This window comes from Sodalis ligni (genome assembly GCF_016865525.2).
Taxonomy (GTDB): Bacteria; Pseudomonadota; Gammaproteobacteria; order Enterobacterales; family Enterobacteriaceae; genus Acerihabitans; species Acerihabitans ligni.
Map to the genome: position 1 here is coordinate 6166587 of NZ_CP075169.1, position 57217 is coordinate 6223803.

Genomic DNA, 57217 nt, shown 5'->3' on the forward strand with positions numbered 1-57217 from the left:
AGTCTCGATTTTTATAATAAGACAACGGGATAAAGCCCAGGTTGGCGAACTCGAATTCCCTGGTTTCCGGGATCATGACTTCCGAGGGGATCTTGACCTGATTGCCCGTGCCGAGATCATAAAGGTGGATAGGCAGGTCGGTCACCGCCCCACCTGCCTGTGGCCCGCGGATTTGCACGCACCAGCCGTTTTTGATAAAACTTTTCACCATGTTGGCGGCAAAGGCGAAAGATGCATTGGTCCACAGGTAGCGATCGTGATCCGGTCCTTTTACCTGCTCAATGTAGTTGAAGCTACGCACAGGAACGGTATCAGGGCCGTAGGGCAGCCGGCCCAGCACGCGCGGCAAGGTCAGACCGATATAGCGGGCATCGTCGCTGTCGCGGAAAGCCTTCCATTTCAGGTATTCGGCGCGGTCGAAATAATTGCCGATATCTTTAATGGCGGCCACGTCTTCCATGGTCTCTTTACCGAAAAAGGCCGGCCCGACGGAGCCGATAAACGGCATATGGGCGGCGGCGGCCACTTTGGATATGTTACGCAGCAAGGCGATATCCCGCGGACCGCGATCGAACTCGTAGTTTGAAATGGCGGCGGCAATGGGCTCCCCGCCCGGCGTATCATACTCGTGGGTGTAGGTGATGGCGTAGAGACCGCTTTGGGCGATTTCCGGCGCATCGTCAAAATCCTGCACAAGATGATCTTTACTGATATCCAGCAGCTCAATTCGCACGTTATGGCGAAAATCGGTCTGATCAATCAGGGACTTCACTCCGCGCCAGGTGGATTCGAGGCGCTGGAAATCCGGATGATGCATGACCTGGTCCAATTGCCGGCTGATTTGGTTATCCAGCGCGGCGATATGGCTGTCCAAAAGCGTTTTATCCAGCCGCTCCACCCTTTGTCGCGACTGTCCGAGCAAGTCCATAAACACCCGGACCGCCGCCGTTACCCTTTCATCGGTGGAGACATCAGAAAGGGCATCGCTGTTCTGAAACGACTCGATAGCGGTAACGGAGGTTACCGGGGTAAGATTGATCTTCTCAAACAGAGCCGCATAGACACTTTTCGCCCCCTCGGCAGCGTTGTTTTGTACCTCAGTGGTTGCGTGATCACGAACGTTGTTTTCCTGTAACGACATAAATGCAGTTCCTTCTTTTCCGTGACGGATCAATTGACTGGCGGGACCAGGGCGGCCAAATCCATACGCAGTTCTTGGCTTAATGCCTCATCCTTCAGGATGTATTCCAATTCCCGGCGAAAAGCGGCGTTATCCAGCAAATTGGATTTAAGATCCCTCAGCAGGTTGCGCATCGCCAATAGGGCTCGCAGCTGCGGAATCTGGCGCGCCACCTGTTCAGGTTCAAAATCTTTCATATGCCGGAATGAGAGGGCCACCGCAGTCTCGGCATTATCGTCAGCCAGCGCGTCGGACACGGAAATCATCAGGTTTGGCTGTAAATCAGCCAGTACGCTGTTGAAATTATTTTTATCAATGGGCAGTTTGCTACGTTCGGACAACGGACGCTGTTCGCGGCCATTGCTATAGTCCCCATAACCAAGAGCTTTAAGGGCAGTTCAACGTTTTTCTGGCTCCGCCGGTATGGAGATCAATTTTATATTGATTCGCGCTTTTGGTACTTCGTGTTGAAAACTGTCAGCCATAAACCAGCCTTATGAATTTATTGAAAAGAAATTATCACCCGTTATTTACTTACCGGGATGACCACAATTAAAGGAACCATACCGATATTTAAACTTAGAATAATTAAAATAAGACGTATGGCACCTCATTCATACATATCCATATAAAACTATGATCGTGCCAGGTCGGAAATAATTTTTCCTTGGGGAGGAGTAGGCAGAGTATATAAAGCTCAGATGAAAAATATCAAGTGATAATAATCCCCATAATAAACATGGAAACCTGTCTCATCTTGGATGAGAGCGAATAATTGCCGAATTCATATTAATCATCCGTCAGTTGGCGGGTTGATGCGTGAATGAGCATGCTTTTGATTGAGCTATTAATGAGATATCGGCCAGAACGGTTAAACACCTACAATTAATACCCTTGGGTTTAATCAACCAACGGCACTTTATTTTTATCAATTACACGAAGAGATAATATTTAAAAAACATCAACAAATAGTAGATTCAAATAGCCAATCGTTGAGCATTTTCAGTTATGGGGTCAATAATTTCGTAAAACAACCTTCCGCTGCTATGGAAAATAGTACCGTCCATTTTCTGAAATATTATTCCTTTTGGGCAACAACAAATAGAAAGCCTACCATCACTGCCGGCAGAACTTCCGCTCATAGTATTACTCAGACATTGAGGCAGAAGGCAGCAAAGGAATACGAACTGAAAATCCGGTTTTGTAATCAATAATGAAGTACGGCACTAGGGGCAATGAATATCCGCGATACCGGGTCGCCTTTGAGTTATTAGGGCATAAAAAAATACGGAACGGGTTGTTTTACCGGCAGTACAAGCACAAAGCCCCGATCAATTGATCGGGGCTTTGTCAACCGGAAGCCTTCGTCCCATTGGGCGCAGGCTAATCCAGCGGGGATACTATTTCTTGGTGCCCGGAATACTGAAACGCTTGTTGAAGCGATCAACACGTCCGCCGGTATCAACAACACGTTGTTTACCGGTATAGAACGGATGGCATGCGCCGCAAACGTCCAGGGTCAGGTCGTGGCCCAGCGTGGAATGGGTCTTGATAACATTACCGCAAGAACAGGTTGCAGTAATTGCTACATATTTCGGATGGATATCTTTTTTCATGGAAAACCTCTTCATAAGGCCGCGTCGCTATCCGGTCTGCTTGCGCCGGACACCACGCGAAGGGAGTGTCGTTTCTCTGATATCGGATTATACCAAAGGCCGCGAATCATACAGAATGTCGCGGCCCTTTGCAAACACATCCGTGCATTGGAGTCGACACAGTGTACACTATCAGCGCTATTTTTTCTCCCAGGACTATCCGATGCCTGTTGTTCACGTTGCGTTACCGGTGCCATTGGCACGCACGTTTGATTACCTCTATCCCGACCATGCGCGTCCGGTTATCGGCGGGCGCGTTCGTGTACCCTTTGGACAGCGCAACGCCATCGGCATAGTCACGGGGTTAAGCGAAGGCAGTACACTGCCGCCGGACAAACTCAAGACCATTAACGAAGTGCTTGACGAGCGTTCGCTGTTTCCCGACAGTCTCTGGCGGATTCTCAATTGGGCTATCGGTTATTACCACTACCCAACGGGAGAGGTCTTGTTCCATGCACTGCCGATTTTAATCCGTCAGGGCAAAGCCGCCGAAATGACGCCGTTATGGCAATGGTTCGCCACCGAGCAGGGGCGGGTCACTGCCCTGGATACCCTGAAGCGGGCGCCAAAGCAGCAGCAGGCGCTGGCGGCCCTGTTGTCCGGTCCGCTCTATCGCCATGAGGTGGCGGAACACGCGCTGGCGGAGGGTGCGTTGCAGGCCTTGCGTGCCAAGGGATTAAGCGATCTGCGGGCCGCACGGGCGGACGGCGCCGACTGGCGCCGGGATTTTCGCGTGGAAGGTGAACGGCTGAGGCTGAATACCGAGCAGGCCACCGCGGTAGGGGCTATTCATGGCGATGACCAGCAGTTTGCCGTCTGGTTATTGGCGGGCGTGACCGGTTCGGGTAAAACCGAGGTTTACCTGACCGTACTGGAAAATATCCTGTCGAAAGGCAAACAGGCGCTGATCCTGGTGCCCGAAATCGGTTTGACGCCGCAAACCATCAGCCGCTTTCGCGAACGTTTCCATGCGCCGGTGGACGTGTTGCATTCCGGTTTGAATGACAGCGAGCGCCTCGCGGTCTGGCTCAAGGCCCGCAGCGGCGAAACGGCGATCGTTATCGGTACCCGTTCGGCGTTGTTTACCCCTTTTGCCCGGCTCGGTATCATCGTTATCGACGAAGAGCACGACAGTTCCTATAAACAGCATGAAGGCTGGCGCTACCATGCACGGGATTTGGCGGTATTTCGCGCCCGTGAGGAAAATATTCCCATCATTCTCGGTTCGGCCACGCCGGCCCTGGAATCCCTCTATAACGCCCAGCAAAAGAAATATCGCTATCTTACCCTTGGCAAACGCGCCGGCATTGCCAAGCCGGCCCACGAACGGCTCCAGGATTTGAAAGGCCTGGCGCTGACCAACGGCATGTCGCAACCGCTGTTGCATAAAATGCGGACCCATCTGGATGCCGGCAACCAGGTGATGTTATTTCTCAACCGGCGGGGATTCGCGCCGGCGTTGTTATGCCATGAATGCGGCTGGATTGCAGAATGTCCCCGCTGCGATCACTTTTATACGCTCCACCAGCAGCAGCGGCAGATGCGTTGCCATCATTGCGACAGCCAGCGGCCGATCCCAGACCAATGTCCCCAGTGCGGCTCAACCCAGCTGATACCCGTCGGCCTGGGCACCGAACAGCTTGAGGAGACGCTGGCTTCGCTCTTTCCCTCCACCCCCATTACCCGCATCGATCGCGATACCACCGCCCGCAAAGGCGCTCTGGAATTTCATCTTGCCCAGGTGCATCAGGGAGGAGCCCGAATTCTGATCGGCACGCAGATGCTGGCGAAAGGGCATCATTTTCGCGATGTCACCCTGGTTTCGCTGCTGGATGTGGACGGTGCGCTTTTTTCGGCGGACTTCCGCTCCGCGGAACGCTTCGCCCAGCTGTATACCCAGGTTGCCGGCCGGGCCGGACGGGCGGGTAAACAAGGTGAGGTTTTCCTGCAAACACACCATCCTGATCATCCGCTGTTGCAAGTCCTGCTGCATGACGGCTATATGGCTTTTGCGCAGCAAGCGCTGGCCGAACGACAGGCCGTATCGTTACCGCCTTTTACCAGCCATATCCTGTTCCGGGCCGAAGATCTCGATAACCGGCAGGCCGCTCAGTTTCTAGAACGCCTGCGCCAGCTCCTTGATGCCAGTCCGTTGCGGGACGATGCGCTGTGGTTGATGGGGCCGATACCGGCGCTCCAGCCCAAACGCGGCGGGCGGTTTCGCTGGCAGCTACTGCTCCAGCACCCTTCCCGTGGACAGTTGCAACGATTGGTGGCCTCCAGCCTGCCCTTGGTAGACACGCTGACCCAGGCGCGAAAAGTCAAATGGTCGCTGGATGTGGATCCCATCGACATTTAACAGCGGTTTTTCATGCCGGATTTTTGTGATTGCCATTCGAATAATATTGAAAGATCCGACACCATCGGCCTTTTAAATATCCCAAGTCCCTCACAATCTGATAGAAAGGACAATATTCATTATTACGTGTTCTTTTAACAGCAACCCGTAACCGGGACGGTGCAACAATGCCCCGGCGACTGTAAATGGGATAGTAGGTTAATTCGTCAGCGTTAACCTGACGCCAGGAGATGAATGTGGAACTTAAAAGGCCTACCGTCGTGGCGACCATGAAGGATGTGGCGGAGAAGGCAGGGGTATCTACAGCCACTGTTTCCAGGGCATTGATGAATCCTGAAAAGGTTTCCGCCCAGACCCGGAAAAGAGTCCAGATTGCAGTACAATCTGTCGGTTACGATCCGCAACCCCTGGCCCGTCAGGTAAGGCGCAACGAAACCCGCAATTTATTGGTTATGGTGCCTGATATTTGCGACCCTTTTTTTTCCGAAATGTTGCGGGGAATTGAAGAAACCGCAGATGAGCAAGGGTATCTGGTCCTGATAGCCGATTGCGCGCACCAACATCCGGATAAAAAAAGCTTTAGCGATTTGATCATCGCCCGGCAAATCGATGGTATGTTGCTGCTGGGTTCCGTTCTGCCGTTCGCCATTGATAAAACTCAGCAGCAGAATTTACCGCCGATGGTCATGGCAAATGAATTTGTCCCCGAGCTTGAGTTGGCCACCGTACATATCGATAATCTTACCGCGGCCTATGAAGCGGCGGATTATCTGTTTAAACTCGGCCACCGGCGGATCGGCTGTATCAGCGGGCCGGCGGACCTGACATTGTGCCAATATCGGGTGCAGGGATTTATCCAGGCGCTGCGCCGCCACGGCATTCCGGCGGGCGAACATATGGTTTACCGGGGCGATATCAGTTTTCAGACCGGCGCGGCGGGGCTTAATGCATTAATATCGCAAACCAATCCGCCAACTGCTATCTTTTGTCACAGTGATATCATTGCGTTCGGCGCTTTGTCGCAGGCAAGGAAAATCGGCTTGAGCGTACCGAATGATTTGTCTCTGATAGGATTTGATGATATTACGCTGGCAAACTATTGCGATCCGCCGTTGACCACCGTGGCGCAGCCGAGTTTCCAGATCGGGCGTGAAGCGACGCTGTTGCTTTTGCAGCAGGTAAGGCAGCATCAGATGACGAATACCTCTTTGCTGCTGGACAGTAAATTGATCGTCCGGGGCAGCACCGCGGCGCCCCGTATAAAAACATGACGGGCTTTAGGAATACAGGCGCTAGTCAAATAATATTGCCTTCAGTAACATGACGGGCTGGTTACTTTCTTAAACTTAGCGAAATAATAGTGGCACAAAGAGACTATGTAAGCCGTGGAAGGACCAATACGCGGCGCAGAAAACCAAACAGTCGAAAAAAGCGCACGTCTTCCGGCATTTCAAAAACCATGATCGCTCTGGCGGTTGCCGTATTGATAACGTTTATCGGCGGTCTCTATTTTATTGCACACAATAAAACGGAAGAGGCGGTAATTTTACCAAGCCACGGCAATCACACCAATAACGGACTGCCGCCGAAACCCGAGGAGCGCTGGCGTTATATCAAGGAGCTTGAAAACCGGCAGATTGGCGTACAGTCCCCTACCGAACCCACCGCCGGCGGAGAAGTGCAATCGCCGGCGCAATTGACCGATGAACAGCGTCAGTTGCTTGAGCAAATGCAGGCGGATATGCGCCAGCAGCCCACTCATCTAAACGAAGTGCCTTATAACGATCAAACGAGGAACTCCGCGGCCAACACCGGCCGGTCCCCGGCGAACCCGTTCACGGCGCAGCCATTGCCGCGCCAGGCGCCTTCCGTCACGCAGACCACGCCCCGCCAGGCGGCGCCCGTTACGGCACAGCCCCGTCAGACGCCTTCCACGACCCTGGTCGCTCCACGCGAGGTTGCGCCCGCCGCCTCGCAGCCGCGCAAGACGCCGTCCGTCGCCGAGCAACCGCGCCAGGCGCCGATTACCGCCATCACCCAGCCTCGTCAGGCCGAGCCGTCGGCGCAGGCTTCACCAGCGCCGAAAGCCGAAGCCAAAACCGACAGCGCGGCGAAGGAAAAGTCCCAGCGCTGGGTAATACAGTGCGGATCCTATAAGGTCATGGATCAGGCAGAATCCGTCCGCGCCCAACTGGCGTTCGGCGGCGTTGAAAGCCGTATCACCACCAGCGGCGGCTGGAATCGCGTGATGTTGGGCCCCTATCCCAACCGCGCCAGCGCCGATAAATCGTTACAAAATCTCCGCGGCTCAGGGGTACCAAATTGTATCCCTATTGCCAGCGGGGGTTGAAAAAAGCCAATCCCGCCCCATTTATAATTTCAAATGCCCCGGATGAATGCCGGGGCTTCATTCTATCTCTACCGGAGAGTTGCTCGTGACAACAATCGTAAGCGTACGCCGCAACGGCCATGTGGTAATTGGTGGCGATGGCCAGGCCACTCTGGGAAATACGGTAATGAAAGGCAATGTAATCAAAGTCCGGCGCTTGCATCATGAACAGGTGCTCGCGGGCTTTGCCGGCGGCACTGCCGATGCCTTCACACTATTTGAATTATTTGAGCGTAAATTGGATCAGCATCAAGGCCATCTTTTGAAGGCCGCCGTGGAGCTGGCCAAGGATTGGCGTACCGATCGGATGCTGCGCAAGCTGGAAGCGCTGCTGGCGGTAGCGGATAAAAAGAATTCCCTTATCATCACCGGCAATGGCGATGTGATTCAGCCTGAAAACGACCTGATTGCCATCGGTTCCGGCGGGCCTTATGCTCAGGCAGCCGCGCGGGCATTGCTGGAAAATACTGAATTGGGCGCACGAGATATCGTCGAGAAAGCGTTGAGTATCGCCGGGGATATCTGTATTTATACCAATCAGTTCCATACTATTGAAGAATTAACGTACGAAGCGCAAGGATCCGAAATATGTCCGAAATGACCCCACGCGAAATCGTCAGCGAACTCGACGGCTATATCATAGGCCAGCATAATGCGAAACGGGCAGTGGCCATCGCATTACGCAATCGCTGGCGCCGCATGCAACTGGACGAAGCATTGCGCCACGAAGTCACGCCGAAAAATATTTTAATGATCGGCCCCACCGGCGTCGGCAAAACGGAAATTGCCCGCCGCCTCGCAAAACTGGCCAATGCGCCTTTTATCAAGGTTGAAGCGACCAAATTCACCGAAGTAGGCTACGTCGGCAAGGAAGTGGATTCCATTATCCGCGATCTCACCGATGCCGCCGTCAAGATGGTGCGTTTGCAATCCATGGATAAGAATCGCCACCGCGCCGAAGAATTGGCGGAAGAGCGGGTGCTTGACGTCCTGATCCCGCCGGCTAAAAACAACTGGGGCCAGCCGGAAGAAACGGCTGAACCTTCGGCTGCCCGGCAGAATTTCCGCAAAAAACTGCGTGAAGGGGAACTGGACGACAAAGAAATAGAAATCAATCTGGCTGCCGCGCCAATGGGTGTCGAAATCATGGCTCCTCCGGGCATGGAAGAGATGACCAATCAGCTGCAATCGATGTTTAAAAATCTGGCCGGACAGAAACAAAAACCGCGCAAGATTAAAATCAAGGAAGCGTTAAAGCTTCTGGTGGAAGAAGAAGCGGCCAAACTGGTAAATCCGGAAGAGCTGAAAGAGACGGCCATTGAAGCCGTCGAGCAGCACGGGATCGTGTTCATCGATGAGATTGATAAAATCTGTAAACGCGGCGAAACCTCCGGCCCGGACGTTTCACGGGAAGGGGTGCAGCGGGATTTGCTGCCGCTGGTGGAAGGCTGCACCGTTTCCACCAAGCACGGCATGGTGAAAACCGATCATATTCTGTTTATCGCCTCCGGCGCGTTCCAGGTCTCCAAACCGTCCGATCTGATTCCGGAATTACAGGGCCGCTTGCCCATCCGGGTTGAGCTGGAAGCCCTGACCACCAATGATTTCGAACGCATCCTGACCGAGCCCAGCGCGTCGCTGACTATTCAGTACAAAGCGCTGATGGCTACCGAAGGGGTGGACATCGAATTCACCAGCGACGGCATCCGCCGCATCGCGGAAGCGGCTTGGCAGGTCAATGAGCGTACCGAAAATATCGGTGCCCGCCGGTTGCATACCGTCCTTGAACGGCTTATGGAAGATATTTCATATGATGCCAGTGAATGGGATGGTAAAACTATTACAATTGATGCAGATTATGTTCGTAGCCATTTGGATGAGCTAATATCTGATGAAGATTTAAGCCGGTTTATCCTCTAAACGCTAAGGGATAAATGACATCCGAAACGGGAGGCTACGGTCTCCTTTTTTTTTTACCAGAACCGGGTATTCACACAAAGATCCGTTAACTATGAGCCAAACCGTCACGTTAAGCCCCACCAAAGCCTGGATGGTCAGCCTGCGCCTGCGTACCCTGCCGCTGGCGTTGGCTTCCATTGTTACCGGTTCGGCTATGGCCGGCTGGCAAGGTCATTTCAAACCCGTTATTGCCCTGATGGCGCTGATAACGGCCGCGTTGCTGCAGATTTTATCCAATCTGGCCAATGACTACGGCGACGCGATTAAAGGCAGTGACGAAAAAGGCCGTATCGGGCCGCTGCGCGGGATGCAGTTGGGCATTATTACCCGTGAACAAATGAGGGTCGCCCTGTTGGCGGCCATTTTCCTGTCGCTATTATCCGGGGCGGTCTTGATCTGGATCGCCTGTGAAAACCCGCCGATATTCTGGGCTTTCTGGTCTTGGGGGTATTGGCGGTTATTGCCCCCCTCCCCTATACCATGGGTACCCGCCCCTACGGCTATATGGGCCTTGGCGATTTGTCCGTGCTGATCTTTTTCGGCTGGCTCAGCGTCGGCGGCAGCTATTATCTGCAAACCGGCGCTTTTCACAGCGTGGTGATGTTGCCCGCCACCGCCTGCGGGCTATTAGCCGCGGCGGTATTGAATATCAATAACCTGCGCGATATTGAGAGCGATCGTCTCAACGGCAAGAATACCCTCGCGGTAAGGCTCGGCCCGACGCGGGCACGTTATTATCACGTCGCGCTGCTCACCGGCGCGGTGTTTTGTCTGGCAATTTTTACCCTGCTTGAACTGCATAACCTGGTGGGCTGGCTGTTTGTTTTGACCGTGCCCGCATTATATATGCAAGCACGCTATGTTTTACATGAAACCAGCCCGTCAGGCATCCGTCCGATGCTGGAAAAAACCGTCAAATGTGCATTATTAATCAATATCTTATTCGCAGTCGGCCTGCTGTTTAGCTAAACATGCGTCGTTCATTTTTCTGATGCGTATCAACTTAGCAATTGATGATTTTGGCAACTGTCGTAAGAAAGCGATATACTTTGGGCTCCAGCGGCAACCCGACGTAAATCCTATGAAATACGATACCTCAGAACTGTGCGACATTTATCATGAAGACGTGAATGTTGTTGAACCTCTTTTCAGTAATTTTGGCGGGAGGACATCGTTTGGCGGGCAAATCATTACCGTGAAATGCTTCGAGGATAATGGTTTGTTATACGATGTGCTCGAGGAAAACGGGCTTGGCCGGGTGCTGGTTGTGGATGGCGGCGGTTCGGTCCGTCGGGCCCTGATCAATGCCGAGCTGGGTAACCTGGCGATGCAGAATCAATGGGAAGGTATCGTGGTTTATGGCGCGGTGCGCCAGGTGGATGATCTGGAAGAGCTGGATCTGGGCATACAAGCCATGGCCGCTACGCCGGCGGGCGCCGCGAGCGAAGGGATCGGTGAAAGCGACATACGGGTCAATTTCGGCGGAGTGACCTTTTTCTCCGGCGATCATCTTTATGCCGACAATACCGGTATCATCCTGTCGGAAGACGCTCTCGACCTGGAATAACCGCTGCGGGTAACCAAAGGGCGGTTCGCCGTCGCCCTTTGGATCAAGGTTGTTACACCTCTTCCATTTTGCTGAGCAATGCGCGTAAACGCTCTTGCCATACACCCTGTTCCTGCTTCAGTTGTTCGTTTTCGTTAATCAACGATTCACGATTGCCGGCCGCTTGTTGGATTTCCTGCGTCAGGCTGTTGTTTTTCTCTTTTAATTCTTCAATTTCCATTTGTAAAAGCGTGATGGTATCAATTGCTTGCTGTACCTTCGCTTCTAACTTCTCAAATACTTCAAAAGCCATTTCAGCCCCCTTAAGCCTGCAAGGTGTCATCGTAAAATTGCGTTATACCCGCCATACTTCAAGCTGCAGGGACGTTGGCTTTCCTGCAACTCCAATTATTTAGGGTATACACTTCTTATGTGTATCCAATGAAAATATCCGCACCATGCGCCGCGCACCATGGCCGGCGTGTGTAAAAATAACGTTGGTGTTGAAAGTCCGAAGAACGGATTTTAAGTAGGCCCGTCCCCGCTGTCCAGCCGCGATCGTTCAAAAGGTCGAATGCGTCCGACATTGTACGCTATACCACCCCAACGCCGCTGAAAGATTTACCTCCCTTTACTAAAATTTCCCCGTATTTTTAACATTAATATTTGAACTCCGGGTAGTCAAAATCAGCCTTTATTGGTGCTTTTCTAACACCTATTACGCGTATTCGCTCATTTTTATGACGCGCTGCACACATTTTGATTTCGATATTTCTCGTTTTCGCTCATTAACGATAAATTTACAAGATGCCTACATTTGCTTCTAGGTTAAAACATTTCCGGTACGCAGAGGCCGCCCTTTGCTAAGACCTCACCTTAACGCCAGCAGGAAAAGTCTATGAGCCAATTAAAAACGCCTACGCTAACAGGCCAGTGCATCGCAGAATTTCTTGGAACAGCTCTGTTAATCTTCTTCGGCGTCGGCTGTGTCGCCGCGCTGAAGCTGGCGGGAGCCAGCTTAGGACAATGGGAAATCAGCATCATCTGGGGGCTCGGCGTCGCCATGGCGGTGTATCTCACCGCCGCGGTGTCCGGCGCCCACCTCAGTCCGGCGGTCTCCATCGCCTTGTGGTTATTCGGCAATTTTGAACGCCGTAAACTGCTGCCCTACATTATCTCGCAAATGCTCGGCGCCTTTATCGGCGCGGCGGTGGTCTATTTCCTTTATTACAACCTGTTTTTTGACTTCGAACAGGCCCACCATATGGTGCGGGGAAGCGTGGAAAGCCTGCAGCTCGCCGGCATTTTTTCCACCTATCCCAATGCGCACATCACCGTGATACAGGCATTCTTTGTGGAAACGGTTATCGCCGCCATTCTGCTGTGCCTGATCCTGGCGCTGACCGATGACGGCAACGGCATCCCCCGCGGCCCCCTGGCGCCGCTGCTCATCGGCCTGCTCATTGCGGTGATTGGCGCATCCATGGGACCGCTGACCGGCTTCGCCCTCAACCCGGCCCGTGATTTCGGACCCAAGGTATTTGCCTATCTGGCCGGCTGGGGCAAAGTGGCCTTTACCGGCGGACGCGATATTCCCTACTTCCTGGTTCCGCTGATTGCGCCGGTGGTGGGCGCCTGCCTGGGGGCGTTCGGCTACCGTGCGCTTATCGGCCCCTATCTGCCTTCCGCCGTAAACGAAGATGGCCTGGAAGAGACGCACCGCGCCGCCAGCGAGCATAAAGCATAATGACCGCCATGATCCGCGATGGAAATGGCAAGCCTTATACGCCATTAGAACGACAACTTTTGCAGGAAAACATCATGCCATCTGAAAAAAAATACATTGTAGCCCTCGACCAGGGCACCACCAGTTCCCGGGCGATTGTTCTCGACCACGAGGCTAATATCGTCAGCGTTTCGCAGCGCGAATTCACCCAAATCTATCCCAAGCCCGGCTGGGTGGAGCATGACCCGATGGAAATCTGGGCGTCGCAAAGTTCAACCCTGGTGGAGGTCCTGGCCAAGGCCGATATCAGCTCCGACCAGGTTGCCGGCATCGGCATCACCAACCAGCGTGAAACCGCGGTGGTGTGGGACAAAGAAACCGGGAAACCGGTGTACAACGCCATTGTCTGGCAATGCCGCCGCACCGCCGATATCTGCGAAAAACTGAAAAACGACGGGCTGGAAGAGTATGTCCGTGAAACCACCGGGCTGGTTATCGACCCTTATTTCTCCGGCACCAAGGTCAAATGGATCCTGGATAACGTCGAGGGCGCCAGGGAACGGGCCATGCGCGGCGAGCTGCTGTTCGGCACCATTGATACCTGGCTGATTTGGCGCATGACCCAGGGCCGGGTGCATGTGACCGACTATACCAACGCTTCCCGCACCATGCTGTTCAATATCCATGCTCTGGACTGGGATGAAAAAATGCTGGATGTGCTGGACATCCCGCGCTCCATGCTGCCGACGGTGCGCTCCTCTTCTGAGGTCTACGGCCAGACCAATATCGGCGGTAAAGGAGGGACCCGTATTCCCATCGCCGGCATCGCCGGCGACCAACAGGCCGCGCTGTACGGCCAGCTGTGCGTCGAGAAGGGCATGGCCAAGAATACCTACGGCACCGGCTGCTTCCTGCTGATGAATACCGGCACCGAAGCGGTACGGTCGAAACACGGCCTGCTGACCACCATCGCCTGCGGCCCGCGCGGCGAGGTGAACTATGCGCTGGAAGGGGCGGTGTTCGTCGCCGGCGCGGCCATCCAGTGGCTGCGCGATGAAATGAAGCTTATCAGCGACGCCGCCGACAGCGATTATTTTGCCTGCAAGGTAAAAGACACCAACGGCGTCTACGTGGTGCCGGCCTTTACCGGCCTGGGGGCCCCCTACTGGGACCCCTATGCGCGCGGGGCCATCTTCGGCATCACCCGCGGCGTCAACGCCAACCATATTATCCGCGCGACGCTTGAGTCCATCGCGTTCCAGACCCGGGATTTGCTGGATGCCATGCAGGGGGATTCCGGCGCCCGGCTGAAGTCGCTGCGGGTGGACGGCGGCGCGGTGGCCAATAACTTCCTGATGCAATTCCAGTCGGATATCCTGGGCACCCGGGTGGAGCGGCCGGAAGTGCGGGAAGTGACCGCGCTGGGGGCGGCCTACCTGGCCGGGCTGGCGGTGGGCTTCTGGAACGATCTGGACGAGGTGAGGAGCAAATCGGTTATCGAGCGGGAATTCCATCCCGGCATTGAAACCGTGGAGCGCAATGTGCGCTACAGTGGCTGGCAGAAGGCCGTGGCGCGCGCCCGCTCGTGGGAAGAGCATGAGGAACAGAAGGACTGAGGCATATGGCCCATTCAATGAATGGGCCTTACTTTTTCGGAAAAATCATAGATTCGGGCAAATCATAGACCACCCGGAAAGCGTGACGAATGTGATAAACTTTGCGGCAAACTTCAATTTAAGTTGCGACGCAAGGTTTAGCCATGAAACGTGAATTAGCCATTGAATTTTCCAGGGTAACGGAAGCCGCCGCGCTGGCGGGCTATTGCTGGCTCGGCCGCGGCGATAAAAATGCCGCCGACAACGCCGCGGTCCAGGCCATGCGCATCATGCTCAATCAGGTGGACATCGATGGCCGTATAGTGATCGGCGAAGGGGAAATCGATGAAGCGCCGATGCTGTATATCGGCGAAGCGGTGGGCACGGGCCGGGGCGATTCGGTGGATATCGCGGTGGATCCCATCGAAGGAACCCGCATGACGGCGATGGGCCAACCCAATGCCTTGACCGTGATGGCGGTGGGGGAAAAAGACAGCTTTTTACATGCTCCCGATATGTATATGGAAAAAATAGCGGTGGGACCGGCGGCCAAAGGCGTTATCGACCTCGAGTCGCCCCTGGATGAGAATCTGCGCAACGTTGCCCGCAAACTGGGTAAACCATTGTCGCAGCTTACGGTCATCATCCTGGCCAAACCTCGCCACGAACAAATTATCGCCGAACTGCAGCAATTGGGCGTACGAGTGTTTGCCATTCCTGACGGCGACGTGGCGGCGTCCCTGCTCACCTGCATGCCGGACAGTGAAGTGGATGTCATGTACGGCATCGGCGGCGCGCCGGAAGGGGTGATTTCCGCGGCGGCAATCCGCGCCATGGACGGCGATATGCAGGGCCGCCTGCTGCCCCGCCATCAGGTCAAAGGTAACAGTGAAATAAACCTGCGCATCGGCGCCGATGAACTGGCCCGCTGCGCGGCCATGGGTATCGCCGCCAATACCGTGCTGCGGCTCAATGACATGGCGCGTAACGACAATGTGGTTTTTTCCGCCACCGGCATCACCAAAGGGGATTTGCTGAACGGCATTACCCGCAAAGGTCTGCTCGCCACCACGGACACCCTGCTGATTCGCGGCAACAGTCGGACGATCCGGCGCATTTCTTCCACCCATTATCTCGATCGTAAAGATCCCGCCCTGCATCCGTTTATCCTTTAGCGCCGTTGATGGCGTCTTTCGAATGCAACTTTTTCTTAACAAGAACCGACAGCCGGGCTGGATGCAATACCGAAATTAACTGATAATGGCGCCATCGCCTTTATCAAAAGCCGCTGTGACAGAGTGGAATATAATTTGCCGGTCAGATTATTTATTGAAAGACCAAGGGGAAATGCACTATGGCTGAATGGGTTAATGGGGAAATCATACATGTTGAGCACTGGACGGAAAGTCTTTTCAGCCTGTATGTCCGCGCGCCGGTGGACGCTTTCACCGCGGGCCAGTTTGCCAAACTCGGCCTGGAGATCAACGGCGAACGCGTCCAGCGCGCCTATTCGTATGTGAATGCGCCGAATAACCCCAATCTAGAATTTTATCTGGTGACGGTACCGGAAGGAAAGCTCAGTCCGCCGCTGCATGCCATGCAACCGGGCGACCAACTGATGGTTACCAAAGAAGCCGCCGGTTTCTTTGTCCTTGACGAAATTCCCCCCTGTGAAACGCTGTGGATGTTGGCCACCGGCACGGCGTTGGGCCCGTTTCTGTCTATTTTGCAATTTGGAGAAGGGCTGGAGCGCTTTAAAGATATTGTCCTGGTGCATGCGGCGCGCTATGCCCGCGATCTCAGTTACCTGCCGTTGATGCTTGAACTGCAGCAGCGCTATAGCGGCAAACTGCATATTCAGACCGTGGTCAGCCGGGAAACGGTGCCCGGTTCACTCACCGGCCGTGTTCCGGCGCTGATCGCCGACGGTTCGTTGGAACAAGCGGTAGGAGTGGCACTGAGCGCGGAAAATGGCCATGTCATGCTCTGCGGTAATCCGCAAATGGTGCGGGATACTCAGCAATTATTGAAAGAAACGCGCGAAATGCGCAAACACCTGCGGCGCAAGCCGGGTCATATCACCAGCGAGCATTACTGGTAACCGGTGAGACTCGGTCTGATGGGTATCGCATAGAGTGGTTAACGGGGTTATAAATGGATAGGAACCGGTTCATCCGCTTCGCCGCCGCCAGTCTGCTGCTGGGCGTTGCCTGGACACATGTTCTGGCCGCCGATACCTCCGCCGCGGCAACGCCGGTGGCGCCATACCTGTTGGCCGGCGCACCGACGTTCGATTTAACCATCGTTAAATTTCGTGAAAGATATAACGACCATAACCCCAACTTACCTATCGGTGAATTTCGATCCATTGATAACCGAAACGATCTTATCAACCTGACCCGCGCCGCCAGCAAGATTAACAGCACGCTCTACGCATCCACCGCCCTGGAAAAGGGCAGCGGTAAAATAAAAACGCTGCAGATTACCTACCTGCCGGTGGTAGGCGGCGGCGAAAAAGCCGCCCGCGCCACCGCCATCAGCTATATGGCAGCGCTGGTGCGCGAGTTTGAACCCGGATTAACGGTGGAGCAAAGCACGGCCCGGGTCATGGATTTATTAGCCAAAGGCCGGGGCGCCCATTTTTTTCAGCAATCCTGGGGGCCGTTACGCTATGTGGTGGCGGATGATGGCGATAAGGGCCTTACCTTTGCCGTCGAGCCCGTTAAACTCGCTTTAGCCGAGTCTTGATCCTCCCGCGTTTGATGACGAAAAACAAAGCCACCACAGCATTAAATCTCTATACTATGGGTCAGGTAAGAGTGCCTTACGGCAATCAATTTTCGCTTCGCGTTCCTGATTGGAGATTATAAAAAATGCGACATCCGTTAGTGATGGGTAACTGGAAACTGAATGGCAGCAAACATTTGGTGAACGATCTGATTACTGCCCTACGCAGTGAACTGAGTGGCGTCGTCGGCTGTGATGTGGCTATTGCGCCGCCGGTCATGTATCTGGATCAAGCCAAACACCAGCTTGCCGGCAGCCGCCTGGCATTGGGTGCCCAAAACGTCGACGTTAATCTGTCCGGCGCCTTTACCGGTGAAGTTTCCGCCGCCATGCTGAAAGACATCGGCGCCAAATACATCATCATCGGCCATTCCGAACGCCGAACCTACCATAAAGAAAGCGATGAGCTGATCGCGAAGAAATTTGCGGTACTGAAAGACGCCGGACTGATTCCGGTGCTCTGTATCGGTGAAAGCGAAGCTGAAAACGAAGCCGGGCAAACCGAAGCGGTATGCGCCCGTCAACTGGACGCCGTATTGACCACCCTGGGTGCCGGCGCGTTTGAAAACGCAGTGATCGCCTATGAACCGATTTGGGCCATCGGCACCGGCAAATCCGCCACCCCGGCACAGGCGCAAGCGGTGCATAAATTCATCCGCGACCATATCGCCAAACAGGACGCCGCGGTCGCCGAACAGGTTATTCTTCAGTACGGCGGCTCGGTTAACGCCGGCAACGCCGCTGAACTGTTCACCCAGCCGGATATCGACGGCGCGCTGGTGGGCGGAGCTTCACTCAAAGCCGATGCATTTGCCGTTATCGTTAAAGCCGCGGCAGAAGCCAAACAGGCCTGATACTGAATCAAGACGGAGACGGGAACAGATGTTCCCGTTTTTTTTTGCGCAATACCCAGCCATGAACAGCCCATCTTGAACAGCGCGAGAACATGCAACGGCCGGGTCGCATCGGCGAAAGCCGGCTGAATACCTCATGGCACGACCCGTGATCGCCAGAGGTTAAACCGAGCGTATTAAAGGGAGACCGTGCTGATGGGGTCGAAGCGGGCGTGGTTTTACCGCCCGCCGGAGCGCCCCACAGCTCGGTAGGCCCGCGATCACCGGCGGTTAAACCAAGGGGGACGGGGCAGGCGCCATCATCGACGCCCCACCGACGCCCGCTCCACCAGTTCAGGGGTCAGCACCAGCACTTGCGGTTCAGTCTCGGGATTTTGCAGCCGATAAAGTAAAGTATCAATGGCCAGCTCGCCAAGAGAATCTTTCGGCTGATTAATGGTGGTCAGCGGCGGAGTAAGGTATTTGGCCAGCTCGATATCGTCATAACCCACCACCGCCATATCTCCCGGCACCGATAGCCCGGCCTGAAACAGCCCCTGGCAACCCCCAACCGCCACCGCGTCATTGCCGGTGAAAACCGCATGGGGCGGTTCGGGCAACGCCAAAAGCTGTTTCATCGCCGCCACACCGCCGCCAAATTCAAAATCGCTGAACACTTCATATCCGGCCGGAATAACCAGCCCGGCGCGATTCATGGCGAGACGATAGCCCTCCAACCGGTGGCGGGCAGTGGTTTTATCCTGGGGACCGGCAATACAGGCAATTTTATGATAGCCACGGGAAATCAGATAACGGGTGGCCAGATCGCCCCCCAGCAACGAATTATCCTGGATGATATCCAGCGCGTCCTCAAACGGCGTCCAATCCATCATCACAATGGGCAATGAAGGATAACGACGCAACGCCAGCCGGGAGGGACGATTGTTTTCGGTACACATGATAAGCAGGCCGTCCACGCGTTTTTGCAGCAACGTCTCCATGCTGCGGCTCATGCGATCCGCATCCTCCTCGGTATTGCACAGGATCAAGCTATAACCGCGCTCATAGCAGCTGCGTTCCACCCCGTGCACCACTTCCGCATAAAACGGGTTATTACTGGAGGTTATCAACATCCCGATGGTGCGCGTCTGGTTTATCTTCAAACTGCGGGCCAGGGCCGAAGGCGCGTAATTCAGCTGTTCCACCGCCGCCAGAACCTTATCTCGCACCGCATCGCTGACAAAACGATTGTCATTGATCACATGAGAAACCGTGGAGGTTGAAACGCCCGCCAAACGGGCGACATCTTTCATGGTGGACAAGCTAGTCTAACCCTTGCAAAAAGGCGTCGATTTCTTGGCGCCAGGGAATGGACGGCTGCGCACCCGAGCGGGTGACCGCAATGGCGGCGGCGGCATGGGCAAATCTCACTGCCTTGTCCATATCTTCCCCTTCCAGCAATGCCGTAACCAACGCGCCATTGAATGTATCCCCCGCAGCAATGGTATCCACCGCGTCGATCTTAAACCCCGGGATCAGTTTGCCATGACCCTGCCGGCTAAGCCATACGCCGCGGCTGCCCAGGGTAATCAATACCGTGGGAATGCCTTTGCCATGGAGTATTTGCGCGGCGCGGGCGGCGGAGGCGTCATCATTGATTGCGACGCCCGTCAGACGTTCCGCTTCAGTCTCATTCGGCGTGATGGTATCCACCAGGGCCAGCAACGGGTCCGGTAACTCACGGGCCGGAGCCGGATTCAGAATAACCTGCGTCTGATGCAGCTTTGCCAGCTTGGCGGCGGCAATCACCGTCTCCAGCGGCGACTCCAGCTGCATCAGCAGCACGGAGGCGTCGATAATCTTTTTCTCGTATCGCGCCAGATAATCCGGCGTAAGCGCGGCGTTGGCGCCCGGATCGATGGCAATCACATTCTCACCATCCCGGTTCACGAAAATCAGCGCAACGCCGGTGGTTGTGCCGGGGCTGGCTTCCACCGATCCGACACCGATGTTGTCCGCCGCCAACTGCTTACGGATACGCTGCCCTATATCATCCTCGCCGACGCAGGCGACAAAATCGATATTCGCCCCGCTGCGCCCGGCCGCCACCGCTTGATTGGCGCCTTTACCGCCGAAAGCGACGGTATAGTTTTTTCCAATAACCGTTTCACCGGGACGAGGAAATTGCTCAAGGTTGAGGATATGATCGGCATTGATACTACCCAGCACCACCAGCTTGTTTGTCGCCATCGTATTTATCCTGATTGAATGCGTTATCGTCCCCCGGCTGGCGGGTCGATAACGCAATACCTTGCTGTAGAAAGTGAACCGGCGTTATTTCGTGACCAGCTTAAGGGCTACCGGGATTATGGCATCCACCTTGCCGCCTTTTAATACTTTGTCTGCGGTTTCAACACCGATAATACCGATTTGATCGGGCTGCTGCGCCACGGTGGCGGCCATTCTTCCGCTTTGCACCGCTTTGAGTCCATCCGCCGTACCGTCAAAGCCTACCACCAACACATCGGTTTTATTGACGGTTTGCAGGGCACGCATCGCGCCTAAGGCCATTTCGTCATTTTGCGCGAATACCGCTTGTACCGTCGGGTGGGCGGTCAGCAGGTTCTGCATGACGTTAAGACCTTTGGTGCGATCGAAATCAGCCGGCTGGCTAGCCAACATGGTGAATTTGTATTGATCGGCGGATTGCTTGAATCCTTCGCCGCGTTCACGGGCCACTGAGGTGCCGGCAATCCCTTCAAGTTCAATAACCTTGGCGCTGTTACCCAGTTTTTGCCCGATAAAATCACCCGCCATTTTGCCGCCGACCCGGTTGTCCGAGGCGATATGACTGACGATCTGGCCCTTGTTCGCCTTACGATCCAGGGTGATGACCGGGATCTTGGCTTGGTTGGCCAGGATAACGGCATTGCCCACCGCATCGGAATCCGTCGGGTTTATCATGACCAGCTTGACGCCGCGCACCGTCAGATCCTGCACGTTAGCCAATTCCTTGGCCGGATTGTTTTGCGAATCGAGGACTACCAATTGATAACCCAGTTTATTCGCTTCCTGTTGCGCCCCGTCTTTCATCGAAACAAAGAACGGATTGTTAAGAGTGGAAACCACCAGCGCAATAGTATCTTTTGCCAGGGCGTTGGCGCTGAAAGCGGCGCTTAACGCAACGGCGGACATCAAAACAGCTAATTTTTTCATTTTCATCTTTATGTTTCCTGCAGGGGAGGTTATTTACTGCTTTTGTTATCTACCAATACCGCCAACAAAATGACGACAGCCTTTACAATCATCTGATAGTAGGAAGAAACGCTTAATAAATTCAGTCCGTTATTCAAAAATCCGAGGATCAGCGCGCCAATAAGGGTTCCCATGATGCGGCCTTTACCGCCGGACAGGCTGGTTCCCCCCAGCACCACGGCGGCAATGGCATCCAGTTCATACCCGGTACCGGCGGTGGGCTGCGCCGAAGAGAGCCGGGCCACTTCAATCACGCCGGCCAGCGCCGCCGTCAGCCCGCACAGCGAATAGACGATGACCTTGACCTTATCAACGCTGATGCCCGACAACCGCGTCGCGGCTTCATTGCCGCCCAACGCGTAGATATAGCGGCCCAAACGGGTGTGGTGCAGCATGTACCAGGCGGCGAGAAACACCACCGCCATAATCCACACCGGCGTAGGCACGCCCAGCGGACGGCCGATACCAAACCAGCCGAACGCATCGGCCGCATCGCTGAAGCCGGTATTCACCGGGCTGCCGTCGGTATATACCATGGTGACGCCCCGCAGCAGCAGCATCATCACCAGGGTCGCGATAAAGGCCTGCACCTTTCCTTTCGCCACAATGACCCCCGTCACGGCGCCGATTGCCGCGCCCAGCAATAGGGAGGCTCCCACCGCGACGAACACGTTGATTTCAAGCCCCACCACCGACGCGGCCACCGCACCGGTCAGGGCCAGCAGCGAACCCACGGAAAGATCGATACCGGCGGTCAAGATCACCAGCGTCATGCCCACCGCCATAATGGCGTTCACGGAGGTCTGTTGAAGGATATTGAACAAATTATTGAGGCTGAAGAAGTTCGAACTCATGGAAGACACCACGGCGATAAGCACCAGCAGCGCAATCAATGATTTCTGTTCTAATAGCCAGGTTTTGCTGAAACCGCGTTTAACGGGAATAATCCGGGTACTCATCATTGATTCTCCTGCTGGGTACTGTATTGCTTACCGACGGCCGCGGCCATCAGGACCTCTTGAGTGGCCTGCCCTATGGGGAAAATGCCGCTTAAGCGGCCCTCATGCATCACCATCACGCGATCGCTCATTCCCAGCACTTCGGGCATCTCCGAAGAGACCAAAATGATACTGAGCCCTTCTTCTTTGAACTGATTGATTAATTGATAAATCTCTTTTTTAGCGCCGACATCGACGCCGCGGGTCGGTTCATCCAGAATCAATACCTTGGGCCGGGTCATCAAGCCGCGGGCAATGGCAACTTTTTGTTGATTGCCGCCGGACAGCAGGCCTATCGGCTGCTCCATCGAGGGCGTTTTGATATTGAATAAACGAATAAAATCCCCTACCGCCTGCTGTTCTTCCGCGTGTTTCAATCCGCCGCCCTGACGGCTGAAATAGCGCAGGGCGGTGAGGGTCATGTTCTCCTTCACCGACATCCCCAGCACCAGCCCGTCCCGCTTACGATCTTCGGAAATGTAGACGATACCGTTAGCCAACCCGTCCTGAGGGGTGCGGGTCATAATGGCTCGCCCGTCCAGCACTACCGTGCCGCCGGTGCGTTTCGCCGCGCCATAGAGGGTTTTCATCAGTTCCGTGCGTCCCGCGCCCATCAAGCCCGCGACGCCGAGGATTTCACTGCGGCGCAGCGTAAAGCTGACATCGTCGACGCCGGGGCCACTAAGATGATTGACCGCTAGACGTTCCTCGCCGAGAGGGACTTCAATGCGCGGGTATTGCTCTTCCAGGCGACGTCCCACCATCATTTCGATCAGGGCGTCCTCCTGTAACCCGGTTACCCGGCGTTCGGCGATAAACTGCCCGTCCCGAAGCACCGTGACATCGTCGCAGATTTGAAAAATCTCTTTTAACCGATGGGAAATATAAACGATGCCGCAGCCCTGCTGCCTGAGTTCGTTTATCACGCTGAACAGCGACGCCGTTTCGGTATCGGTGAGCGCATCGGTAGGCTCATCCATGATAATGATCCGGGACTTGAAGCTGATGACCTTGGCTATTTCCACCATCTGCTGATCGCCGATGGACAGCTCCCCCACCAGACGGTGGCTGCTATACCGCAGATTGAGCCGGGCCAACAGCTGGTCAGCTTCGCTGTACATCCGTTTCCAGTCGATACCGCCGAACCGATTGAGGAATTCGCGGCCGAGGAAGATATTTTCCGCAATGGTCAACTGAGGAATAAGATTCAATTCTTGATGGATAATGCCGATACCGGCTTCCTGGGATACCTTCGGCCCGCTGAACGCCACCTCTTTTCCCAGGTATGACAGGGTGCCGGCATCTTTGCTGTAGATGCCGGTCAACACTTTCATCATGGTAGACTTGCCGGCGCCATTCTCTCCCACCAGCGCCATAACGCGGCCGGGATAAACCGTCAGCGCCGCACCGGTAAGCGCCTTAACCCCCGGGAAGGATTTGTCTATCCCTGTCAATTGCAGTAACGGTTGCATAGATGCCTCAGAAGGTGACGCCGGAGCACAGGATGACATTGGCGAAAGGAGTGCATTCCCCACTGCGAATGATCGCGCGGCTGTATTCGGTCTGGGTTTTGAATGCCTGGTGGCTGATATACTCGATGGCAATGGTATTCCCCTGTTGTTGCTCAAGGGCCGTCAACTGATCCAGCAGCGCCTCATGCAGCTGAGGATTAATTTCCGCCATTTCCTTGGCCAAAATGGCCTTTTCTACCTGCATTTCGCTGACAACCGCGCTCACCACCTGTAAAAAGGTCGGCACACCCCGGGTCAACGCCAGATCAATCCTTTGGCTTGAAGAGGGAATGGGCAATCCCGCATCGGCAATCGTGACCTGATCCGTATGGCCCAGACGGGAGATGAGCGCAGAGACGTCAGCGTTCAGTAAAACACCTTTCTTCATTTTCCTGCCTCCACCAGCGAAACGTTTCGCTGAGGATGAAATTAGTTAAAAAAGCAGAGGTGTACAAGCGCAATCCATCAAAAATGTGATCGCCATCGAAACGTTTCGCTAGTAATAAAAATGATTATTCACACAAGCAATTGAATTTGAGAGTGAAGCAAGAAGAGGATGCTGTCGCCGGAAAAACGTGGTCCGTCAGGGCAGCGGGAAGAAGAAGTAAGAAAAAAAACCGATGCCTTATAGCCATCGGCCAGACTGCTGACAAATGCACTCGAAGTCAATAAGGCGGGGCAAGGTTGCCAGAAGAGTAAACCGTCCGCGCCATGGATGGCGCGGATCGAGCCTACAGGGATGTATTCACGGCGTGTTTACGATCTGGTAGCCTGCCCCGACCGAACACTTTGTCAACAAGCTCACCGATGGCTTATAGCCATCGGCGTTATGCTTGGGTTAACGGTTAACGCTGGTTGATTTGATCGAAGCTGCCGCCGTCGGAAAAATGTACTTTTTGCACCTGCTGCCAGCTCCCGAACACATCCTTCAAGCTGTACAGCTTGAGCTGTGGGAATTTATCGGCAAATTCCTTCGCCACTGCCGGATCACGGGGACGATAATAGTTTCTGGCCGCGATACGCTGGCCTTCCGGCGAATAAAGATAGGTCAGATAAGCGGTAGCCACGTCGCGGGTTCCCCGTTTGTCCACCACTTTATCTACTACCGATACCGTAGGCTCCGCAACAATTGACTCGCTGGGAACAACGATATCGAATTGGCCTTTACCCACCTTATTCACCGCCAGCAAAGCCTCATTTTCCCAAGCGATTAAAACGTCGCCGATGCCGCGTTCCACAAAGGTATTCGTGGAATCGCGGGCGCCGGAATCCAGTACGCTCACATTTTTATAAACCGCCTTGACGAAATCCTGGGCTTTCGCCTGATCGTTATTATTATGATGCAGCGCATAACCCCAGGCGGCCAGATAGTTCCAACGCGCGCCGCCGGAGGTCTTCGGGTTCGGCGTGATGATGGAGATGCCAGGCTTGATTAAATCAGGCCAGTCATGAATTTGCTTGGGATTGCCCTTACGTACCAGAAAAACAATAGTGGAGGTATAAGGCGCCGAGTTATCAGGCAGCCGGGTAATCCAGTTTTTATCAATCCGGCCGCGCGCTGCGATGGCGCCCACATCAGATTCCAGCGCAAATGTCCCCACACCCGCATCAATCCCGTTGATACCCGAGGTAGCCTGCTTACCTGACCCGCCGTGGGATTGCCGAATGGTGACCTTGTCGCCGGTCTTAGCCTGCCAGTATTTGCTGAAGGCAGCATTGTAGTCCTGATAAAGCTCCCGTGTCGGGTCATAGGACACGTTCAATAATTGGATATCTTTTGCCAGTGCGCTTCCCGACAATAAAATCAACAACAACCCTGCTTGCCACTTTGACATCGTTGCTCTCCCGAAGAGTCTTTTTATCACCTGAATATCGATTAAGCAGAGAGTGTCAGAAATCCTGTAACATTTTAAAGAATAAAAACGTAATTTATATAAGCAAAAGAGCTAAACCACAGAGGGTAAAAAAAACCCCCGATGACGGGGGCGTGAAATAGCGGGAAGTTGAAGCGATCAGTAGAGTTTTTTAGCACATTCCAGCAAATCACTTTTGAACGGCCGTTTCATGTTTTCTATGGCGTCGATAATGTCGTGATGGACCAATTTATCATTTTGCACCCCGACGCAGCGCCCGCCGTAGCCCTGCAGCAGCAGTTCGATGGAAAATGCCCCCATGCGCGAGGCCAGGATGCGGTCATAAGCTACCGGGCTGCCGCCACGCTGGATATGACCCAATACAGTGGCACGGGTTTCACGGCCGGTTTCTTTTTCAATATATTGCGCCAATTCGCTGATATTGCAGATATGTTCGGTGATGGCAACGATGGCGTGCTTTTTACCTTTGGCGATACCGGCTTTAATTTCATAAACCAGATCTTCCGGTTTAAACTCCACTTCCGGCAGTACGATAAATTCGCATCCGCCGGCAATGGCCGCCGACATGGTCAAATCACCGCAGTAGCGGCCCATGACTTCAACGATGGAAATACGCTGGTGTGAAGAAGACGTATCGCGCAGCCGGTCAATAGCCTCAACCACCGTTTCCAAGGCGGTGAAATAACCGATGGTGTAGTCAGTGCCGGCCACATCGTTATCAATGGTGCCGGGCAAACCGATGCAGGGAAAGCCCATTTCAGTGAGACGCTTGGCACCCATATAAGAACCGTCGCCGCCGATAACCACCAGCGCGTCGAGTTGACGTTTTTTCATGTTCTCAATGGAAATAACGCGGGTTCCCTCTTCACGGAACTCAGGGAAACGGGCCGAGCCCAAAAAGGTACCGCCACGGTTAATCATATCCGATACGCTATAGCGGTCGAGCTTGCTCATTCGATCCTGAAACAGTCCGAGGAAACCGTCATAGACGCCATAAACCTCCAATCCTTCGGAAAGTCCGGCGCGCACAACGCCCCGGATCGCTGCATTCATGCCCGGTGAATCACCACCGCTTGTCAGTACACCGATTTTCTTAATCATGACTACCTCTGAGCTTTAGCTATTATTTGTAGAATACACTATGCCGGTTAACTTTGAGGAACGGATTAAATCCGACCTATGGCTTATGGTGGAAATAGTATATCAAATCCCTTTTGCTGAATTGATTCAGGTCAGGCAATTTCCCACTATCCTCACGTTTATACCCTATGATAATGCATTACATTTACCAGTGTCTTAGCTTTTCACCACTCGGTACACCGGACAATTTGTAACCCAATGGGAAAAAGGATGGGTCTGGCTTGGCGCCGCAATTACCATAATGCCAATCATCGGCACATGCAGCACCACAGTTGATAAAAGATGTTGCAAACCGCGTGTTAGGTTATTTTCGCCAGATTGCAGAGATATGAAAGAGAGACCGGTGCCGGCCTGCCCGGGAGGCCGGCTTCCTTTGGTTTATGTCACACTTTTGCAAGACATTTTAGGATGCGGCACGGGAATATCGTAGCATTACCGCAGCGGAACTGCGGGCACTTTGCTTGAGCCTTATGTCGCCACATTCCAATGACTTGTCATTGCCGGCATTGGCTTGCTGCTTGTCGATGATTGTAGGTGTCAGTCATAAAAAAAAACCCCACCTTTCGGTGGGGGAAGACAGGGATGGTGTCTATGGCAAGGAAAAATGAAGATGTCTTATTTAAGGGTCACACTCTGTACCGGCTTCTGGGCAGAAGATGGCATCATTTCCGATATTTGCGACGCCATTTCTGCCAGGCGTTGCTGATGATTCTGATTCAAAATTTGTCTTTGCTCCGGCGTCAGCAGGTTGTACATTTGATTCCGCACTTTAGCCATTTCAACCTGGCGAACGACATTTTGCCGGGACATTTTTTCCATTTGGGCCCTAACAGCCGGCTCATCAAAATTTTCTGCTGTTACCAGTACATGCAACTGTTCCATTTCACTCACATTGATACGGGGAATATCAAGGCGAGCCTGACTCATCAAATCGCGCATTTGCTGCCGCTGGTGTTCCGTCAGCCTTACGCCTTCAAACATGCTGTAATGACTATCGCCGCATCGGTTTGCGATGTCATCCTGATGCCAACTTCCCGTTGCATTGTTCTCACCGGCCACAGTGCTTCCGGAAAAAAGAGTGGCGGCGATGAACATGGCGTTAAGTTTGTGCATCCCTAACCCCTACACCCATTACTAAGTTGCTTAACGATAAATTCATTCTACTGTCGCCGCTGCAAACTAGCGTCAGGGGATGTAAAGCTACGTAAAGTCATGGATTGGTAGTGATTGATGACGTATTTTGCGTTTGGAGGTGAGAAAATGAATAAAATCCTTTTGGTCGACGACGATCGTGAATTAACGGCATTGTTAAAAGAATTGCTTGAGATGGAAGGCTTTAACGTCCTGGTGGCTTATGACGGCGAACAGGCGTTGAATATGCTGGATAGCTCGGTTGATCTCTTATTGCTTGACGTAATGATGCCCAGGAAAAACGGTATCGATACGCTTAAGGAATTACGCCAGCAACACCAAACGCCGGTTATTATGCTCACGGCGCGCGGCAGCGAGCTGGATCGCGTGCTGGGACTCGAACTGGGCGCGGATGATTATCTGCCCAAGCCGTTCAACGATCGGGAACTGGTGGCGCGAATCAGAGCCATTTTGCGTCGTTCCCAGTGGACGGAACAGTTGCAAAACGGCGATAACGGCACGCCATCGCTGGAAGTTGATTTTCTGCGCCTCAATCCCGGCCGGCAGGAGGCGACCTTTGACGGCGTTCCCCTGGAACTGACCGGGACGGAATTCACCCTGCTCTACTTACTGGCGCAGCATCTCGGCCAGGTGGTTTCACGGGAGCACCTCAGCCAGGAAGTCCTGGGTAAGCGCCTGACGCCGTTTGATCGGGCAATCGATATGCACATCTCCAATCTGCGGCGTAAATTGCCGGAGCGCAAAGACGGGCACCCCTGGTTCAAAACCCTGCGGGGCCGGGGTTACTTAATGGTATCGGCCGCATGATAAACAGTTTGACCGCGAGGATATTCGCCATCTTCTGGCTAACCCTGGCGCTGGTTTTGATGCTGGTGTTAATGGTTCCCAAACTGGATACCCGCCAGCTGACCCCGTTGCTGGACAGTGAACAGCGACAGGGCGTGATGCTGCAACAGCATGTCGAGGCCGAACTGGCCGCCGATCCGGCCAACGATCTGATGTGGTGGCGCCGCCTGTTTCGCGCCATCGACAAATGGGCGCCGCCGGGCCAGCGTTTGATTCTGGTCACCAGCGAGGGGCGTGTTATCGGCGGTCAGCGTAATGAAATGCAGGTTATCCGCAATTTCATCGGCCAGTCCGATAACTCGGATCAGCCGCAAAAGAAAAAATATGGCCGCATGGAATTGGTGGGGCCCTTCGCGGTGCGGGATGGAGACGATAATTATCAGCTCTATCAAATACGGCCGGCGGGCAATTCGCAATCGGATTTTATCAACTTGATGTTTGACAGGCCGTTTCTGCTGCTTATCGTTACCATGCTCATCAGCATTCCGTTGCTGCTTTGGCTTGCCTGGAGCCTGGCGAAACCGGCGCGTAAACTCAAATACGCCGCGGATGAAGTCGCCAGGGGCAATTTACGCCAGCATCCGGAACTGGAAGCCGGTCCACAGGAATTTTTAGCCACCGGCGTCAGCTTTAACCAGATGGTCAGCGCGCTTGAGAGAATGGTCAGCGCACAGCAACGGCTGCTGTCGGACATTTCCCATGAACTGCGTACCCCCCTCACCCGCCTGCAGCTGGCCACAGCGCTTATGCGGCGCAAGCATGGCGAAGGCAACGAACTGGCGCGTATTGAAACCGAGGCCCAGCGGCTGGATTCCATGATAAACGACCTGCTGGTATTGTCGCGTAATCAGCATAAAAACGAGTTGACGCGGGAGTTTATCAAAGCCAGCGAGTTATGGAACGATGTGCTGGACGACGCAAAGTTTGAAGCCGAACAAATGGGAAAAACCCTTGAAATTACCGCGCCTCCCGGCAGTTGGGTATTAGTGGGTAATCCGGCGGCGTTGGACAGCGCCCTGGAAAACGTTGTGCGCAACGCCTTGCGTTATTCTCATCAGCGTATCGCGGTGGCCTTCAGCGCCGACGCGCAGGGCGTCACTATCACCGTGGATGACGATGGTCCCGGCGTGAGCGAAGAGGATCGTGAACAGATTTTCCGTCCTTTCTATCGCACCGATGAAGCCCGCGATCGCGAATCCGGCGGCTCGGGCCTTGGCCTGGCCATTGTTGAAAAAGCGGTTGAGCAGCACCATGGCTGGGTCAAGGCTGAGGATAGCCCGCTGGGCGGGCTGCGCCTGGTGATGTGGTTGCCATTGCAGCACCGTTGACCTGGTGATGCGGTTGCCATTGCAGCACCGTTGACCTGGTGATGCGGTTGCCATTGCAGCACCGTTGACCTGGTGATGAGGTTACCATTGGAGCCTTTATAAACCTGAGGAAGTGGTTGCCGTTGCAGCATCGTTAGCCAGTTGTAGCCCAAAGCAGCGGGGAGTTGCGGCGTGTTGGGCTTTTTTTTGTTATTCTTCGCCCTCTCCAAGGGGGCAGTATGTTGAATATCGTTTTATACGAACCGGAAATCCCGCCTAATACCGGCAATATCATTCGTTTGTGCGCCAATACCGGCTTTGCGTTGCATCTTATCGAGCCTTTGGGATTTACCTGGGACGATAAGCGTTTACGCCGCGCCGGCCTGGATTACCATGAATTCGCCCATATAAAACGCCACCACGATTACGCGGCGTTCCTGGCGCAAGAACAGCCGGCGCGGCTGTTTGCGTTGACCACGAAAGGCACGCCGGCACACAGCGAGGCGGAGTACCGGGCGGGGGACTATTTGCTGTTTGGGCCTGAGACCCGCGGATTGCCGCCGTTTATTCTGGATAACCTGCCCGTGGGCCAAAAAATTCGCATTCCCATGCAGCCGGGCAGCCGCAGCATGAATTTATCCAATGCCGTTTCGGTGGTGGTATATGAGGCATGGCGACAGTTGGGTTATGCCGGCGCGGGCAGGTAGCGTTCGACTACGCCACGTGGCGTATGGGTTTCAACCAACGCTGGAAACGAATCAGATGCCGTCGCCGTACTCAAAGCCATGGCTGCCGAAAAACTGATCCATATCCATGGAGGGTTTATCGCTGTCCGGCTTGCCGACAATCCTGGCGGGAACCCCAGCCGCAGTGGTGTGGGGCGGTACTGATTGTAATACCACCGAGCCCGCGCCGATTTTAGCGCCGCGTCCCACTTCGATATTGCCCAGAATGGTGGCATTGGCGCCGATCATGACCCCTTCGCGAATCTTGGGATGGCGATCGCCGCTGGTCTTCCCGGTACCGCCCAGCGTCACCGACTGCAAAATGGAGACGTCATTTTCAACAATGGCCGTCTCGCCGATAACTATTCCGGTGGCGTGGTCAAGCATGATACCGCAGCCGATTTTGGCGGCCGGATGGATATCGACCCCGAAAGAAACCGAGATCTGGTTTTGAAGATAGATGGCCAGGGCCTGCCGATCCTGGCTCCATAGCCAGTGGCCGATACGGTAGGCCTGCAGGGCATGGAACCCTTTGAGATAGAGCAACGGCGTGGAGTATTTGTCCACCGCCGGGTCGCGCAGCCGCACGGCGGTGATATCGCGGGCCGCGGAATGGATCATTTGCTCGTCGTTCTTGTAGGCCTCTTCCACTATTTCACGAATGGCGATGGCCGGCATAATGGTATTGGCCAATTTATTCGCCAGCATATAGCTCAGGGCACTGCCTAAATTTTCATGTTTCAGCAGAGTGGCATGAAAAAAACTGGCCAGCATGGGTTCACACTCCGCCAGCAAACGCGCTTCAGCTTTGATGTTATTCCATACCGCTTCCAATTCTTCAGTGGACATACTCACGACCCTTTTGCTGATGTAATCACTCTTGCCGGACGGCCGACAGCCGTCAACCACCTGTTTTCTCGTCTTTTTGGGCTCGTCCGAGCAGGCTTAGCGCCGCTTCATGGGCATTTTTGTTACGGTAGAGCACCTGGTAGATTTGTTCGGTGATCGGCATCTCGACTCCGTAACGCCCTGCCAGCGCCAGCACCTCTTTCGTATTGCGATAACCTTCCACTACCTGGCCGATGCGGTCCTGAGCGGTCTGAACGTCGACACCCTGACCGAGCAGCATGCCGAACCGACGGTTACGGGATTGGTTATCGGTGCAGGTCAAGACCAGGTCGCCGAGTCCCGCCATGCCCATAAACGTCCCCGGGTCCGCACCCAGGGCGGCGCCAAGACGCGACATCTCCGCGAGTCCGCGGGTGATAAGCGCCGTACGGGCATTGGCGCCGAAGCCGATGCCATCCGACATGCCGGCGCCGATGGCTATCACATTTTTAACCGCGCCGCCCAGCTGGACGCCGATAAAATCAGCGTTGCCGTAGACGCGAAAGCTTTTGCCGCAATGCAGCAGATACTGTAAATCAGCCGAAAAATCGGCGTCGGTGGATGCCAGGGCAATGGCGGTGGGCAAACCCGCCGCCAGCTCCTTGGCGAAAGTCGGTCCCGAGATCACCGCCAGAGGGATCGTATCACCCAATACTTCACGGGCCACATCCGCCAATAAGCGGCCGGTGTCCGCCTCCAACCCTTTGGTTGCCCAGACCACGCGTGCATCGGGCCGCAAATGCGGCCGGATTTGCGTCAATACGCTGCCGAACACATGGCTCGGCACCACAATCAGCACGTCGCGGCTGAACAGCATGGCACGGGACAAATCCGTCTCAAGACGCAGCGAAGGCGGGAAAGGCACATCGGGCAGAAAGACCTGGTTGCACCGCGCCGCCTCCAGGGCATGGATATGATCGGGATCATGCCCCCATAACAGTACCTCATGACCGTTTCGCGCCATGGTAATAGCAAGGGCCGTGCCGTAGGAGCCGGCACCGATAACAATCATGGAGGCACTTTTAGGCATCATCAGGCTTCCTGGGTCGGTTGGTTTCCTTCACCATCGGTCTGCTGTTGCAGATAGTTCATGAACAGTGCGTCAAAGTTCACCGGCGCCAGGTTAAGCTGCGGGAACGTACCGCGGGATACCTGGCTGGTTATGCACTCCCGGGCATAGGGGAAAAGAATATTCGGGCAATACGCGCCCAGGCAATGAGCCAACTGCGTCCCGTCAATGCCTGAAATGGTGAAGATGCCGGCCTGCTGCACTTCACACAGGAAAGCGGTCTCTTCCCCCAGCAGCGCCGTTACCGTCACGCGTAATACCACTTCATAGATGCCTTCCGCCAGCTGAGTGGAGGCGGTATCGAGATCCAGCTTGATTTCCGGCTGCCATTCCTGCTGAAAAACCTTTGGTGCGTTAGGTGCTTCAAAAGAGACGTCCTTGGTGTAAACGCGCTGGATCTGGAACGTCATCTCGGTATTATTTTGCTCGGACATTAAAAAACCCTTTGGTTAATTTCGCTTCATGCACCCGGACGCGCGTCTGGCTCCCGGCTTATTTAAGCAGGGGATCCAATCCACCGCGCGCATCAAGTGCGTGTAAATCATCACAGCCACCCACATGCTGTCCGTCGATGAAAATTTGTGGAACCGTGTTGCGGCCGCTGCGTTTAATCATTTCTTCCCGTTTATCCGCATCCCCGTCAATGGGTATTTCCTGGAATACGGCGTGCTTGCGGGTGAGTAAAGCCTTGGCGCGATGGCAATATGGACAAGTCGCTTTGGTATAGATTTCAATATTGGCCATGGTTCCCCCTTTCAGGTTTGTCTTACTTGCCCCGGACAAGGGGTAAGTTCTCTCCGCTCCAGCCGGATATGCCCTCCTTGAGGACATAAACCCGTTCAAAGCCCGCTTTGTTCAGATTTTCCGCCGGCTCGCGCGACGTAGTGCCGGTTGCGCATACCACGATAACCGGTTTCGTTTTGGCTTTATCCAACTCGCCGAGATTGCCGCTTTTCACCTCGGACGAGGTGAGATTCAACGCGTTGGCAATGTGTCCTTTACGGTAGTCATCCCGGCTGCGCAAATCAACTATGACAGCGTCTTCCTTATTGATCAGACGGATGGCTTCGCCGCGGGTAATTTCATTCACCTTGGAAAAACGTGTTTTTACAGTGGTTACGATGACGGCGATCAATAAAGCGACCCAGGCCAGACAAAGCATGGGGTGATCGCTAACGAACGGCATAATTTCTTGCATGGGGTGTAAAAGCTCCCGTGAGTTGTGGCCACGCAGTAAAGGCTTCGAGTATACCCTCGCATTACGGCAAATTCAGCCAATATACATGGCCGGAAAGAAGAAACTAACCACATTGCGCCCCATGTCGCTAAAAATTGTGGCCTTTATCGCCTAATTTTATCTCTTACCCAGGCATGCAGACATGTGGGCGAAGGGATTTACGCCATAGATAACTGGTAAGCCGCTGTTCAACGTGGAATAATCTTGTCAATGAGGGGAAAGGCATCGTTGAAAAGAGTGAATACCGGGGAAAACGGCAGCCGAGGCCCTTTTCCAACGTTAAAGCATCATGTTTACGCCAGCCTGTTTTATGCTGGCGTAATGTTATTGCCTATAGCCGGCCACGCCGATGACAACAAGCAACAGCTTAAAACCCTGCAGCAAAATATCGCCGAGAAAGAAAAAAGCGTACAGCAACAGCAACAGCAGCGCGGCGCATTGCTGAGCCAGCTGAAAAAACAGGAAGAGTCCATTTCCAAATCCAGCCGTGCCCTGCGCGAGACGCAAGGCACGCTGGCGTCGCTGACTCAGGATATAGACAGGCTGAACCAATCCATCAAACAGTTGCAAGCGCGCCAGGCCGCTCAGCAGAAGTTGCTGGCGCAGCAGTTGGACGCCGCGTTTCGCCAGGGCCGCAACTCCGGTCTGCAATTGATTTTAAGCGGGGAAGAAGGCCAGCGCAGCGAAAGGATCCTGGCGTATTTCAGCTATCTCAATCAGGCGCGGGAAAAATCCATTCAGGATCTCAAACAGACACGGCAGCAACTGGCGGGTCAGAAAACCGATCTGCAGCAAAAACAGCTTCAGCAGGCGACAATGCTGCGACAGCAGCAGTCCGAGCAGAAAACGCTGGAAAATGCCCGGCTGGCGCGAAAGAAAACGCTCTCCGCCCTCGATACCTCCATCCATCAAAATCAGCTTAGCCTAAACGAACTGCGGCAAAACGAAGCCCGCCTGCAAAACGATATCGCCCGCGCAGAACGGGAAGCCAAAGCCCGTGCCGAGCGGGAAGAACGCGAGGCGCAGCAGGTGCGGGAACGGCAGGAACAGGCTAAACGCCAGGGAGCGACCTATAAACCTTCCACCAGCGAACGCGAGCTAATGTCCCGTACCGGCGGACTGGGCCAGCCCGCCGGGCAAGCCATGTGGCCGGTCAGGGGCCGCACCCTGCATCAGTTCGGAGAAGCGCTGCAAGGCGAGCTGCGCTGGAAGGGCATGGTGATCGCCGCCCCCGAAGGCACCGAAGTCAAAGCCATTGCCGACGGCCGCGTGCTGATGGCCGACTGGCTCCAGGGCTATGGCCTGGTGGTGGTGCTTGAACACGGTCAAGGAGATATGAGTCTCTACGGCTACAATCAAAGCGCCCTGGTGAAGGTGGGGGATCAGGTTAAATCCGGCCAGCCCATCGCGCTGGTGGGCACCAGCGGCGGGCAGGATACCTCAGCCCTCTATTTCGAAATTCGTCGTCGCGGCCAGGCGATCAACCCCTTGCCATGGTTAGGAAGATAGCGTGTTGAATAAAAAAACCGGTGCCCTGGTACTGTTGCTCCTGCTCGGTATGGCTAAAACCGCTTTTGCCGGCAGGCTGGCCATCGTCATCGACGACTTCGGCTATCGTCCGCATACTGAATATCAAGTGCTGTCGATGCCCACCGCCGTATCCATCTCCGTCTTGCCCAATGCTCCCTTTGCCGCCGAGATGGCGCGCAAAGCCCATGCGCAGGGACGGGAAGTTCTGATTCACCTGCCGATGGCGCCGTTGAGCAAGCAGCCACTGGAACGGGACACGCTGTTCCCTAGCATGAGCCGGGATGAGATCGCCCGCATCGTGCGCGATGCGGTGGGCAAAGTTCCGTATGCCGTCGGGGTGAACAACCATATGGGCAGCGCCATGACCTCCAGCCTGGCGGGCATGCAAAATGTCATGCAGGTACTGAGCCGCTATCCCTTTTATTTTCTCGACAGCATGACCATCGGCAACAGCCAGTCGCGCCAGGCGGCGGCCGGCACCGGCGTCAAGGTAATCAAACGCAATGTATTTCTGGACGACACGTCCAACCAGGACGACATCCGGCAGCAGTTCAACCGTGCCGTAGCCCTGGCCCGCCGTAACGGCTCGGCCATCGCTATCGGGCACCCTCATCCGGACACCATCAAGGTGCTGCAGCAGGTATTGTCGGCGTTGCCGTCGGATATCATGCTGGTGCCCCCCAGCGCGCTGGTGAACGAGGCGACTTCACCCTCCCCCGCGCCGACGCCGTTACCGGCCCCCGGCCGTCCGCGCCATCGGTTCCAGGGCGTTCCGCAATGTATTGTCAAGCAGGCTCCGCCGCCGGTTTATGCTGATGCGATGTTCAGCGTGATATTTTCCAGCTTGAATCAGGCGTCTTGGGTGACGCAGATTAAACATTGGTTCGCTTCAGCGCCGGACGGATATTAAGCTTTCGCCGAAAATGTTATGCTAAGAGCCATAAAGGGGCAGACGCAGTGCCTGCTCCGCCAAGATTACACAAGGGTTAATCCATGATAGTCGTCACTGGTGGGGCCGGTTTTATCGGCAGCAATATTGTTAAGTCTCTGAATAATGTCGGATATAACGATATCCTGGTGGTGGATAACCTTAAGGATGGCACCAAATTCGTCAATCTGGCGGATCTGGATATTACCGATTATATGGATAAAGAGGATTTTATCGGCAGTATCATCGCCGGCGATGATTTCGGCGATATTGAAGCGGTATTCCACGAAGGCGCCTGTTCGTCCACCACCGAGTGGGACGGGAAGTATATGATGGACAATAACTATCAATACTCCAAGGAATTGCTGCATTACTGCCTTGAACGGACCATTCCCTTTCTTTATGCGTCTTCCGCCGCTACCTATGGCGGCAGGACGGAAAACTTTATCGAACAGCGTCAGTATGAACAGCCGCTGAACGTTTACGGCTATTCCAAATTCCTGTTCGACCAGTATGTGCGCACCCTGCTGCCGCAGACGGACTCTCAGATCTGCGGATTCCGCTATTTCAATGTCTACGGACCCCGTGAAGGCCACAAAGGCAGTATGGCCAGCGTGGCTTTCCACCTTAACAACCAGATCCTCGCCGGTGAAAATCCCAAATTATTTTCCGGCAGCGAAGGGTTCAAACGCGATTTCATCTACGTCGGCGACGTGGCCGAGGTGAATTTGTGGTTCTGGCAAAACGGCGTTTCCGGCATTTTCAACTGCGGTACCGGCCGGGCGGAATCATTCCAGGCGGTGGCCGATGCGGTGCTGGATTTCCATAAAAAGGGCCAGATCGAATATATTGATTTCCCCGAGAAACTCAAAGGTCGTTATCAGGCCTACACCCAAGCCGATTTAACCCAACTGCGCGCCGCGGGTTACGATAAGCCATTCAAAACAGTAGCCGAAGGCGTTTGTGCCTATTTGGCCTGGCTGAATCGCACCCGTTGAAATCAGCGCAAGGGAAGATAGCGGCGGCATGAAAATACTGGTTATCGGGCCATCCTGGGTGGGCGACATGATGATGTCGCAAAGTTTGTATCGCAGCATAAAGGATCTTCATCCCGCTGCGGAAATAGACGTGATGGCGCCGGCCTGGTGCCGTCCGCTGTTAAACCGGATGCCGGAGGTGCGCCGGGCGCTGCCCATGCCCCTTGGCCATGGGACGCTGCAGCTGGGTGAACGCCGCCGGCTCGGCCGGGAGTTGAGGGATGAACGCTACGATCGGGCGCTGATTCTGCCCAACTCGTTCAAGTCCGCCCTGGTGCCTTTTTTTGCCGGCATCCCGATACGTACCGGGTGGCGAGGCGAAATGCGCTACGGACTGCTCAACGATCTGCGGGTACTGGATAAAACCGCGTTTCCCCTGATGGTTCAGCGCTATGTCGCCTTGGCTTATCCCCCTACCGTCCGTTCGGCGAAAGCGTTGCCGAACCCTTTGCCTTGGCCGCGCCTGCGGGTCGATGAGAATGAATCAACCACCGCCGTCAGTGAATTCGGGCTCGCTAACGGCCGTCCCCTGGTGGGTTTTTGTCCCGGAGCGGAGTTCGGGCCCGCCAAACGCTGGCCCCATTACCACTATGCAACCCTGGCGAAATCGCTGATAGACGGCGGTGATCAAATCGTTCTTTTCGGTTCGGCGAAAGACCGCCAGGCGGGGGACGAAATAATCGCCCTGCTGCCGGCAAACGAACGGCCTTATTGCCGTAATCTGGCCGGCGCCACCGCCCTGGAGCAGGCCGTCATCCTGATAGCCGCCTGCCGGGCCGTGGTGAGCAATGATTCAGGGCTGATGCATGTAGCCGCCGCGCTGGGGCGGCCGCTGGTGGCGCTTTATGGCCCCAGCAGTCCCGATTTTACCCCGCCGCTATCCCACCAGGCCAGAGTAATACGACTGATTACCGGCTATCAGCGAGTGCGTAAAGGCGACGGCGATCAGGGTTATCATCAGAGTCTTATCGATATCCAGCCTGAACAGGTTATGGCCGAACTGGATACCCTTGCTGCAGCCGGTAAGGAAAACTGATGCGGGTGCTTATCGTCAAAACCTCTTCCATGGGAGACATCCTGCATCCCCTGCCCGCCTTGACCGACGCTATGCATGCCATACCCGGCATTCGTTTCGACTGGGTGGTGGAAGAGGGTTTTGCGCAAATCCCTTCATGGCATCCGGCGGTGGAACAGGTGATCCCGGTGGCCATCAGGCGCTGGCGTAAAAACTGGTTCGGCAGCGTTGCCCGCCAGGAGCGCTGCGACTTCAAAAAACACTTGCGACGCCAGCAGTATGACCGGGTGATTGACGCCCAGGGACTTATCAAGAGCGCGGCCCTGGTCACCCGCGTCGCCCGGGGAGAAAAGCACGGCCTGGACTGTAAAAGCGCGCGCGAACCTTTTGCCAGCTGGTTCTATAACCAACGCCATGCCGTTGCACGCAGCCAGCACGCAGTGGAACGCATCCGCCAGCTCTTCGCCCTCAGCCTGGGTTATGACGTTCCGGCGGGTAAAGGCGATTATGCCATCGCGGGGCATTTCAGCTCTCTGACAAGCAAGTCGGCCGTCGAACCGTATCTGGTATTTTTACATGCCACGACACGGGCGGAAAAACATTGGCCGGAATCGCACTGGCGCGAATTGATAGGATTAATGGCGGCTCGCGGCCTTACCATCAAATTGCCTTGGGGTTCGGAGCCGGAATATAAGCGAGCGCTTCGACTTTCAGATGATTTCCCTTTTGTTGAGGTGCTTCCAAGACTTACACTCAGTGACGTCGCGCAGGTACTGGCCGGCGCTAAAGCGGTAGTGTCGGTAGACACCGGCTTGAGTCATTTGGCCGCTGCGCTCGATCGGCCGAATATCGTATTATATGGCCCTACCGATCCCAAATTGATTGGCAGTTACGGTAAAAACCAGATTTTTGTGACAGCGCCCGCCGGAAGCCATTATATGAAAGACATTAAACCCGCTAATATTGCAGAAGTGCTTGACAATATTGAGTGAACAATGAGTACATTTTTTAAGCAAATCTATCGATACACCCGGCCACGGGCCTATAGGCACAACGAGAATCTATGGCCTTACGTGAAAATTGCCCGTGCGCCCAGCGGGGAGATAACGTCATTGCGCTATCGTGGTGAATCGGTGAAGATACAGAAAATCTCATCATTGCAGCGAAGGCATACCGGGAACATTCTTATCACCGCCACCGGACCTTCCATCAACGATATGGATTTTTCCCGTTTCCCCGCAATGCCGGTAATGGGTGTCAACGGCGCTTATGCTCTGCGGGATAAAATAAATTTTCAATTTTATGTCATCGTTGATATGACTTTTATCGATAAAAAAATCGAGATGGTACAAGGGGTGATATCCGATCCGGCTATCACACTGTTTACCACCTTGCACGGCGTCGTTAAAATCATTAACGCGTTTACCACGGCAAAAATACAATGCAAAGTGGTCATCATTGAAGATGCTTGCTACAAAATTTATGAACGCAAAGTGATACCGGTGCAGATTTTAGACACTTATCGCAACGCCAAAGACGTGTCTATTTGCCCTGGGCATAAGCATATCGCTTTTAGTAATGACATCCGCAGCGGAATTTTCGATGCCGGTACCGTTGTTTATTGGGCATTGCAAATCGTGGCATTCATGGGTTTTCAGACGGTTTACATTGCCGGGCTGGACATGAATAATTTTACTCAGCCGCGTTTTTATGAAAATGAAACGAATAAATTGCCCTGTTTTCTTGATGAAAAATTTGCAAGTTTGATTGAACCTGCCTTTAGGCATGCCAGCATTGTGTTGAAGAAGAAAGGCGTTACCGTCAAAAATCTTTCCAAACATAGTGCATTGGGTAATGATATATTTGAAAAGGTCGATTTTATGACGTCCATTAGAATTAAACAATTTTCTGAAAAGAATTATATTTTTTCTACCAACTTTTTATTGCTTAGCGCTATATTTTGCGGCTATACCAAAGTTAACAATATATATCATTTGTCTCTTATCTTGCTGGGGATAACTCTTTTCACTGACAATAAAAATTAATTATACTCTTTCTTGAAGATACTGCTTTCAGAAGGGCCTCACCATTACGGCCGTTTTCCTGGTGTACTTCTGCCTGAGTACCTTTTGGTCTGATAATCCTCGTGATTTTATTTCAGCCATAACTCATTCTCTCTATCTGCTGGCTTTTTATTCATTTACCGGCAAGCCTGCCTCAATGGAAAAAACAGGAATATTGCTTTTCGCGCTGGCAGGGATAATAATTCTGCTGCTATTGACTTTTATTGTGTCGATAAGAAATCCATTCTTACCAATAGATTGATGGTTTCTTTTTGCCGCGCCATCAAACGTTATTGACCTGGCGGGATATTTTTGTATTGGGATTTTTATGCCTGATAATTATCAGAGATACTAACAATAAGTGGTTTTATCTGCCTATTCCTTTTATTTATCGGCGTAATTTTGACACAAAGCCGAGGACCACTGCTTTCGTTTGTGGTTTCACTGTTACCACTGCTGTTAATGAAACCGGCCATTAGAAAGCAGCATATAGTCATTTTCCTAATTTTCATCATTATGCTCGCATCATTTATAGTAATGATGAATTTTGAATATATTTTATTCAACCGTTTTGAGACCGCGTATCAGCAAAGCTTCATTCGCGTCGGCATTTGGGCGCATACCCTGGATATGGTACAAATACACCCCTTTTTCGGTTGGGGCTTTAACAAAGAATTGCATTTTGTAAATAGTCTCAATGCGCCGGTCAAGACTACACACAGCCTCTACCTCTCCACACTGCTGAAAGGCGGTATCGCCGGACTTTTTTTGCTGGGGGGAGTTCTGTCCTATGGCCTGTACATGGCCAAAAAACATCTGGCTTATCGGCAGGGTTTTGAAGCGGCGCTTTTTTTATTCATGATTTTTTTCTTTACCACGCAAGGCATGTTTATCATCAGCAATCCCGGGGTAACATGGTATTTGTTCTGGTTCCCCCTGGCGGTGATATTAAGCCCGCCCGGCAAACAAACCACGCTGAGTGTCTGATACCCGCTTACGCTTTCGGTGACATAAGCGGATCAGGGTGTAGGCCCATTTTTTTGATTTCGCCGAAAACCTCATCGGCGGAAATAATAGCCAACGGGAAATCCTTTGGCGACGACGCTCCTGCATCCAAACGGTCTTTTACATAAATAATCTTGTGTAAATCCAGAGACTGCAATGGCCCGGTATGATGGGGATTCGCCGTTGCAAACAGGCTGATGGTTTTAACGTTCAGCGCAACCGCGATATGCAATGGCCCGGTATCGCCTGTTACCAATACATCCAGATTGGCAATGTTTGACAGCAGCTGCTTCAGATTGGTTTTTCCTACCAGCGAGACGATATATTGACGCTCTTCGGCATTCAGCGACCCTAGGTAGGCATCCGCCAGATGACTTTCCCTGGAGCTGCCTATCAGTATGATCCGGTATTGAACTGCCGCCGAATTCAGGGCCAGAATTGCCCGGGTCAGTTCAGCAAAGCGGTAGACCGGCCATTGCCGGATGGTTTCCGAAGCCCCCATCTGGAAACCTATATTGATTTGATGGGGAACCTTTTCAACATGCTCAAAAGCCACCGGTATATGCATCCTGATATCGTCGGTATCGCATCCCAGGACATTCAGCAGCTTTAATTTACGTAGGATGATATGGCCATTGAATCGTCCCGACGAGGCCGCCAATAAGGGATTAAGCAATTGCGAATCCGTCGCATAATTGTCACGCATGATGTAATGGCTGCCTGCCATCACGGCGATAAGAACATCATAGGGCATATGCGAATGGAGTATTACCGTAAGCTGTGGCTTGGATTGCCGTAATTTTTTTATGACTCCATATGCGTGCTTTATTTTATTATCCCAATAGATGATTTTATTGAAATAAGTGCTGCCCTCCACCATAGAGCTGTTCTTGTTGCTCGAAACCAACGTCACATGGGCTGCAGGATAGCGTTTGCGTAACGCATGAATGGCCGGCGTATTAAATAGAAGGTCCCCTAATGCCGTCGTGGACATGATAACAATGCTGTCGAATTCAGAAGCTGCGCTTAACGTTGCGGTATTTTTTAAATGCCCGAAAATTTTATTATAAATATTGAGAAAAATATAAATCAGGAAAATTTTCTTTTTCTTCATTTCTCACGGCTCATGTCTTTTTTTGATAATATTCTGCCAGTGTCATGCCGACGACACGTCCGCTTAACCACTCAAACAGCTGCTCAAGATCCGCATATAACCGCTCAATGGCGGCCTCATCGGCAAAGGTGGGGCTGCCGCCGGGCATCAGTTCCGATGAATGGAGCATGAATTCAACATAGTCGCTTCCCCGGGCCAGCATGGTATCAACCACCCATTGCATATTCGCCACATTGCCGCCGTGAGGGCGCAGCCAGTGCACCGACGGCGTCCGGCTTTTACCCCTGAGACTGTCATAGAGGCTCTTGACGGAGTTGACCCATGCCGGGTGCTTGTAGCGGGTGCTCATGGGGACTTCCAGCAACGGGGAATCACCTGCGGCGGCAATATTTTCCGGGTTGATGAAATAGGCTTGATCGGGGAAGCCGATATAGTTGGTACCGCCCTGGCCTTGAGGCGCGCCGGGAGAACGGCGCCAGTCCACCCGAGGCGTTACGGAACAGTCGACGCGATAGCCGTGTTCAATCAATACTTTTACATAAAGCTCGTTCAACGCCCAACGCCCGGCGCGATGGCTGAGCATTTTGGTCTGGAAGGTCTCTTCCAGCAATTGCGTCTGGAACTTCACCTTAGCGGCAATGATTTCATCTGGATAATCAATCAGATACGGCTTGTGCCTACCGTCGTCGCCGGTTAAATCAAACAGCGGCGGGCTGTTCCAGGCATGCAGATGCATGCCCACTTCGCCTTGGGCCCGGGCGATGACATCTTTCGCAAACTCGACATATGCGCTATCCACCGCCATTTCATAGTTGGTGAGATAAACAGGCTTGAAACCGAATTTTTCGCACAGCGACTGGAACCGGGGCAAAAAAAGCGCATTTTCCGTCAGAATCTGCCCATGATTACGCCAAAGATTATCGCCTTCCGTATCAATTGTAATAATAAATGCGGGTTGATTCATGTGAAAAATCCCTGGAAATCAGAGTCCGGTATGTTACGCTGCCGAGCCCCTGAGGGCAAACGCCGTAGATAATGCTCCGATTGGACATTAGAACAAACGCATTGGCAAGATGTCTATCGCAAAAGGCAATAGACGGTCAATGTCCGCAGGATTTTATCGTTATCTTAGGGTAGGATCGCACCTTAATGACTCAGGCAGGGCAGTGGGATAACAGCGCATGCGGGTATTGATGATCATCGACGGATTGCCGGGCGGCGGCGCGGAGAAAGTACTATTGACCCTGTCGCAAGGATTAATGGCCGCCGGTCACCGCGTTTCGCTGTTTTCATTACGCTCCGTTTGCGACTATACGCTGCCTGAGGGGATCGATTACCGGGTTATTGTCGATGATTGCCGAACTCCCTGGCGCAAGCTTACCGAACTTTCCCGTCGGGCGAAAAAACTGGATTCGGCTATTATCGAGGCCGAGCGGCGGGAGGGTAAATTCGATTTGGTGATATCCCATCTGCATAAAACCGACCGCATCGTCGCCCGCAGCCGCGCCCTTGATCCGAAAAAAGTCTGGTTTTGCCTCCACGGCATGTTTTCCCCTTCCTATCTCGGCCATCGCAAAGGGCTATCGCGCGCCTTGAAACGCTACAAAATCGGCCGGGTGTACCGGCATCGCAATATTACCGCCGTCTCCCGCGCGGTGCTGGAAGATATGACCGGTACATTTGCCGTGACTCCCGCTGAATCGGCGGTCATCTATAATCCGTTCGATATAGACGACATCCGCCGGCTGGCATCCGAACCCTGCGATATGGCGGGACAGGATTATCTTATTCATGTGGGCCGATTACATCCCCACAAACGCCATGACCGGTTGCTCAGGAGCTATGCCCTTACCGGTATCCAAGCGCCGCTGGTCATTATGGGCCAGGGCAGTGACCGGGAGCTCAGCGCGCTGAAAACCTTGGCCAATGAACTGAATATTGCCGATCGCGTCATATTCAAAGGTTTTACCGCGAATCCCTATCCTTATATCAAGCATGCCCGCATGCTCATTCTCTGTTCCGACAGCGAAGGGTTCGGTAATGTCTTGGTGGAAGCGCTGATTTGCCAGACGCCGGTGGTCAGTACCCGCTGTCCCGGCGGGCCCGCCGAAATATTAACTGGCGATTTGGCCCGCGGCCTGGCGGAATTGAACGATGACTCTCTGGCCGAAAAAATTCTTACAATTTATAATAAGCCTCCCCTTATAAATCTCCACCAGCTGGAACCCTACGGTATCGCCGCTATTTGCCGAAAATATGCTGCATTAGCCAGGAGTTAATAGGTTAATTGAGCTAGCAACAGCAGAGCGCGGCGGGTTTCAGCGATCTCGACACATCAGCTTATGTTATTATTCAGTATGGATTTAACAGTTTCCTAATTGGACAGCTGGCGTTGATTGCAAAATGTTAAATAACCACAAGCCGCTACGTAAACTCAGCGTTATCGTTCCGTTGTATAATGCCGGTTCGATGTTTGAAGACTTTATGCGGTCATTGGTGGCCCAAACGCTTAAAGATTTAGAAATAATCATCGTTAATGATGGTTCGACCGATGGGTCCGACGCTCTTGCAAGGTTATATGCCGAGCGTTACGAAAACATTATTGTTATCGATCAGCCCAATGGCGGTGTTTCTAGGGCGCGTAACGCCGGTATGGCCATTGCCAGCGGCGAATATGTGACGTTTCCCGATGCGGACGACCGGCTTTATCCCGATATGTACCGAACGCTGGTGGATATGGCGCAGCGGGACGACCTTGATGTAGCCCAATGCAATGGCGAGCGGTATTTTATGGGTTCGAAAGAAATAAAAACCCTGATTCCTCTCGACCGGTTAACCTCCACCGACGTACTCGACGGGCCGACCTGGCTGCATAAGGCCTTAGGCACCAGACGCTATTTGCATGTGGTCTGGCTGGGTATTTATCGGCTGTCATTGATAAAACAGCTTAACCTGCAGTTTGTGCCGGGCTTGCATCACCAGGATATTCCCTGGACCACGGAATTAATGCTTAACGCCGGTCGGGTAAGGTACACGCAGGAAGTGTTTTATCGTTATTATATTCACGACCAATCCATCAGTAATCAGAAAAGAACCGGCATGAAAATGTCGAATATCAGCGCCATTACATCCGCATTGCCGAATTGCTGGAGGATATCAACCACCGGTATCGTGGCAAAGTGAAAATGTATCGTGAATTTCCTTTGCAGGTGACTCATGAGGCATTATCCGTTTGCCATGCGGTGCGTCGCGAACCGGATCCTGTGGCCAGGCAGCTTATACTTAATGATATTTTCGCCAGCGGCACACATAAACGCATGATTCGCAATGCACGCGGCATAAAGCAGTGGTATCAGCTATTGCTGTGGCTGAGAAGAATATATGCCTGGCGCAAGCCAAGATAATCCGCTTCTCTCCCGCCCTGTCTTGACCTAAAATCAACGCTGGATTTTCTTTGGTCAGACAACATGCCTATATCTCATGACGTATCACCGACTCCCGTCAAAAGGATTCTCCTGATCAAGCTACGCCATCACGGCGATATGCTGCTGACCACACCGGTTATCAACACTCTGCATCGGCAGTATCCCGCCGCTGAGATCGACATATTGTTATACAAGGAAACCGAGGCCATCCTCCGTTATCATCCTGCGCTAACCCATATCCATGTCATTGATCGATCATGGAAAAAACAGGGGGTCAGGCATCAGATTCAGCAAGAGACCGGGCTGATAAAAATCCTGCGATCGCGGCATTATGATATCGTGGTAAACTTGGCCGACCAGTGGCGCAGCGCGATAATCACCTACCTCAGCGGCGCGGCGGTGCGTATCGGCTTCGATTATCCCAAGCGACAATCTTTTTTATGGCGCCTGGCCCATAACCGGCTGGTTTCCACCGTTAATCACGGCCGGCTTCACACCGTTGAACAAAATCTCACTATTCTGGCGCCATTGGACATCGCCTTGACCGACCGGCGCACCTCGATGCATTATTCCCCCGCCGATGAGGCCCATCGCAACACCTTGCTGGCGTCAAAGGGCATTACCGGAGATTACCTGGTGATTCAGCCCACTTCCCGCTGGAGCTATAAATGCTGGGACGATGAAAAGGTGGCGGAACTGATAGACGCGCTGCAGGAACAGGATTTACCCATCGTACTGACCGCCGCGCCGGATAAAAACGAGCTCGACATGATCGGGCATATTCTGTCCCTTTGCCATAATCCCCGGGTCGTCTCCCTGGCGGGAGAACTAACCTTAACGCAGCTGGCGTCGGTTATCGACGGCGCCAGGCTATTTATCGGGGTCGATTCGGCGCCGATGCACATGGCGGCGGCGTTGAATACGCCCTGCGTCGCTCTGTTCGGTCCCACCAAGTTGACGTTCTGGCGGCCCTGGAGTGAGAACAGCACCGTTATCTGGGCCGGCGATTTTACTGAACTCCCGCCGCCGGATGACATCGACACCAAAACCCAACAGCGTTATTTAAGCGCCATCCCGGTGGATGCCGTCCTCCAGGCCGCACGGGGATATTTGTCATGAAAAAAATCCGGCTGGCTATCGTCCGGCAAAAATATCGCCCCGACGGCGGCGCCGAACGTTTTATTTCCCGGGCGTTGGAAGCCCTGGACAGCGACGAGCTGGAATTGAATATCCTGACCCGGCAATGGTCGGGAGAGCCGCGCCCGAACTGGCATGTTCATATTTGCAATCCGGCCAAATGGGGACGAGTCTCGCGGGAACGCGGTTTTGCCGAAGCGGCGAAACGCTGCTGGCAGCGTGAACATTTCGATTTGGTACAAAGCCACGAACGTATCGCCGGTTGCGACGTGTTCCGCGCAGGCGACGGCGTTCACCGGGTATGGCTGGAGCAGCGGGCGCGCATCGATACGCCATGGCAACGATGGCTGACCTCAATGAGCGGATATCATCGTTATGTGCTCGCAGCGGAAGAAGCGATGTTTCATTCTTCTTCATTGAAAAAAATCATCTGTAATTCCGCGATGGTGATGAACGACATTATCCGCTGTTATCAGGTGCCGGCGGATAAATTCGCCCTGATCTACAACGCCATTGATTCATCAAGCTTTTATCCTTCAAGTTCTGAGCAGCGCCAACTGGCCCGTGAGAGGCTTTCCCTGCCTGATGAAGCCTGCGCGCTGATTTATGTGGGGTCCGGCTTTGAGCGCAAGGGATTGCGGCAGGCCATCGCCGCCATCGCCGCCACCGATCGTTATCTGGTTGTGGTAGGTCAGGACAAACACCAGCCCAAATATCTCGCTTATGCCAACAGCCTGGGATGCCGGCAACGCATCCGTTTCGTCGGCATACAAAAGGACGTGTTACCTTTTTATCACGCGGCGGACGGTTTGATCCTGCCGACACTGTATGATCCGTTCCCCAACGTGATACTGGAGGCCATGGCCTGCGGCTTGCCGGTGATTACCAGCCAGACTTGCGGCGGCGCCGAATTTATCGAACCGGGCATCCAAGGGTATGTTTGTGATGCCCTGGATCTGAAAACGCTTACAGAATTGGCGGCGGCCATACCGTTACGGCACCGGCGTCCCGACATGGGTCTCGCCGCCCGCGAACGGGTTAAAGAGTGCACCCCTGCCCGGTTGTCCAGTGAGCTGACGGAGCTCTACCGGCAACTGCTTGAGGATTAAAAGCACCGGATATCAATGAGGGATAGCCACTTATCTGTTAGCATGAATGCGCTTACCATGCGATTCTAATTATTTGGTTAAAAATTAACTCAGCACATCGGTCGCCGTGCCTTACAATAGCTAACTATAATGATCTATAACGTAATCATCTATTTTCTTCAGCCCTTTATATGGATCCGGTTATTATGGCGTAGTCGAAAAGCGCCGGCCTATCGCCGGCGTTGGGGGGAGCGCTACGGGTTTTGTCAGGGCAAAGTCAAACCGGGCGGCATCATGCTGCATTCGGTTTCGGTGGGTGAAACATTAGCGGCAATTCCCCTGGTGCGAGCCTTGCGCCACCGTTATCCTTTTTTACCCATTACCGTCACCACCATGACCCCCACCGGCTCCGAACGCGTTCAGTCCGCGTTCGGCAAAGATGTCGATCACGTTTACCTGCCGTATGACCTGCCGGGGGCGATGAACCGGTTTCTCAACCAGGTCAATCCCAAACTGGTGATCGTCATGGAAACCGAGTTATGGCCTAACCTGATCAAAGCCCTTTATCAGCGTAAAATCCCCTTGGTGGTGGCAAATGCGCGCTTATCCGCCCGTTCCGCCGCCGGCTATAAAAAATTCGGCAGTTTTACCGCGGACATTATGGGTAAAATCACGCTTATCGCCGCACAAAACGAGGAAGACGGCGAGCGCTTTTTGTCCTTAGGGTTAAAGCGTAACCAATTGGCGCTAACCGGCAGCTTGAAATTCGATATTTCGGTCACTCCCGAACTGGCGGCCAGAGCATTGACGCTGCGCCGTCAATGGGCGCCCCATCGCCCGGTGTGGATAGCCACCAGCACTCATGAAGGAGAAGAGAGCCTGCTGTTGCAGGCTCATCGTCAATTATTGGCAAACTTTCCCAATCTACTGCTGATCTTGGTGCCACGGCATCCCGAGCGGTTCCCCGTGGCGAAAGAGATGACGCAAAGGGCCGGTTTCAGCCTTACCACCCGCAGCTCCGGTGAAGTGCCCTCGCCGGGTACGCAGGTGGTGATCGGCGATACCATGGGCGAACTGATGCTGCTATACGGCATTGCCGATATCGCCTTTGTCGGCGGTAGCCTGGTGGAACGGGGCGGTCATAATCCCCTGGAGGCCGCGGCCCACGCTGTCCCTGTTCTCATGGGCCCCCATATCTTCAATTTCCGGGATATATGCAGCAAACTGGCCGAAGCGGGCGGTCTGATTACCGTGACCGATGTCCCTTCGTTGGTGAAAGAGATTTCAACTCTGCTCACCGATGAGGATTACCGGTTATATTACGGTCGTCACGCGGTGGAGGTTTTGCACCAGAACCAGGGCGCGCTGCAGCGGCTGCTACAATTGCTGGAGCCTTATTTGCCACAGCGGAGCCAGTAGATGCCGACGGTAAAACGTCTTTCCGTGGTCCTCATCACCCGCAACGAAGCCGAGCTGCTGCCCGAGTGCCTCGAATCGGTGCGGTGGGCGGATGAAATCGTGGTGCTGGACAGCGCGAGTACCGATCTCACCCGTCAAATCGCCGAGCGGTACGGCGCGCAAGTCTTTTCGGCACCGGATTGGCCGGGATTCGGCAAACAGCGCCAGCGGGCGCAGGAACACGCCTTAGGGGATTATATCCTGATGCTCGACGCCGATGAGCGGGTCACTCCCGAGCTGCGCCGGTCCATTGAAGAGGTCTTGCGCCACCCGTCTCCGGATACGGTTTACAGCTGCGCCCGCTCGAACCTGTTCCTGGGACGCTATATGCGGCACAGCGGCTGGTATCCGGACAAGGTGGTGCGGCTGTATGCCCGGGAAGCCTACCGTTATAACGACAGTCCGGTACATGAATCCCTCGATAGCCGTCAGGCCAAGGTCGTTACCCTGCACGGGCATCTGCAGCATTTGACCTGCCGCGACCTGATAGCGTTCCAGCGCAAGCAGCTGCAGTACGCTGAAGCCTGGGCAGTGGAACGTCACCGTCAGCATAAAACCTGCGGTTTTCTTTCCATTATCGGTCATACCCTTGGGGCTTTTATCAAGACCTGGCTGCTGCGGGCCGGCTTTCTGGACGGAAAACAGGGTTGGTTGCTGGCGGTGGTGAACGCACAGTATACTTTCAACAAATATACCGCTTTATGGGCGCTGCGCCGTGCCGAGAGAGACGTATTATGACAACCAAGGCCATTTATCCCGGAACCTTCGATCCCTTCACCAACGGGCATTTGGATTTGGTGACCCGTGCCGCGAAAATGTTCGACGAAGTCATATTGGCCATCGCCTTCAGTCCCAGTAAAAAACCGCTGTTTACCCTGGAAGAAAGAGTAGCGCTGGCAAAAGACGTTACCCGGCATTTAACCAACGTTGAGGTGGTGGGTTTTAGCGATTTGATGGCCAATTTCGCCCGGCAGCAGCACGCCAATATCCTGGTGCGGGGGCTGCGGGCGATTTCGGATTTCGAATATGAAATGCAGCTGGCGAAAATGAACCAGCATTTAATGCCGGAGCTGGAAAGCGTTTTCCTGATGCCGGACCAGGAATGGTCGTATATTTCTTCATCTCTGGTCAAGGAAGTGGCGCTGCACGGCGGGGATGTGGATCATTTCTTACCCCCCGCCATCGCGAAAGAAGTGAAACTACGGCTTCATCCCTGATTTAATGCTGGCAATGAGGGCAAAAAAAACTGCTCCGCTGCCCGAGCCTGACGGTCTGGATAGGCGTACCGCATACCCGGCAGCTCTCGCCTTCACGGCCATAGACTTGCAGTTCCTGTGCAAAATAGCCGGGCTTACCGTCCGATTGCAGAAAATCACGCAGGGTGGTGCCGCCCTGTTCGATGGACCGCAGCAATACCGCCTTGATGGTACGCGTCAGCAGTTCCGCCTCGGCCAGAGTTAACGAACCGGCCTGCCGCACCGGCAGGATGCCCGATACAAACAGCGACTCGCTGGCATAAATATTCCCCACCCCCACCACCAGTTTGTTATCCATCAGCCAGGGTTTAACCTGCGTACGCTTATTGCGCGATTTGTTGAACAGCCATTGACCGTCGAACTCGTCGCTCAGGGGTTCCGGACCCAGTTGGGAAAGCACCCGGCTGGTTTTAAGGTCATCGCTCCATAACCACGCGCCGAAGCGCCTGGGGTCGGTATAGCGGATGATACAGCCGTTGCTCATGATGAGATCCACATGATCGTGCTTTTCCGGCGGCAGCGGCTGCTGCAGGACGCGCAGGCTGCCCGACATACCCATATGGATGATGATCCAGCCCGGATCCAGCTCCAACAGCAGATATTTCGCCCGCCGCCGGACGCTCACCACCAGGGCGTCGCGCAGAGCGATGATCTCGCTGGAAACCGGCCAGCGCAGACGCGCATTACGCACCTCCGCTCGGACTATCCTATGGCCGGCTACCCAGGGCTCAATGCCCCGGCGGCTGGTTTCAACCTCGGGCAACTCAGGCATGTTCGCCTCCGTGTAGCAGTTAACGCCAGCAAATAAAAAAACCCGCCGTGGCGGGTTTTTATGCAACTCACTAAAATTACTTGATTTTAGCTTCTTTGTAAATCACATGCTGGCGTACCACCGGATCGAATTTTTTCAATTCCAATTTTTCCGGTTTGGTGCGCTTGTTCTTCGTAGTGGTATAGTAGTGACCAGTACCAGCAGAAGAAACCAGCTTGATCTTCTCGCGAACACCTTTAGCCATGATTCATTTCCTTAATACTTTTCACCGCGGGCACGCAAATCGGTCAGAACCGTTTCGATGCCCTTCTTGTCGATTACACGCATACCTTTAGCAGATACACGCAGCGTAACAAAGCGTTTTTCGCTCTCAACCCAAAAACGGTGAGAGTGCAGGTTAGGCAGAAAACGGCGTTTGGTCGCATTCATTGCGTGGGAGCGGTTGTTGCCGCTCACCGGGCGCTTGCCAGTAACTTGGCAGACTCGGGACATGTCTATTCTCCAAAAATCAATCAGCTCGAGCTCAAAAAAAGGTGTCAGCCGCCTCGTCAGGCTTTAGAGCCCATCTCAGCACATTCACTGAGGAGAGACTTACAACAGGTTTGAACCTGCTGAGATAGGCTCTCAACGCTACACCCAAGATTCTCAAAGGTGGCGTAGTATACGCTTTGAAGCGCAAGTGCTCAAGTCCCGCGCAAGCAAAGATCCTGGTGGATCGCAAGAATAAAGCTCACAACCACCCTCTTTCGGCAAAAGAGACGCACCCTTCTGCCCCGATGACCAGGTGATCCAGCACCCTGATATCCAGAAAAAGACCTGCTTTCACCACCTGTTCGGTGACTTCGCGATCGGCGCGGCTGGGTTCGGCCTTACCCGAAGGGTGATTGTGCGCCAAAATAATCGCCGCCGCATTGACTTTAAGCGCCTCGCGAAGGATTTCGCGGGGATGCACCTCGACGCTGTTCACCGAGCCGTGAAATAATTCCATGTGTTTTATAAGATGGTGCTGATTATTTAAAAACAATACCACGAACACTTCCCGCTCCCGGTGCGCCAACATGATCTGCAGGTAATTCTGCGCAATATTCGGGCTGGTCATGGCGTCTTCGCGCATCAGGTGCGAACCGTAATACCGCTGCGCCATCTCCCTGATGGCCTGCAGCTGGGTATATTTTGACGGTCCCAGGCCTTTTGTGGCGCACAGGGTTTTACAATCGGCCGACATCAATTTATCCAAAGAGCCGAACCGGGCCATTAACTGCTCGGCAAGATGAATGACATGCGAACCCGGCAGACCGGTTCGCAAAAACAGGGCCAACAGCTCCGTATCCGACAATGCCGACGGGCCTAACAAGGTTAATTTTTCCCTGGGCGCCAGTCCATAGGGCCACTCCTTTTTGTTTCGCTTCGCCATATCCTTATCATCCCCCATTCGCCGCCTATCATGCCATCCGGCGCAAATTTGCTCGACGGTCAGATGACGAAATTACGGCAGGCATTGCAATTTGCGATGGATTGCCTCAAAGAGACAAATGATGGTTAACCGTAGGGTTATGATAAAATGTTACCTACTCAAGCTTTCAAGTGGACATTCGAGATGACGGAACTTGCCGGCAAACATATTGTACTTGGCATAAGCGGCGGCATCGCCGCCTACAAGAGCCCTGAACTGGTGCGCCGTTTACGTGACAGGGGCGCTGAGGTACGGGTTGTCATGACCCCCGCGGCAAAAGCGTTTATCACCCCGCTGACGCTCCAGGCGGTTTCCGGACATCCGGTAGCCGACGATTTGCTGGATCCCGCCGCCGAAGCCGCAATGGGGCATATCGAACTGGGCAAATGGGCCGATCTGGTCCTGCTGGCCCCTGCCAGCGCCGATGTGCTGGCCCGTATGGCGGCGGGCATGGCCAATGACCTGGTGACCACGATATGCCTCGCCACCGCCGCGCGCATTGCCGTGGCCCCGGCCATGAACCAGCAGATGTACCGGGCGAGCGCCACCCAGGCCAACCTGCAAACCCTGGCCGCGCGCGGCGTACTATTATGGGGTCCGGATGACGGCAGCCAGGCCTGCGGCGACATCGGCCCGGGCCGGATGCTCAATCCCCTAGAGCTGGTGGAGAGGGCGCGCCGTCATTTTACCGTCGACCGCAGCCTGGAACATCTCAACATCATGGTCACCGCCGGCCCCACCCGTGAGTCCCTTGATCCGGTGCGTTATATCAGCAATCAAAGCTCCGGCCGGATGGGATTCGCCATCGCCAAGGCGGCGGCGGACCGGGGTGCCCATGTCACGCTGGTGGCCGGCCCGGTAGATTTGCCCACCCCGGCCAACGTCTGGCGCGTCAACGTCACCAGCGCGCTGGAGATGCATGACGCGGTAATGAATGATATCGAACTGCAGCAGATTTTTATCGGCTGCGCCGCGGTGGCGGATTATCGCGCCATTCAAACCGCCAGCGAAAAAATAAAAACCCAGGGTGACGAAATCACCATAAAAATGATAAAAAACCCTGATATTGTGGCCGAGGTGGGGGCCATGACCAAAAATCGCCCGTATGTGGTCGGATTTGCCGCCGAAACACAGAATATGGAAGAATACGCCCGGCAAAAGCGCATAAAGAAAAATCTCGATTTGATTTGCGCCAATGACGTGTCCCGGCAAGACCAGGGATTTAACAGCGAGACCAACGCCTTGCATTTATTTTGGCAGGATGGGGATCGCCTTCTGCCGCTAAGCGATAAGACCTTGCTTGGTCAACAATTAATCGACGAGATTATCAGCCGTTATGAAGAAAAAAATCGACGTTAAGATCCTTGATCGCCGCATCGGCGAGCAATTTCCCCTGCCGGCCTACGCCACTGAAGGCTCCGCCGGCCTGGATTTGCGCGCCTGTCTCGATAGCGCCGTTGTCCTGGCGCCGGGAGAAACCACCCTGGTTCCCACCGGCCTGGCCGTTCATATTGCCGATCCGGCGCTGGCGGCGCTGATATTGCCCCGATCCGGGCTGGGACATAAGCACGGCATTGTACTGGGCAACCTGGTGGGACTCATCGATTCGGACTACCAGGGGCCGCTGATGGTCTCGGTGTGGAACCGCGGTCAGCAGGTCTTTACTATTGAACCGGGCGAACGCCTCGCGCAGATGGTCTTCGTACCCGTAGTGCAGGTGGATTTTAACGTGGTGGACGATTTTACCGCCAGCGAACGCGGCGAAGGCGGCTTCGGTCATTCCGGACGCCACTAGTCCTTAATGGAAGCGTTAACGTAGACGTTAACGGGCAAACCTTCCCCGGCATTGATAATTCATTTTTTTAACGCCGTAACACAGGGTGATGTTACGGCCGATGCCTGATGTTGATTCGATTTGATTTTATTACCCAGGGACCCGTTAGGTATGACAGAACAAAAAAACAAGAAGCGTAATCGACGCGAGGAAATTCTTCAGGCATTGGCGCAAATGCTTGAATCCAGCGACGGCAGTCAACGGATCACCACCGCTAAACTGGCCGCGGCGGTGGGGGTATCGGAAGCCGCGCTTTACCGCCACTTCCCCAGCAAAACCCGCATGTTCGACAGCCTGATAGAATTTATCGAAGACAGCTTGAGCAGCCGCATCAATCTCATTCTGCAGGATGAAAAGGAAACCTTTAATCGTCTTCGTCTGATTTTACTGCTGATCCTGGGCTTTGCCGAACGCAACCCCGGCCTGACGCGCATCATGACCGGCCATGCCCTGATGTTCGAACAGGACCGTCTGCAGGGCCGCATCAATCAGCTTTATGAACGCATAGAAGCACAGCTGCGCCAAGTGTTGCGGGAGCGCAAGCTGCGCGAAGGCCAAGGATTCGAAAGCGATGAAACCCTGCTGGCCAGCCAGCTGCTGGCCTATTGCGAAGGACTGCTGGCGCGTTTTGTCCGCACCGAATTCAAATATTTGCCGACCCGTGACTTTGAAGCGCGCTGGCCGCTGCTGCTGGCTCAGTTGAAGTAAATGCCGCCGCCCGGGGCGGCAATGCTTCAGACACCGTATTGCCGCTGGTAAGCATGCACCGCCGCCAGGTGATCGGCCATCTCGTTTTTTTCTTCCAGATAATCGATAAGATCGTCCAAGGTAATGATAGCCAGCACCCGGCAGTGATAATCCCGCTCCACTTCCTGGATCGCTGAAATATCCCCCCGGCCTTTTTCCCGGCGGTCGAGAGAAATCAACACCCCGGCAAGGGTGGCCTGATGGGCGGTGATGATTTCCATGGACTCGCGAATGGCGGTGCCGGCGGTGATAACATCATCCACCAGCATGACTTTCCCCTGCAAAGGACTGCCCACCAGGCTGCCCCCCTCCCCATGTTCCTTGGCTTCCTTGCGATTGAAACAGTAGGGCACATCCCGCTCATAGTGCTCCGCCAGGGCTACTACCGTGGTGGTGGCGATGGGGATGCCCTTATAGGCCGGCCCGAACACCACATCGAAATCAATACCGGAATCCATCAGCGCGGCGGCGTAGAATCGGCCCAGCAGCGCCAGATCGCGGCCGGTATTGAACAAACCGGCATTGAAAAAGTAAGGGCTCTTGCGCCCTGACTTCAGCGTAAATTCGCCAAATTTAAGCACCTGTTTATTTAATGCGAACTCTATAAATTCACGCTGGTAGTCTTTCATATACACTCCTTCCAACCCGCAGGCGGCGCATCGGCGCCGCCCGGCAACATTAAACCGACAGCGCCGCTTTCTGCGCCTGAATCAGGGTTTCGATGCCCCCGCGCGCCAGTTCAAGCAAGCCGAGCAGTTCCTGCTGGCTGAACGGCTCGCCTTCGGCGGTGCCCTGGACTTCTATCATCCGGCCGTCTTCCAGCATCACCACGTTCATATCGGTTTCCGCGGTGGAGTCTTCCACATATTCCAAATCGCATACCCCGTGGCCCGCCACTATACCTACCGATATAGCCGCCACAAAACCCTTGAAGGGGCTCACCTTGAGCTGGCCTTCCTTCACCATGCCGTTAAGGGCATCCACCAGCGCCACGCAGGCGCCGGTGATGGACGCGGTGCGGGTGCCGCCATCGGCCTGCAGCACATCGCAATCAAGGGTAATGGTATATTCGCCGAGCTTGGTCAAATCCACCGCCGCCCGCAGGGAACGGGCAATCAGACGCTGGATTTCCATAGTCCGGCCCCCCTGCTTGCCGCGAGAGGCTTCCCGTGCATTGCGGGTATGGGTTGCCCGGGGCAACATGCCGTACTCCGCGGTAATCCAGCCTTGTCCCTGCCCCTTGAGAAAACGCGGTACGCCTTCTTCCACCGTGGCAGTGCAAAGCACCCGGGTATCACCGAATTCTATCAGCACCGAACCCTCG

56 protein-coding genes and 3 pseudogenes (2 of these 59 only partly in view) are annotated in these 57217 nt (G+C 54.1%); 33 read left to right on the plus strand and 26 right to left on the minus strand.

The annotated features are described in order from the left end of the window. From tssC to rpmE, 3 genes and pseudogenes are all read right to left on the minus strand, one after another. A protein-coding gene (gene tssC, locus GTU79_RS28605; RefSeq protein ID WP_203524096.1) for a type VI secretion system contractile sheath large subunit crosses the window boundary here: on the minus strand, positions 1 to 1141 show its 5' portion. It extends 410 nt beyond the left edge of the window; the window shows 1141 of its 1551 coding nt (coding positions 1-1141); its start codon is at positions 1139 to 1141; its stop codon lies beyond the left edge, outside the window. A 29-nt stretch (positions 1142 to 1170) separates the two neighbouring features. After that, positions 1171 to 1665, minus strand: a pseudogene (tssB, locus tag GTU79_RS28610) (type VI secretion system contractile sheath small subunit). Positions 1666 to 2580: 915 nt separating this feature from the next. Next, the gene (gene rpmE, locus GTU79_RS28615) at positions 2581 to 2796 is read right to left on the minus strand and encodes a 50S ribosomal protein L31 (protein ID WP_203524098.1); all 216 of its coding nucleotides are present in this window, start codon (positions 2794 to 2796) and stop codon (positions 2581 to 2583) included. Positions 2797 to 2998: 202 nt separating this feature from the next. Here rpmE and priA point away from each other — a divergent pair, with 202 nt between their 5' ends. The 7 genes and pseudogenes from priA to rraA all read left to right on the plus strand — a co-directional run bounded on the left by priA (position 2999) and on the right by rraA (position 11109). Then, a complete protein-coding gene (gene priA / locus GTU79_RS28620) occupies positions 2999 to 5194 on the plus strand; it encodes a primosomal protein N' (protein WP_203524099.1) in 2196 nt (731 codons plus the stop codon). Between the two features lie 236 nt (positions 5195 to 5430). Then, positions 5431 to 6465: a DNA-binding transcriptional regulator CytR gene (gene cytR, locus GTU79_RS28625; RefSeq protein ID WP_413741964.1), complete on the plus strand. Its 1035-nt coding sequence runs from the start codon at positions 5431 to 5433 to the stop codon at positions 6463 to 6465. 89 nt (positions 6466 to 6554) lie between these two features. Then, on the plus strand, positions 6555 to 7544 hold the full coding sequence (ftsN, locus tag GTU79_RS28630) for a cell division protein FtsN (protein WP_203524101.1): 990 nt from the start codon (positions 6555 to 6557) through the stop codon (positions 7542 to 7544). An 85-nt stretch (positions 7545 to 7629) separates the two neighbouring features. Continuing rightward, positions 7630 to 8184, plus strand: a complete 555-nt coding sequence (gene hslV, locus GTU79_RS28635) for an ATP-dependent protease subunit HslV (RefSeq protein WP_203524102.1) — start codon at positions 7630 to 7632, stop codon at positions 8182 to 8184. Then, positions 8172 to 9503, plus strand: a complete 1332-nt coding sequence (gene hslU, locus GTU79_RS28640; protein WP_132924333.1) for an HslU--HslV peptidase ATPase subunit — start codon at positions 8172 to 8174, stop codon at positions 9501 to 9503. Before hslV ends, hslU begins: the two co-directional genes overlap by 13 nt. 91 nt (positions 9504 to 9594) lie before the next feature. Continuing rightward, positions 9595 to 10511 (plus strand): annotated as a pseudogene (locus tag GTU79_RS28645) (1,4-dihydroxy-2-naphthoate polyprenyltransferase). Between the two features lie 112 nt (positions 10512 to 10623). Continuing rightward, positions 10624 to 11109, plus strand: a complete 486-nt coding sequence (gene rraA / locus GTU79_RS28650; protein ID WP_132924329.1) for a ribonuclease E activity regulator RraA — start codon at positions 10624 to 10626, stop codon at positions 11107 to 11109. Between the two features lie 52 nt (positions 11110 to 11161). Here the strand turns inward: rraA and zapB are convergent, their stop codons facing one another. Further along, a complete protein-coding gene (gene zapB / locus GTU79_RS28655) occupies positions 11162 to 11401 on the minus strand; it encodes a cell division protein ZapB (protein WP_132924327.1) in 240 nt (79 codons plus the stop codon). Between the two features lie 585 nt (positions 11402 to 11986). Between zapB and GTU79_RS28660 the strand changes: the two genes are divergently transcribed. The 6 genes from GTU79_RS28660 (at position 11987) to tpiA (ending at position 18050) form a co-directional block, all read left to right on the plus strand. Beyond that, positions 11987 to 12835: an MIP/aquaporin family protein gene (locus tag GTU79_RS28660; RefSeq protein ID WP_132924326.1), complete on the plus strand. Its 849-nt coding sequence runs from the start codon at positions 11987 to 11989 to the stop codon at positions 12833 to 12835. Positions 12836 to 12909: 74 nt separating this feature from the next. Then, positions 12910 to 14430, plus strand: coding sequence for a glycerol kinase GlpK (gene glpK / locus GTU79_RS28665; RefSeq protein WP_203524104.1), 1521 nt, complete (start codon positions 12910 to 12912; stop codon positions 14428 to 14430). 143 nt (positions 14431 to 14573) lie between these two features. Then, a complete protein-coding gene (glpX, locus tag GTU79_RS28670) occupies positions 14574 to 15584 on the plus strand; it encodes a class II fructose-bisphosphatase (protein ID WP_132924322.1) in 1011 nt (336 codons plus the stop codon). 179 nt (positions 15585 to 15763) lie between these two features. Next, on the plus strand, positions 15764 to 16510 hold the full coding sequence (gene fpr / locus GTU79_RS28675; protein ID WP_203524105.1) for a ferredoxin--NADP(+) reductase: 747 nt from the start codon (positions 15764 to 15766) through the stop codon (positions 16508 to 16510). 53 nt (positions 16511 to 16563) lie between these two features. Beyond that, positions 16564 to 17157 (plus strand): DUF1454 family protein, encoded by a 594-nt coding sequence (locus GTU79_RS28680; protein ID WP_203524106.1) that lies wholly within the window; start codon positions 16564 to 16566, stop codon positions 17155 to 17157. Between the two features lie 125 nt (positions 17158 to 17282). Further along, positions 17283 to 18050 (plus strand): triose-phosphate isomerase, encoded by a 768-nt coding sequence (gene tpiA, locus GTU79_RS28685; protein ID WP_203524107.1) that lies wholly within the window; start codon positions 17283 to 17285, stop codon positions 18048 to 18050. A gap of 299 nt (positions 18051 to 18349) precedes the next feature. Here tpiA and rbsR read toward each other — a convergent pair whose 3' ends face one another. The 9 genes from rbsR to cpxP all read right to left on the minus strand — a co-directional run bounded on the left by rbsR (position 18350) and on the right by cpxP (position 27920). After that, positions 18350 to 19351, minus strand: coding sequence for a ribose operon transcriptional repressor RbsR (rbsR, locus tag GTU79_RS28690; protein ID WP_214513585.1), 1002 nt, complete (start codon positions 19349 to 19351; stop codon positions 18350 to 18352). 1 nt (position 19352) lies between these two features. Then, positions 19353 to 20279, minus strand: a complete 927-nt coding sequence (rbsK, locus tag GTU79_RS28695; RefSeq protein ID WP_203524109.1) for a ribokinase — start codon at positions 20277 to 20279, stop codon at positions 19353 to 19355. Between the two features lie 84 nt (positions 20280 to 20363). After that, complete coding sequence (gene rbsB / locus GTU79_RS28700; protein WP_132924312.1) at positions 20364 to 21251, minus strand: ribose ABC transporter substrate-binding protein RbsB; 888 nt, start codon at positions 21249 to 21251, stop codon at positions 20364 to 20366. Between the two features lie 23 nt (positions 21252 to 21274). After that, positions 21275 to 22243: a ribose ABC transporter permease gene (rbsC, locus tag GTU79_RS28705; RefSeq protein ID WP_132927943.1), complete on the minus strand. Its 969-nt coding sequence runs from the start codon at positions 22241 to 22243 to the stop codon at positions 21275 to 21277. Then, complete coding sequence (gene rbsA / locus GTU79_RS28710; RefSeq protein ID WP_203524110.1) at positions 22243 to 23754, minus strand: ribose ABC transporter ATP-binding protein RbsA; 1512 nt, start codon at positions 23752 to 23754, stop codon at positions 22243 to 22245. Before rbsA ends, rbsC begins: the two co-directional genes overlap by 1 nt. A 7-nt stretch (positions 23755 to 23761) precedes the next feature. After that, positions 23762 to 24181, minus strand: coding sequence for a D-ribose pyranase (rbsD, locus tag GTU79_RS28715; RefSeq protein WP_203524111.1), 420 nt, complete (start codon positions 24179 to 24181; stop codon positions 23762 to 23764). A 457-nt stretch (positions 24182 to 24638) separates the two neighbouring features. Next, positions 24639 to 25628, minus strand: a complete 990-nt coding sequence (locus tag GTU79_RS28720) for a sulfate ABC transporter substrate-binding protein (RefSeq protein WP_214513586.1) — start codon at positions 25626 to 25628, stop codon at positions 24639 to 24641. Between the two features lie 177 nt (positions 25629 to 25805). After that, on the minus strand, positions 25806 to 26768 hold the full coding sequence (gene pfkA / locus GTU79_RS28725) for a 6-phosphofructokinase (protein WP_132924304.1): 963 nt from the start codon (positions 26766 to 26768) through the stop codon (positions 25806 to 25808). Positions 26769 to 27422: 654 nt separating this feature from the next. After that, the gene (gene cpxP / locus GTU79_RS28730; protein WP_203524112.1) at positions 27423 to 27920 is read right to left on the minus strand and encodes a cell-envelope stress modulator CpxP; all 498 of its coding nucleotides are present in this window, start codon (positions 27918 to 27920) and stop codon (positions 27423 to 27425) included. Between the two features lie 147 nt (positions 27921 to 28067). Between cpxP and cpxR the strand changes: the two genes are divergently transcribed. The 3 genes from cpxR (at position 28068) to trmL (ending at position 30819) form a co-directional block, all read left to right on the plus strand. Beyond that, complete coding sequence (cpxR, locus tag GTU79_RS28735) at positions 28068 to 28766, plus strand: envelope stress response regulator transcription factor CpxR (protein ID WP_132924301.1); 699 nt, start codon at positions 28068 to 28070, stop codon at positions 28764 to 28766. Beyond that, positions 28763 to 30133 carry an envelope stress sensor histidine kinase CpxA gene (cpxA, locus tag GTU79_RS28740; protein ID WP_132924299.1) on the plus strand — a complete coding sequence of 457 codons (1371 nt, stop codon included), beginning with the start codon at positions 28763 to 28765 and terminating at the stop codon, positions 30131 to 30133. The genes cpxR and cpxA overlap by 4 nt, the downstream gene beginning before the upstream one ends. A 218-nt stretch (positions 30134 to 30351) precedes the next feature. After that, positions 30352 to 30819, plus strand: coding sequence for a tRNA (uridine(34)/cytosine(34)/5-carboxymethylaminomethyluridine(34)-2'-O)-methyltransferase TrmL (trmL, locus tag GTU79_RS28745; protein WP_132924298.1), 468 nt, complete (start codon positions 30352 to 30354; stop codon positions 30817 to 30819). 51 nt (positions 30820 to 30870) lie between these two features. Here the strand turns inward: trmL and cysE are convergent, their stop codons facing one another. The 5 genes from cysE to GTU79_RS28770 are packed head-to-tail and all read right to left on the minus strand — an operon-like array spanning position 30871 to position 33992. Continuing rightward, positions 30871 to 31686 (minus strand): serine O-acetyltransferase, encoded by an 816-nt coding sequence (cysE, locus tag GTU79_RS28750; RefSeq protein WP_203524113.1) that lies wholly within the window; start codon positions 31684 to 31686, stop codon positions 30871 to 30873. 52 nt (positions 31687 to 31738) lie between these two features. Beyond that, positions 31739 to 32758 carry an NAD(P)H-dependent glycerol-3-phosphate dehydrogenase gene (gene gpsA / locus GTU79_RS28755; protein ID WP_132924294.1) on the minus strand — a complete coding sequence of 340 codons (1020 nt, stop codon included), beginning with the start codon at positions 32756 to 32758 and terminating at the stop codon, positions 31739 to 31741. Further along, the gene (gene secB, locus GTU79_RS28760; RefSeq protein ID WP_132924292.1) at positions 32758 to 33228 is read right to left on the minus strand and encodes a protein-export chaperone SecB; all 471 of its coding nucleotides are present in this window, start codon (positions 33226 to 33228) and stop codon (positions 32758 to 32760) included. The genes gpsA and secB overlap by 1 nt, the downstream gene beginning before the upstream one ends. Positions 33229 to 33286: 58 nt before the next feature. Further along, entirely contained in the window at positions 33287 to 33538 is a 252-nt protein-coding gene (gene grxC / locus GTU79_RS28765) for a glutaredoxin 3 (protein WP_132924290.1), read from the minus strand. Between the two features lie 22 nt (positions 33539 to 33560). Beyond that, positions 33561 to 33992 (minus strand): rhodanese-like domain-containing protein, encoded by a 432-nt coding sequence (locus GTU79_RS28770; protein WP_203524114.1) that lies wholly within the window; start codon positions 33990 to 33992, stop codon positions 33561 to 33563. Between the two features lie 249 nt (positions 33993 to 34241). Here GTU79_RS28770 and envC point away from each other — a divergent pair, with 249 nt between their 5' ends. The 7 genes from envC (at position 34242) to GTU79_RS28805 (ending at position 41591) form a co-directional block, all read left to right on the plus strand. Then, positions 34242 to 35540 (plus strand): murein hydrolase activator EnvC, encoded by a 1299-nt coding sequence (gene envC / locus GTU79_RS28775; protein ID WP_203524300.1) that lies wholly within the window; start codon positions 34242 to 34244, stop codon positions 35538 to 35540. 49 nt (positions 35541 to 35589) lie between these two features. After that, a complete protein-coding gene (locus GTU79_RS28780) occupies positions 35590 to 36471 on the plus strand; it encodes a divergent polysaccharide deacetylase family protein (protein ID WP_203524301.1) in 882 nt (293 codons plus the stop codon). Positions 36472 to 36554: 83 nt separating this feature from the next. Further along, the gene (gene rfaD / locus GTU79_RS28785; protein WP_203524115.1) at positions 36555 to 37487 is read left to right on the plus strand and encodes an ADP-glyceromanno-heptose 6-epimerase; all 933 of its coding nucleotides are present in this window, start codon (positions 36555 to 36557) and stop codon (positions 37485 to 37487) included. A gap of 28 nt (positions 37488 to 37515) precedes the next feature. Further along, the gene (rfaF, locus tag GTU79_RS28790; protein ID WP_203524116.1) at positions 37516 to 38562 is read left to right on the plus strand and encodes an ADP-heptose--LPS heptosyltransferase RfaF; all 1047 of its coding nucleotides are present in this window, start codon (positions 37516 to 37518) and stop codon (positions 38560 to 38562) included. Continuing rightward, positions 38562 to 39533 (plus strand): lipopolysaccharide heptosyltransferase RfaC, encoded by a 972-nt coding sequence (gene rfaC / locus GTU79_RS28795; protein WP_214513587.1) that lies wholly within the window; start codon positions 38562 to 38564, stop codon positions 39531 to 39533. Before rfaF ends, rfaC begins: the two co-directional genes overlap by 1 nt. Positions 39534 to 39614: 81 nt before the next feature. After that, the gene (locus tag GTU79_RS28800; RefSeq protein ID WP_338091450.1) at positions 39615 to 40586 is read left to right on the plus strand and encodes a sugar glycosyltransferase; all 972 of its coding nucleotides are present in this window, start codon (positions 39615 to 39617) and stop codon (positions 40584 to 40586) included. Positions 40587 to 41006: 420 nt separating this feature from the next. After that, positions 41007 to 41591: an O-antigen ligase family protein gene (locus tag GTU79_RS28805; protein ID WP_214513588.1), complete on the plus strand. Its 585-nt coding sequence runs from the start codon at positions 41007 to 41009 to the stop codon at positions 41589 to 41591. Positions 41592 to 41598: 7 nt separating this feature from the next. Here the strand turns inward: GTU79_RS28805 and GTU79_RS28810 are convergent, their stop codons facing one another. Beyond that, a complete protein-coding gene (locus GTU79_RS28810; RefSeq protein WP_203524120.1) occupies positions 41599 to 42315 on the minus strand; it encodes a glycosyltransferase family 9 protein in 717 nt (238 codons plus the stop codon). A gap of 418 nt (positions 42316 to 42733) precedes the next feature. Continuing rightward, the gene (locus tag GTU79_RS28815) at positions 42734 to 43687 is read right to left on the minus strand and encodes a polysaccharide deacetylase family protein (protein ID WP_203524121.1); all 954 of its coding nucleotides are present in this window, start codon (positions 43685 to 43687) and stop codon (positions 42734 to 42736) included. Between the two features lie 217 nt (positions 43688 to 43904). Between GTU79_RS28815 and GTU79_RS28820 the strand changes: the two genes are divergently transcribed. From GTU79_RS28820 to coaD, 7 genes and pseudogenes are all read left to right on the plus strand, one after another. Further along, a complete protein-coding gene (locus GTU79_RS28820) occupies positions 43905 to 45002 on the plus strand; it encodes a glycosyltransferase (protein WP_203524122.1) in 1098 nt (365 codons plus the stop codon). Positions 45003 to 45126: 124 nt separating this feature from the next. After that, positions 45127 to 46127 (plus strand): annotated as a pseudogene (locus GTU79_RS28825) (glycosyltransferase). A 63-nt stretch (positions 46128 to 46190) separates the two neighbouring features. Further along, positions 46191 to 47267 (plus strand): putative lipopolysaccharide heptosyltransferase III, encoded by a 1077-nt coding sequence (gene rfaQ, locus GTU79_RS28830; protein ID WP_132924268.1) that lies wholly within the window; start codon positions 46191 to 46193, stop codon positions 47265 to 47267. Then, positions 47264 to 48394: a glycosyltransferase family 4 protein gene (locus tag GTU79_RS28835; protein ID WP_203524124.1), complete on the plus strand. Its 1131-nt coding sequence runs from the start codon at positions 47264 to 47266 to the stop codon at positions 48392 to 48394. Before rfaQ ends, GTU79_RS28835 begins: the two co-directional genes overlap by 4 nt. A 129-nt stretch (positions 48395 to 48523) precedes the next feature. Next, positions 48524 to 49792: a lipid IV(A) 3-deoxy-D-manno-octulosonic acid transferase gene (waaA, locus tag GTU79_RS28840; protein ID WP_203524125.1), complete on the plus strand. Its 1269-nt coding sequence runs from the start codon at positions 48524 to 48526 to the stop codon at positions 49790 to 49792. Then, entirely contained in the window at positions 49793 to 50569 is a 777-nt protein-coding gene (locus GTU79_RS28845; RefSeq protein ID WP_203524126.1) for a glycosyltransferase family 2 protein, read from the plus strand. Further along, positions 50566 to 51048 carry a pantetheine-phosphate adenylyltransferase gene (gene coaD / locus GTU79_RS28850; protein WP_132924260.1) on the plus strand — a complete coding sequence of 161 codons (483 nt, stop codon included), beginning with the start codon at positions 50566 to 50568 and terminating at the stop codon, positions 51046 to 51048. The genes GTU79_RS28845 and coaD overlap by 4 nt, the downstream gene beginning before the upstream one ends. Position 51049: 1 nt before the next feature. Here the strand turns inward: coaD and mutM are convergent, their stop codons facing one another. The 4 genes from mutM to radC form a co-directional block, all read right to left on the minus strand. Further along, a complete protein-coding gene (mutM, locus tag GTU79_RS28855) occupies positions 51050 to 51859 on the minus strand; it encodes a bifunctional DNA-formamidopyrimidine glycosylase/DNA-(apurinic or apyrimidinic site) lyase (protein WP_203524127.1) in 810 nt (269 codons plus the stop codon). Between the two features lie 76 nt (positions 51860 to 51935). Continuing rightward, positions 51936 to 52103: a 50S ribosomal protein L33 gene (gene rpmG / locus GTU79_RS28860; protein ID WP_026738454.1), complete on the minus strand. Its 168-nt coding sequence runs from the start codon at positions 52101 to 52103 to the stop codon at positions 51936 to 51938. Positions 52104 to 52114: 11 nt separating this feature from the next. Then, a complete protein-coding gene (gene rpmB, locus GTU79_RS28865; protein ID WP_132924257.1) occupies positions 52115 to 52351 on the minus strand; it encodes a 50S ribosomal protein L28 in 237 nt (78 codons plus the stop codon). Positions 52352 to 52589: 238 nt separating this feature from the next. Continuing rightward, on the minus strand, positions 52590 to 53273 hold the full coding sequence (radC, locus tag GTU79_RS28870) for a RadC family protein (RefSeq protein WP_203524128.1): 684 nt from the start codon (positions 53271 to 53273) through the stop codon (positions 52590 to 52592). A 183-nt stretch (positions 53274 to 53456) separates the two neighbouring features. Between radC and coaBC the strand changes: the two genes are divergently transcribed. The 3 genes from coaBC to slmA all read left to right on the plus strand — a co-directional run bounded on the left by coaBC (position 53457) and on the right by slmA (position 55854). Further along, positions 53457 to 54671, plus strand: coding sequence for a bifunctional phosphopantothenoylcysteine decarboxylase/phosphopantothenate--cysteine ligase CoaBC (coaBC, locus tag GTU79_RS28875; protein WP_203524129.1), 1215 nt, complete (start codon positions 53457 to 53459; stop codon positions 54669 to 54671). Then, a complete protein-coding gene (gene dut / locus GTU79_RS28880; protein WP_203524130.1) occupies positions 54649 to 55107 on the plus strand; it encodes a dUTP diphosphatase in 459 nt (152 codons plus the stop codon). The genes coaBC and dut overlap by 23 nt, the downstream gene beginning before the upstream one ends. Positions 55108 to 55257: 150 nt before the next feature. Next, positions 55258 to 55854, plus strand: coding sequence for a nucleoid occlusion factor SlmA (slmA, locus tag GTU79_RS28885; RefSeq protein WP_132924249.1), 597 nt, complete (start codon positions 55258 to 55260; stop codon positions 55852 to 55854). Positions 55855 to 55880: 26 nt separating this feature from the next. Here the strand turns inward: slmA and pyrE are convergent, their stop codons facing one another. Together pyrE and rph are read right to left on the minus strand one after the other, a co-directional pair. Beyond that, positions 55881 to 56522 (minus strand): orotate phosphoribosyltransferase, encoded by a 642-nt coding sequence (gene pyrE / locus GTU79_RS28890; protein ID WP_132924247.1) that lies wholly within the window; start codon positions 56520 to 56522, stop codon positions 55881 to 55883. Positions 56523 to 56571: 49 nt separating this feature from the next. Further along, a protein-coding gene (rph, locus tag GTU79_RS28895) for a ribonuclease PH (protein ID WP_203524131.1) crosses the window boundary here: on the minus strand, positions 56572 to 57217 show its 3' portion. The gene runs 71 nt beyond the window's last position; 646 of the gene's 717 nt are visible here — the last part of the coding sequence; its start codon lies beyond the right edge, outside the window; it ends in the stop codon at positions 56572 to 56574.

Bases quoted from the DNA above. Each gene is read 5' to 3' on its own strand.
- rpmE (WP_203524098.1), bottom strand. From the start codon at position 2,796: ATGAAAAAAGATATCCATCCGAAATATGTAGCAATTACTGCAACCTGT.
- priA (WP_203524099.1), top strand. From the start codon at position 2,999: ATGCCTGTTGTTCACGTTGCGTTACCGGTGCCATTGGCACGCACGTTT.
- hslU (WP_132924333.1), top strand. From the start codon at position 8,172: ATGTCCGAAATGACCCCACGCGAAATCGTCAGCGAACTCGACGGCTAT.
- rraA (WP_132924329.1), top strand. From the start codon at position 10,624: ATGAAATACGATACCTCAGAACTGTGCGACATTTATCATGAAGACGTG.
- zapB (WP_132924327.1), bottom strand. From the start codon at position 11,401: ATGGCTTTTGAAGTATTTGAGAAGTTAGAAGCGAAGGTACAGCAAGCA.
- GTU79_RS28660 (WP_132924326.1), top strand. From the start codon at position 11,987: ATGAGCCAATTAAAAACGCCTACGCTAACAGGCCAGTGCATCGCAGAA.
- glpK (WP_203524104.1), top strand. From the start codon at position 12,910: ATGCCATCTGAAAAAAAATACATTGTAGCCCTCGACCAGGGCACCACC.
- glpX (WP_132924322.1), top strand. From the start codon at position 14,574: ATGAAACGTGAATTAGCCATTGAATTTTCCAGGGTAACGGAAGCCGCC.
- fpr (WP_203524105.1), top strand. From the start codon at position 15,764: ATGGCTGAATGGGTTAATGGGGAAATCATACATGTTGAGCACTGGACG.
- GTU79_RS28680 (WP_203524106.1), top strand. From the start codon at position 16,564: ATGGATAGGAACCGGTTCATCCGCTTCGCCGCCGCCAGTCTGCTGCTG.
- tpiA (WP_203524107.1), top strand. From the start codon at position 17,283: ATGCGACATCCGTTAGTGATGGGTAACTGGAAACTGAATGGCAGCAAA.
- rbsK (WP_203524109.1), bottom strand. From the start codon at position 20,279: ATGGCGACAAACAAGCTGGTGGTGCTGGGTAGTATCAATGCCGATCAT.
- rbsB (WP_132924312.1), bottom strand. From the start codon at position 21,251: ATGAAAATGAAAAAATTAGCTGTTTTGATGTCCGCCGTTGCGTTAAGC.
- rbsC (WP_132927943.1), bottom strand. From the start codon at position 22,243: ATGAGTACCCGGATTATTCCCGTTAAACGCGGTTTCAGCAAAACCTGG.
- rbsA (WP_203524110.1), bottom strand. From the start codon at position 23,754: ATGCAACCGTTACTGCAATTGACAGGGATAGACAAATCCTTCCCGGGG.
- rbsD (WP_203524111.1), bottom strand. From the start codon at position 24,181: ATGAAGAAAGGTGTTTTACTGAACGCTGACGTCTCTGCGCTCATCTCC.
- GTU79_RS28720 (WP_214513586.1), bottom strand. From the start codon at position 25,628: ATGTCAAAGTGGCAAGCAGGGTTGTTGTTGATTTTATTGTCGGGAAGC.
- pfkA (WP_132924304.1), bottom strand. From the start codon at position 26,768: ATGATTAAGAAAATCGGTGTACTGACAAGCGGTGGTGATTCACCGGGC.
- cpxP (WP_203524112.1), bottom strand. From the start codon at position 27,920: ATGCACAAACTTAACGCCATGTTCATCGCCGCCACTCTTTTTTCCGGA.
- cpxR (WP_132924301.1), top strand. From the start codon at position 28,068: ATGAATAAAATCCTTTTGGTCGACGACGATCGTGAATTAACGGCATTG.
- cpxA (WP_132924299.1), top strand. From the start codon at position 28,763: ATGATAAACAGTTTGACCGCGAGGATATTCGCCATCTTCTGGCTAACC.
- trmL (WP_132924298.1), top strand. From the start codon at position 30,352: ATGTTGAATATCGTTTTATACGAACCGGAAATCCCGCCTAATACCGGC.
- cysE (WP_203524113.1), bottom strand. From the start codon at position 31,686: ATGTCCACTGAAGAATTGGAAGCGGTATGGAATAACATCAAAGCTGAA.
- gpsA (WP_132924294.1), bottom strand. From the start codon at position 32,758: ATGATGCCTAAAAGTGCCTCCATGATTGTTATCGGTGCCGGCTCCTAC.
- secB (WP_132924292.1), bottom strand. From the start codon at position 33,228: ATGTCCGAGCAAAATAATACCGAGATGACGTTCCAGATCCAGCGCGTT.
- grxC (WP_132924290.1), bottom strand. From the start codon at position 33,538: ATGGCCAATATTGAAATCTATACCAAAGCGACTTGTCCATATTGCCAT.
- GTU79_RS28770 (WP_203524114.1), bottom strand. From the start codon at position 33,992: ATGCAAGAAATTATGCCGTTCGTTAGCGATCACCCCATGCTTTGTCTG.
- envC (WP_203524300.1), top strand. From the start codon at position 34,242: ATGAGGGGAAAGGCATCGTTGAAAAGAGTGAATACCGGGGAAAACGGC.
- GTU79_RS28780 (WP_203524301.1), top strand. From the start codon at position 35,590: ATGGCTAAAACCGCTTTTGCCGGCAGGCTGGCCATCGTCATCGACGAC.
- rfaD (WP_203524115.1), top strand. From the start codon at position 36,555: ATGATAGTCGTCACTGGTGGGGCCGGTTTTATCGGCAGCAATATTGTT.
- rfaF (WP_203524116.1), top strand. From the start codon at position 37,516: ATGAAAATACTGGTTATCGGGCCATCCTGGGTGGGCGACATGATGATG.
- rfaC (WP_214513587.1), top strand. From the start codon at position 38,562: ATGCGGGTGCTTATCGTCAAAACCTCTTCCATGGGAGACATCCTGCAT.
- GTU79_RS28810 (WP_203524120.1), bottom strand. From the start codon at position 42,315: ATGCGTGACAATTATGCGACGGATTCGCAATTGCTTAATCCCTTATTG.
- GTU79_RS28815 (WP_203524121.1), bottom strand. From the start codon at position 43,687: ATGAATCAACCCGCATTTATTATTACAATTGATACGGAAGGCGATAAT.
- GTU79_RS28820 (WP_203524122.1), top strand. From the start codon at position 43,905: ATGCGGGTATTGATGATCATCGACGGATTGCCGGGCGGCGGCGCGGAG.
- rfaQ (WP_132924268.1), top strand. From the start codon at position 46,191: ATGCCTATATCTCATGACGTATCACCGACTCCCGTCAAAAGGATTCTC.
- GTU79_RS28835 (WP_203524124.1), top strand. From the start codon at position 47,264: ATGAAAAAAATCCGGCTGGCTATCGTCCGGCAAAAATATCGCCCCGAC.
- waaA (WP_203524125.1), top strand. From the start codon at position 48,524: ATGATCTATAACGTAATCATCTATTTTCTTCAGCCCTTTATATGGATC.
- GTU79_RS28845 (WP_203524126.1), top strand. From the start codon at position 49,793: ATGCCGACGGTAAAACGTCTTTCCGTGGTCCTCATCACCCGCAACGAA.
- coaD (WP_132924260.1), top strand. From the start codon at position 50,566: ATGACAACCAAGGCCATTTATCCCGGAACCTTCGATCCCTTCACCAAC.
- mutM (WP_203524127.1), bottom strand. From the start codon at position 51,859: ATGCCTGAGTTGCCCGAGGTTGAAACCAGCCGCCGGGGCATTGAGCCC.
- rpmG (WP_026738454.1), bottom strand. From the start codon at position 52,103: ATGGCTAAAGGTGTTCGCGAGAAGATCAAGCTGGTTTCTTCTGCTGGT.
- rpmB (WP_132924257.1), bottom strand. From the start codon at position 52,351: ATGTCCCGAGTCTGCCAAGTTACTGGCAAGCGCCCGGTGAGCGGCAAC.
- radC (WP_203524128.1), bottom strand. From the start codon at position 53,273: ATGGCGAAGCGAAACAAAAAGGAGTGGCCCTATGGACTGGCGCCCAGG.
- coaBC (WP_203524129.1), top strand. From the start codon at position 53,457: ATGACGGAACTTGCCGGCAAACATATTGTACTTGGCATAAGCGGCGGC.
- dut (WP_203524130.1), top strand. From the start codon at position 54,649: ATGAAGAAAAAAATCGACGTTAAGATCCTTGATCGCCGCATCGGCGAG.
- slmA (WP_132924249.1), top strand. From the start codon at position 55,258: ATGACAGAACAAAAAAACAAGAAGCGTAATCGACGCGAGGAAATTCTT.
- pyrE (WP_132924247.1), bottom strand. From the start codon at position 56,522: ATGAAAGACTACCAGCGTGAATTTATAGAGTTCGCATTAAATAAACAG.